This window comes from Coprothermobacter platensis DSM 11748 (assembly GCF_000378005.1).
Lineage (GTDB): Bacteria > Coprothermobacterota > Coprothermobacteria > Coprothermobacterales > Coprothermobacteraceae > Coprothermobacter > Coprothermobacter platensis.
Genome location: NZ_KB899040.1, coordinates 1,252,795 through 1,310,465 on the forward strand (window position 1 = coordinate 1,252,795; position 57,671 = coordinate 1,310,465).

At 41.5% G+C, this 57,671-nt stretch carries 51 protein-coding genes (1 of these 51 running past the window's edge); 31 read left to right on the top strand and 20 right to left on the bottom strand.

The features are described 5' to 3' along the window. Window positions 1–465: 465 nt before the first annotated feature. From D890_RS0106670 to D890_RS0106745, 15 genes are all read right to left on the bottom strand, one after another. The gene (locus tag D890_RS0106670; RefSeq protein WP_018963744.1) at window positions 466–2,802 is read right to left on the bottom strand and encodes a CRISPR-associated helicase/endonuclease Cas3; all 2,337 of its coding nucleotides are present in this window, start codon (window positions 2,800–2,802) and stop codon (window positions 466–468) included. 28 nt (window positions 2,803–2,830) lie between these two features. Beyond that, window positions 2,831–4,027 (bottom strand): MBL fold metallo-hydrolase, encoded by a 1,197-nt coding sequence (locus D890_RS0106675; protein WP_018963745.1) that lies wholly within the window; start codon window positions 4,025–4,027, stop codon window positions 2,831–2,833. A 55-nt stretch (window positions 4,028–4,082) separates the two neighbouring features. After that, entirely contained in the window at window positions 4,083–4,265 is a 183-nt protein-coding gene (locus D890_RS0106680) for a hypothetical protein (protein WP_018963746.1), read from the bottom strand. Window positions 4,266–4,413: 148 nt separating this feature from the next. Then, on the bottom strand, window positions 4,414–5,127 hold the full coding sequence (gene cas5b, locus D890_RS07690; RefSeq protein ID WP_018963747.1) for a type I-B CRISPR-associated protein Cas5b: 714 nt from the start codon (window positions 5,125–5,127) through the stop codon (window positions 4,414–4,416). An 8-nt stretch (window positions 5,128–5,135) separates the two neighbouring features. After that, on the bottom strand, window positions 5,136–6,194 hold the full coding sequence (gene cas7b / locus D890_RS07695) for a type I-B CRISPR-associated protein Cas7/Csh2 (protein WP_018963748.1): 1,059 nt from the start codon (window positions 6,192–6,194) through the stop codon (window positions 5,136–5,138). Then, window positions 6,187–8,079: a TIGR02556 family CRISPR-associated protein gene (locus tag D890_RS0106695; protein WP_018963749.1), complete on the bottom strand. Its 1,893-nt coding sequence runs from the start codon at window positions 8,077–8,079 to the stop codon at window positions 6,187–6,189. The genes cas7b and D890_RS0106695 overlap by 8 nt, the downstream gene beginning before the upstream one ends. Beyond that, window positions 8,079–8,867 (bottom strand): CRISPR-associated endoribonuclease Cas6, encoded by a 789-nt coding sequence (gene cas6, locus D890_RS0106700; protein ID WP_018963750.1) that lies wholly within the window; start codon window positions 8,865–8,867, stop codon window positions 8,079–8,081. Before cas6 ends, D890_RS0106695 begins: the two co-directional genes overlap by 1 nt. A 912-nt stretch (window positions 8,868–9,779) precedes the next feature. After that, a complete protein-coding gene (locus tag D890_RS0106710; protein ID WP_018963752.1) occupies window positions 9,780–10,940 on the bottom strand; it encodes an SIS domain-containing protein in 1,161 nt (386 codons plus the stop codon). A gap of 89 nt (window positions 10,941–11,029) precedes the next feature. Beyond that, the gene (locus tag D890_RS0106715) at window positions 11,030–11,467 is read right to left on the bottom strand and encodes a PTS sugar transporter subunit IIA (RefSeq protein ID WP_018963753.1); all 438 of its coding nucleotides are present in this window, start codon (window positions 11,465–11,467) and stop codon (window positions 11,030–11,032) included. After that, window positions 11,467–12,306 (bottom strand): PTS galactosamine transporter subunit IID, encoded by an 840-nt coding sequence (gene agaD, locus D890_RS0106720; protein WP_018963754.1) that lies wholly within the window; start codon window positions 12,304–12,306, stop codon window positions 11,467–11,469. The genes D890_RS0106715 and agaD overlap by 1 nt, the downstream gene beginning before the upstream one ends. Continuing rightward, window positions 12,293–13,105 carry a PTS galactosamine transporter subunit IIC gene (gene agaC / locus D890_RS0106725; protein WP_018963755.1) on the bottom strand — a complete coding sequence of 271 codons (813 nt, stop codon included), beginning with the start codon at window positions 13,103–13,105 and terminating at the stop codon, window positions 12,293–12,295. Before agaC ends, agaD begins: the two co-directional genes overlap by 14 nt. Window positions 13,106–13,123: 18 nt before the next feature. Continuing rightward, window positions 13,124–13,579: a PTS galactosamine transporter subunit IIB gene (gene agaB / locus D890_RS0106730; RefSeq protein ID WP_018963756.1), complete on the bottom strand. Its 456-nt coding sequence runs from the start codon at window positions 13,577–13,579 to the stop codon at window positions 13,124–13,126. A gap of 166 nt (window positions 13,580–13,745) precedes the next feature. Beyond that, a complete protein-coding gene (gene fba / locus D890_RS0106735) occupies window positions 13,746–14,600 on the bottom strand; it encodes a class II fructose-1,6-bisphosphate aldolase (RefSeq protein ID WP_026291345.1) in 855 nt (284 codons plus the stop codon). 136 nt (window positions 14,601–14,736) lie between these two features. Continuing rightward, entirely contained in the window at window positions 14,737–15,567 is an 831-nt protein-coding gene (locus D890_RS0106740) for a phosphoenolpyruvate hydrolase family protein (RefSeq protein WP_018963758.1), read from the bottom strand. A gap of 16 nt (window positions 15,568–15,583) precedes the next feature. Next, window positions 15,584–16,816 carry a Tm-1-like ATP-binding domain-containing protein gene (locus D890_RS0106745; protein WP_018963759.1) on the bottom strand — a complete coding sequence of 411 codons (1,233 nt, stop codon included), beginning with the start codon at window positions 16,814–16,816 and terminating at the stop codon, window positions 15,584–15,586. A 357-nt stretch (window positions 16,817–17,173) separates the two neighbouring features. On the opposite strand from D890_RS0106745, the gene D890_RS0106750 reads away from it, so the two are divergent. Then, a complete protein-coding gene (locus tag D890_RS0106750) occupies window positions 17,174–18,496 on the top strand; it encodes a S8 family peptidase (protein ID WP_018963760.1) in 1,323 nt (440 codons plus the stop codon). A 41-nt stretch (window positions 18,497–18,537) separates the two neighbouring features. Here the strand turns inward: D890_RS0106750 and D890_RS0106755 are convergent, their stop codons facing one another. Next, window positions 18,538–19,158 (bottom strand): glycerol-3-phosphate acyltransferase, encoded by a 621-nt coding sequence (locus D890_RS0106755; RefSeq protein WP_169333498.1) that lies wholly within the window; start codon window positions 19,156–19,158, stop codon window positions 18,538–18,540. 172 nt (window positions 19,159–19,330) lie between these two features. Here D890_RS0106755 and D890_RS0106760 point away from each other — a divergent pair, with 172 nt between their 5' ends. From D890_RS0106760 to D890_RS0106770, 3 genes are read left to right on the top strand one after another with little or no spacing between them, the layout of a single operon-like run. Then, complete coding sequence (locus D890_RS0106760) at window positions 19,331–19,735, top strand: 4Fe-4S dicluster domain-containing protein (protein WP_018963762.1); 405 nt, start codon at window positions 19,331–19,333, stop codon at window positions 19,733–19,735. A 3-nt stretch (window positions 19,736–19,738) separates the two neighbouring features. Continuing rightward, window positions 19,739–21,499, top strand: coding sequence for an aldehyde ferredoxin oxidoreductase N-terminal domain-containing protein (locus D890_RS0106765; protein ID WP_018963763.1), 1,761 nt, complete (start codon window positions 19,739–19,741; stop codon window positions 21,497–21,499). After that, on the top strand, window positions 21,474–21,698 hold the full coding sequence (locus tag D890_RS0106770) for a MoaD/ThiS family protein (protein ID WP_018963764.1): 225 nt from the start codon (window positions 21,474–21,476) through the stop codon (window positions 21,696–21,698). The genes D890_RS0106765 and D890_RS0106770 overlap by 26 nt, the downstream gene beginning before the upstream one ends. Before the next feature lie 3 nt (window positions 21,699–21,701). Here the strand turns inward: D890_RS0106770 and D890_RS0106775 are convergent, their stop codons facing one another. Beyond that, window positions 21,702–22,511 (bottom strand): carbohydrate kinase family protein, encoded by an 810-nt coding sequence (locus tag D890_RS0106775; RefSeq protein WP_083916947.1) that lies wholly within the window; start codon window positions 22,509–22,511, stop codon window positions 21,702–21,704. 34 nt (window positions 22,512–22,545) lie between these two features. On the opposite strand from D890_RS0106775, the gene D890_RS0106780 reads away from it, so the two are divergent. Both D890_RS0106780 and D890_RS0106785 read left to right on the top strand, forming a co-directional pair. Next, entirely contained in the window at window positions 22,546–23,454 is a 909-nt protein-coding gene (locus tag D890_RS0106780) for a pseudouridine-5'-phosphate glycosidase (RefSeq protein WP_018963766.1), read from the top strand. 21 nt (window positions 23,455–23,475) lie between these two features. After that, window positions 23,476–23,790, top strand: coding sequence for a ferritin family protein (locus D890_RS0106785; protein ID WP_018963767.1), 315 nt, complete (start codon window positions 23,476–23,478; stop codon window positions 23,788–23,790). Window positions 23,791–23,865: 75 nt separating this feature from the next. On the opposite strand, the gene D890_RS0106790 is transcribed toward D890_RS0106785, so the two are convergent. Beyond that, complete coding sequence (locus D890_RS0106790; RefSeq protein ID WP_018963768.1) at window positions 23,866–24,825, bottom strand: S-layer homology domain-containing protein; 960 nt, start codon at window positions 24,823–24,825, stop codon at window positions 23,866–23,868. Between the two features lie 101 nt (window positions 24,826–24,926). On the opposite strand from D890_RS0106790, the gene D890_RS0106795 reads away from it, so the two are divergent. From D890_RS0106795 to D890_RS0106810, 4 genes are all read left to right on the top strand, one after another. Beyond that, window positions 24,927–25,811 carry an aldo/keto reductase gene (locus D890_RS0106795; RefSeq protein WP_018963769.1) on the top strand — a complete coding sequence of 295 codons (885 nt, stop codon included), beginning with the start codon at window positions 24,927–24,929 and terminating at the stop codon, window positions 25,809–25,811. A 32-nt stretch (window positions 25,812–25,843) separates the two neighbouring features. Next, window positions 25,844–27,157, top strand: a complete 1,314-nt coding sequence (gene rlmD / locus D890_RS0106800; RefSeq protein ID WP_018963770.1) for a 23S rRNA (uracil(1939)-C(5))-methyltransferase RlmD — start codon at window positions 25,844–25,846, stop codon at window positions 27,155–27,157. 478 nt (window positions 27,158–27,635) lie between these two features. Further along, window positions 27,636–27,995, top strand: a complete 360-nt coding sequence (locus tag D890_RS0106805; protein ID WP_018963771.1) for a VOC family protein — start codon at window positions 27,636–27,638, stop codon at window positions 27,993–27,995. A 713-nt stretch (window positions 27,996–28,708) separates the two neighbouring features. Further along, window positions 28,709–29,389 carry an ERF family protein gene (locus tag D890_RS0106810; RefSeq protein WP_018963772.1) on the top strand — a complete coding sequence of 227 codons (681 nt, stop codon included), beginning with the start codon at window positions 28,709–28,711 and terminating at the stop codon, window positions 29,387–29,389. A gap of 64 nt (window positions 29,390–29,453) precedes the next feature. Here the strand turns inward: D890_RS0106810 and D890_RS0106815 are convergent, their stop codons facing one another. Beyond that, complete coding sequence (locus D890_RS0106815) at window positions 29,454–30,533, bottom strand: NAD(P)H-dependent flavin oxidoreductase (protein ID WP_018963773.1); 1,080 nt, start codon at window positions 30,531–30,533, stop codon at window positions 29,454–29,456. 192 nt (window positions 30,534–30,725) lie between these two features. On the opposite strand from D890_RS0106815, the gene D890_RS07785 reads away from it, so the two are divergent. The 6 genes from D890_RS07785 (at window position 30,726) to D890_RS0106845 (ending at window position 38,485) form a co-directional block, all read left to right on the top strand. Next, the gene (locus tag D890_RS07785) at window positions 30,726–31,349 is read left to right on the top strand and encodes a helix-turn-helix domain-containing protein (RefSeq protein ID WP_018963774.1); all 624 of its coding nucleotides are present in this window, start codon (window positions 30,726–30,728) and stop codon (window positions 31,347–31,349) included. A 488-nt stretch (window positions 31,350–31,837) separates the two neighbouring features. Beyond that, window positions 31,838–33,739 carry an ATP-dependent nuclease gene (locus tag D890_RS0106825; protein ID WP_018963775.1) on the top strand — a complete coding sequence of 634 codons (1,902 nt, stop codon included), beginning with the start codon at window positions 31,838–31,840 and terminating at the stop codon, window positions 33,737–33,739. 219 nt (window positions 33,740–33,958) lie between these two features. Further along, window positions 33,959–34,951 (top strand): aromatic ring-hydroxylating oxygenase subunit alpha, encoded by a 993-nt coding sequence (locus D890_RS0106830; RefSeq protein ID WP_018963776.1) that lies wholly within the window; start codon window positions 33,959–33,961, stop codon window positions 34,949–34,951. Then, window positions 34,948–36,555, top strand: coding sequence for a phytoene desaturase family protein (locus D890_RS0106835; RefSeq protein ID WP_018963777.1), 1,608 nt, complete (start codon window positions 34,948–34,950; stop codon window positions 36,553–36,555). The genes D890_RS0106830 and D890_RS0106835 overlap by 4 nt, the downstream gene beginning before the upstream one ends. A 166-nt stretch (window positions 36,556–36,721) precedes the next feature. Then, the gene (locus D890_RS0106840) at window positions 36,722–37,468 is read left to right on the top strand and encodes a carbon-nitrogen hydrolase family protein (RefSeq protein WP_018963778.1); all 747 of its coding nucleotides are present in this window, start codon (window positions 36,722–36,724) and stop codon (window positions 37,466–37,468) included. 162 nt (window positions 37,469–37,630) lie between these two features. Further along, window positions 37,631–38,485, top strand: coding sequence for a CPBP family intramembrane glutamic endopeptidase (locus D890_RS0106845; protein WP_425393490.1), 855 nt, complete (start codon window positions 37,631–37,633; stop codon window positions 38,483–38,485). 30 nt (window positions 38,486–38,515) lie between these two features. Here the strand turns inward: D890_RS0106845 and D890_RS0106850 are convergent, their stop codons facing one another. Then, window positions 38,516–40,528, bottom strand: a complete 2,013-nt coding sequence (locus tag D890_RS0106850) for a glycosyltransferase (RefSeq protein WP_018963780.1) — start codon at window positions 40,526–40,528, stop codon at window positions 38,516–38,518. A 358-nt stretch (window positions 40,529–40,886) separates the two neighbouring features. On the opposite strand from D890_RS0106850, the gene D890_RS0106860 reads away from it, so the two are divergent. The 15 genes from D890_RS0106860 to D890_RS0106930 form a co-directional block, all read left to right on the top strand. After that, complete coding sequence (locus D890_RS0106860) at window positions 40,887–42,977, top strand: ribonucleoside triphosphate reductase (RefSeq protein ID WP_018963781.1); 2,091 nt, start codon at window positions 40,887–40,889, stop codon at window positions 42,975–42,977. Window positions 42,978–42,993: 16 nt separating this feature from the next. After that, a complete protein-coding gene (locus D890_RS0106865; RefSeq protein ID WP_018963782.1) occupies window positions 42,994–43,686 on the top strand; it encodes an anaerobic ribonucleoside-triphosphate reductase activating protein in 693 nt (230 codons plus the stop codon). 240 nt (window positions 43,687–43,926) lie between these two features. Further along, window positions 43,927–44,670: an ABC transporter ATP-binding protein gene (locus D890_RS0106870; protein WP_018963783.1), complete on the top strand. Its 744-nt coding sequence runs from the start codon at window positions 43,927–43,929 to the stop codon at window positions 44,668–44,670. Continuing rightward, the gene (locus D890_RS0106875; RefSeq protein WP_018963784.1) at window positions 44,663–46,336 is read left to right on the top strand and encodes a putative ABC transporter permease subunit; all 1,674 of its coding nucleotides are present in this window, start codon (window positions 44,663–44,665) and stop codon (window positions 46,334–46,336) included. The genes D890_RS0106870 and D890_RS0106875 overlap by 8 nt, the downstream gene beginning before the upstream one ends. A gap of 296 nt (window positions 46,337–46,632) precedes the next feature. Then, on the top strand, window positions 46,633–47,187 hold the full coding sequence (locus tag D890_RS0106880) for a methionine synthase (protein WP_245533176.1): 555 nt from the start codon (window positions 46,633–46,635) through the stop codon (window positions 47,185–47,187). Further along, entirely contained in the window at window positions 47,184–49,514 is a 2,331-nt protein-coding gene (locus D890_RS0106885) for a homocysteine S-methyltransferase family protein (protein WP_018963786.1), read from the top strand. The genes D890_RS0106880 and D890_RS0106885 overlap by 4 nt, the downstream gene beginning before the upstream one ends. Beyond that, window positions 49,511–50,845 (top strand): aspartate kinase, encoded by a 1,335-nt coding sequence (locus D890_RS0106890; RefSeq protein ID WP_018963787.1) that lies wholly within the window; start codon window positions 49,511–49,513, stop codon window positions 50,843–50,845. The genes D890_RS0106885 and D890_RS0106890 overlap by 4 nt, the downstream gene beginning before the upstream one ends. 3 nt (window positions 50,846–50,848) lie before the next feature. Next, a complete protein-coding gene (locus tag D890_RS0106895; protein WP_018963788.1) occupies window positions 50,849–52,177 on the top strand; it encodes a homocysteine biosynthesis protein in 1,329 nt (442 codons plus the stop codon). Next, the gene (locus D890_RS0106900; protein WP_018963789.1) at window positions 52,167–52,916 is read left to right on the top strand and encodes a UPF0280 family protein; all 750 of its coding nucleotides are present in this window, start codon (window positions 52,167–52,169) and stop codon (window positions 52,914–52,916) included. The genes D890_RS0106895 and D890_RS0106900 overlap by 11 nt, the downstream gene beginning before the upstream one ends. Continuing rightward, window positions 52,903–53,853, top strand: a complete 951-nt coding sequence (locus D890_RS0106905; protein WP_018963790.1) for a methylenetetrahydrofolate reductase — start codon at window positions 52,903–52,905, stop codon at window positions 53,851–53,853. Before D890_RS0106900 ends, D890_RS0106905 begins: the two co-directional genes overlap by 14 nt. A gap of 17 nt (window positions 53,854–53,870) precedes the next feature. Then, entirely contained in the window at window positions 53,871–54,893 is a 1,023-nt protein-coding gene (gene asd / locus D890_RS0106910) for an aspartate-semialdehyde dehydrogenase (protein WP_018963791.1), read from the top strand. Between the two features lie 156 nt (window positions 54,894–55,049). After that, on the top strand, window positions 55,050–55,592 hold the full coding sequence (locus tag D890_RS0106915) for an RNA polymerase sigma factor (protein WP_245533161.1): 543 nt from the start codon (window positions 55,050–55,052) through the stop codon (window positions 55,590–55,592). Further along, the gene (locus tag D890_RS0106920; RefSeq protein ID WP_425393491.1) at window positions 55,567–56,334 is read left to right on the top strand and encodes a hypothetical protein; all 768 of its coding nucleotides are present in this window, start codon (window positions 55,567–55,569) and stop codon (window positions 56,332–56,334) included. Before D890_RS0106915 ends, D890_RS0106920 begins: the two co-directional genes overlap by 26 nt. 2 nt (window positions 56,335–56,336) lie before the next feature. Then, entirely contained in the window at window positions 56,337–57,206 is an 870-nt protein-coding gene (locus tag D890_RS0106925; protein ID WP_018963794.1) for an ABC transporter ATP-binding protein, read from the top strand. Beyond that, a protein-coding gene (locus tag D890_RS0106930) for an ABC transporter permease (RefSeq protein ID WP_018963795.1) crosses the window boundary here: on the top strand, window positions 57,203–57,671 show its beginning. The gene runs 710 nt beyond the window's last position; only the first 469 of its 1,179 coding nucleotides appear in the window; the start codon lies at window positions 57,203–57,205; its stop codon lies beyond the right edge, outside the window. The genes D890_RS0106925 and D890_RS0106930 overlap by 4 nt, the downstream gene beginning before the upstream one ends.

The following is a 57,671-nucleotide window of genomic DNA, read 5'->3' on the forward strand; positions in this document are numbered from 1 at the left end:
GGTTTTAATTCCTTCAAGGTACTTTAGAAACTTTCCTTATTTCGTCTCTCATATACTCCACAGCTCCTGTTTTAATTCCTTCAAGGTACTTTAGAAACTGCAAGCCCTGCTGGGTGTTCCTACTTTTTATGCTTTCTTTATCACCGAAGTTTTTGCAAACTTGGCAATAACACTTTCACGCATTATAACATATTAAACATAGCAACCATACTACGTTGTTTAATGTTTTCATGAACATGTCGATCCCCCAGTGTTTTTGCACTATCGGGGGGCGACATGAGATTTACGAGAGAGCGATGGGGAAACCTACTCCTTTAGGGTTGGGAAGAATTGCGTAGGGTTGGATCGGCCCGAACTTAAGTCACTGGAGAGAAACCGCTGCACAGACATAGGGATTATTTCCTACATCTGTGCAAGCTTCATTCAATCAAGGAGGAAGCCTGTGCCTTTAGTCATGGGAGGAGATCACCGTGTGTTAGAGCTACCTTTCACTTTGTAGCCTGTCTTTGGGTCGTAGTAATCGCTTAGATTGCCTTTAGGCACGTATGGTAGCAAATCTGTTACTATAGGCTGGTTTTCCACATCAGCAGGGATAGATACTACGTACTGATACAGCTTTCTTTTCAGCTCTTCAAACTTGTGCTTTCTTTCAAATGGATTTTCTATGTTTCCAAGTTTTTCAGCTTCGCTCCATATTTCAGATGCTTCATCGTCTAATTCTACAAATACGTCTACTTGCGGGTGTTCATCTTTGATAACCTTAAATTCTTCTATGCCACTGTAATTAAGCTCCATTATGTCTTTATATATCCTGTCAGATACTGTGTCGGTGTCTTTACGTTGTTCAACTTTACAAAGATACTGCTCAAACAAACCGCTTATGTTTTCTTCTTCAATGGCTTTACCTTTCACTAACTCTTCTGTAAGATCGAGCAACGTCTTATCGTAAATGTATAAAGCGAAAGGCTTATTATTGTTAGCTTCGTCGGCGAAGTTGGTTGCAAACACCATGCCCTTTTCTCTTACAGCATTTCTGTTGCATCTGCCTGCTGACTGCACTAACGCTTCCAACGGTGCGAAATCTCTTACAACTACGTCAAAATCCAAGTCTACGCCTGCCTCTACTACCTGCGTAGATACCAGTATCCTAAAAGTACCGTTCTTAGCTTTTTCTATTACTTCACGCCTCTGTTTAGGCACAATATGTGTAGAAAGAAAACCTATCTGTTCTGAAGGGATTTTACTCTTTATCAGCTCATACATTGTTTCAGCTTCACGTATCGTATTCATAATGAACATGTAGGATTTGTCTGGTTCTATTGCAAACTGCTCTGCAAACTGCTCCATAGAACTTATACCTATGTATGTGCTTGCATCAAGCGTGTATCGGCTTTCTATGTCGTATTTGTTATTTACGAGGTTTACTCCTTCAAAGTAAAGCGGTTTGGTTGCAGTCATTACAATAGCATAAGAGTCTAATTCTTCTAATGTTTCATTGAGCATTTTGCTTGTCAGCTTCCAGTAGCCGAGCGGCAGTGCTTGTGCTTCATCCAGTATAATGATGCTGTTTGCAAGCTTGTTGTATTTCATAAGCATGGAGTTAGACCTTCCTATAAGCGTGTGCATCAACTGAACGAATGTGGTAACGATGTTACTGCTGTTCCAGCTATCTATCAGTATAGAAGATTTATTTACATCGTAGTCCTTTTCATCGGTCTTGTAGTAGACATCGCCAAGGTGGTGGTGCAGAAGTAACATGTCTGATGTGGGCTCTCTGCCGTACTGCGTTTTGATTAGGTTGCTGAACACATCTGCATTTTGTTCTATGATGTTTATAAACGGCACAGCATAGATTATCCTGTAAGGCTTGTTAAGAGTTGTCCTAATGCGGTTAGCCACTGCAAATGACGTAATGGTTTTACCAAGTCCCGTAGGCAGTGTGAGAAGCATCAATCTATGAGGCAGTCCTTGTTGTATCACTGTATCTATGTTACTCATCGCTTCTTTGTAAGCTTGCTCACGCAGATTGGAAAGAGGTCTTCTTGCTAAATTACCTTGATACTGTTCAATAGTATCTATGCTAACAGAATAGTCAGGTACGCTTACCATGCTACCTATCGTCGCATCCATCTTATCAGCTTCTATAAGTGCAGAGAACATCATGTTAGACAGCACGTAGTATGTTGGTTTTTCTTGGCTGTTTAGAGTATCTATTAAACAAGGTACCAAGCAAACTAAATCTTTTTCATTTGCTTGCCTATACCAATTTTTCAGTGTTTCTGTGCTTATTTTAGCAGGATACCAATTTTCTAAATGTATAGTTCTAAAAAGCTGTTCTAAACTGCTCTGAGAAATTGCATTAATTTGTTGCAAAACAACGCTCTCATAACAACTTTCCAAAACCTCTATGGCATTGTCTAAGTCTCCATGATGACTTTTTACTAGCACCACAGAAAGAGCTTCCAAAACAGTTCTTAAGTCATCTGGTATTTGTTCTTTGTCTAACATGTTTTTTACAATATAGAAACTAAACAGAGAAGATAAAGCAGAGTGGTACGTTATGTCGCCTTTCTTGCCTTTGAACAAATGCTCTTGAAAATGCGTTGTACACTTACCAAGATCATGCGTAAGCCCTATCAAATAGCCTGCCTTTATAACTGTATCTTTGTATGTATAGCTGTCAGGTATGCTTTCTTGCAGTATCTGTTTGGTGCCATTTGCAACGTTGAGCAAATGTTCCGCTAAGAGCTTTTGCGGATGAGAGTATAAATTGTTGGAAGCTGAATTATTTCTTTCTCCCACACTATGCACCTCCTAACTTTAACTTTCTTTAAGGCACTGAACTGACCAGGACTCCACTACTGTTCAGAAGTTTAGCAGGGTCTTTATCGTTGTTCCACATGTTCGCCTTCTTCCACATCAGTACAGATGGTGGATTGTTGTAAGCGTTTTTACCTGAAACAACCGTTACAGAAGCACCTTTTCTAAGGATGAAGCCTTGTGGAAAAGTAAACGTTTGATTGCCTTGCACACTGATAAGTTTCCACCCAGACATATCTACATCTGTTGTGCCGTTGTTCTTTATGACTACCTTTTCGCCTGCAAGGTCTTTGCTGACAATTTGCACTTTAACTGTAGATTTTGCAGGAGTTGACGGAGCTGGCTTTGTTACAGTAACTACCCATGGTTTGACATTCCACGTAACTGTTTTGCCATCGGAGTAGGCTACGATAGTCCCCTGCTTATCAGTGCGGAGTATCTGTGCTTTCGCACTTTGCAGTCTACTTATGGTTTCTGGAGTAGGATGCCCATAGCTGTTTGTCCCTACAGAGATGACAGCATATTTAGGTTCTATTGCATTTAGAAATGCAGTGGAAGTAGAATATTTTGAGCCATGATGACCAACCTGAAAAACTGTTTGAGGCTTTACTACACCAGCAGACAGCATATCATTCTCCGCTTTGGTTTCAGCATCGCCTGAAAATAGAAACGAAGTGCTACCATAGACAACGGACGTTACAGCAGACCAGTCGTTTATATCATCGGTTGAGTAAGCTTTTAGAGGGCTCCACATGGCAATCTTCACACTGGGATCAAGAGAGATGGTTACGCCTTTCTGTGCAGTTTTAATAGTTAATCCTTTAGCTTTTACAGCATTTAATACATCTAAGTAGCTTTGTGTGTTCTGAACTACTTTAGGCATATAAATAGAACCTATAGCAAAGGTTTTTATTACCTCATCTGCACCACCTATATGGTCACTGTCTAGGCAACTTAAAACAAGCGCATCTATCTTAGTTATTTTCTTACTTTTAAGATAGCTGATTACTGTGCTAACTGCTTTCTGCGGCCCGGCATCATAAAGCAAAGTTTTCCCATTCGGCAGTTGCACTAATACTGACAGCCCTTCTCCTACATTTATGTAGCTTACCGTAAGTTTTACAGCACCCCTGACAGGTGTAAAGGTAAGGAAACCGATGACCAATAAACCTGTGAGAAGAATGGAGATTATCTTCTTACTGTTCACTGCCAACCTCCTTTTCAAACAGCTCGTTCATGAGCTTTTCTGCCTGAGCTGTGCGTTACTGCGTTTTATTCTTATCAACTGCCCATAATACGTTAGGCGTTTCATATACATAGTCTTTTGCATGTACATCACTGTCGGAGAACATCTCTTTGTGCTGAACTATAACGTCTTTTGCAAGAGTTTCTACAACCGCAATTTCTCCTTCGGTTTCAAATCTGTCTACCATACCTTCACGCATTAACTTGAACTTCCTTTTCGCAGCCTATTACTGGCGTCACTATCTTCAAGGTACTTCAGAAGCCACACCGCTGTATGCCTCTACTTTCTATAATTTCTTTATCATCGAAGTTTTTGCAAGCTTAACAGTGCGAGTCAAACAGACATTATTATGTGCTTTTCACAATATTTTCGCTGGTAAGAAATTTTACTGGAACTTTACCTACAATGCTGTAACTGCCTTTCATAGGTATAGGTTTTGCATTCACGTCGTACGCTATGTCCATGTAGGATAGAGGTTTCTTATTTGCATCTAGGTAGAATGGTATGCGTTCTTTGCCTAATTTGTTACCATTTTCTCTTATCTTCTCTACGTCGATCGTCTTTGCAGGCACAATGCTGTCTACTACTGCAGAACCGTTGTTTTCTTCTATTTCATATTCACCTATAAACTTGAAGTTAGCTATCATTTCGCTCATACCAAGGTATGGAGTAAAAACTGTGCGGTGTTCGGAAAGCATTGTTACTAGCTGTTCTTTTATCTGCTGTGGCAGTTTTCTTACATAGATGCAGTAGTAGGGGTCTTTAATAATCTCAACAGGTATCTGTGTTCTGCCTTTGCCGAGTGCATTTTCTCCATCTATCGTTTTAATGTAGTTCAGCGTCATGTGCAGTGTCTTTTTAACATGTTTTAAGCTTACCGCAACTTCCATGTCTTTTAGCTCAGCGGCATATTTGCTTTTATCAATGCCTACAATAGCTCCTACAAGCCCCCTTACTGCTGTAGGTGGCGGAAAGGCATAAGACAGCACAGAAGAATTCGTGTAGAACTTTCTATATACTGCTAAGGGACCCCATAGGTCAAATACTACGGCTGTGTCCATAGCGAACCCTATCCTTCAAATGAGAAACTCTGCACCTCAAAGCCGTGTTCCTTAAGGATATCGCTTATAGGTTTTACCTCATCGCCGTATGCAGTGTTCAGTATCGGGTTCTGTTTCACTCTAATGAAGCGTATCTTGTCTGCATGCTCTTTCAGAACGTTAACAAGATCTGTAGTATCCAGCAGGTAATCTTTGGTATCTCTGATATCTTCATGCTTGAGTTCGGTTTTTACAGTGAGCATCCGTTCTAAGTCTCCTATGTGGTATGTTTCGTCGTTGTACACTACCTCTAAAAGTAGCATGGGAGACTGAGCTTTAGATGTGGTAAACAGCTCTTTTGTGCCACGCCACATTGCTTGGTACATTGTGTCTAAATCTTCAAGCGTCAAGCCGAAACCATCAGATTCTTTCGCTTTCTTTTCTAAGAATTCTCTGTTTTTCTCTGCTGTAATGCCGTTAACAACGCCTTCAAAACCGATTAAAGCGTAAGGCACTATCCACTTATCTGTAAACGTGCCTGCTTTTTTATTCTCACCTTTGGGCATCACAGTTGTTCCTTTAACATTTTGCAGCTTTACTGCATGCAAAGACCTACCAAAGCGGAACTGCACAGGACCTGTGAAGTTTAAGTTCTTTTCTTTTATTTCATTTTCTTCATCTGAATCAGTATCTTCATTTTCTTCTACCGCTTTATTTTTTGATTTGCCTTTTGGTTTGTCATTGTTTTCTTTCTCTTTATCTTTAATAGCAAATGTTGCTCCAAACAGCTTTAAATCTATGCAGTGTCTCATCGCTTCTATGGGACTGCTGTTAAAGCTTTGCCTCAAACGAGCCGCTTTGGTTATCCTTTTGCCTTCTTCGTCGGTTTCTTCATAGATGTATATCTCTTTGCCTAAAATGTCTTTCATGTAGTCTCTAACAGTGCGTTTTAACCTTACGTCAGTAACATACAGCTTGCCGCTTTCTTCGTCAAGTCTGGGTCTGTTCTCATCGTTAGGATCACCATTAGGGTTAGCATAAATCACATCGTAAAGGAACAGAATTTCTCTCCTGCCGATTTCACTCATTCTCCTTATCCTCCTTATCCTCTATTGTTTCATCGCTTTGGCTTAGACTTTTTAGCTTGCTCCCAACGTGTGAGCTTATATCGTACCCTTGATGGAAGCCGGCTACAAAGTAAAAGTTCATCTCCTGTACTGTTACATCAGGTTCTGTAACCTGCAAGAGGTACTCTGTAGCTTTGCCTAGTATTCTATTAGCACGGCGGAGCATCCATTTGTTTTTCTCTTCTACCGCTTTTCCATACTCAAACAGCTTGCTTTGCAGTTTACTGGTTAGCCCTTTGAAATCAGAGTAGTTCATCTTCAAGCCTTTAAGTTCATCTAAAAATGGTGCGTTACCATATCTGTTTTCCCCTAGTTGCACCATTGTAAAAATGTTTACGGCGGCTCCAAGTAGAAAGAGCCCTCTCTTGAGGGGGCTGCCGTACAAGTCAGCAAACTTCTCAAAGTAATCGTCAAACAGTTCATCCTTATTCATCCTTGTCGTCTCCTTTCCCCTTAACAGATTGAGCTTCTGTAAAAACATGATAAGCATTTCCGCTTCTTTCACAGTCGGTATAAAATAGGCGTTTTTCTCACCTGCTTGCATGCTGTGAAATTCTTCAATTATTTTGTTCATCACAAATCTAAACACAAAGGCGTTGTCCAGCGGCCTGCCTTCAAAGATACATCTGGTTACATTTAAGAAGTAGTTGTTTAAGCCCTTCGTTTTCTCACTGCCACTCTGGTACTTACCTTTTCTTGGAAAGAAATCCCTAACAAACAAGAAAGAGAAATCATGTATAGTAGGAAACATTTCTCTGTATATACTGTCCACAGCATCTTTGGCTTCGTATATCGTTCTCAGCCTTGAAGGATAAACATCTTGTATGAACATAACAATCTTTTCTGCAGCGTTCTTTATTTCCAAAAATAGGAAATTTACAGCTATAGTGTCACTTAAGGTGCCTAACTTGTATAGAACCATTTCTTCTTTTCTAACATGTTGCTGTAACTCTCTAACTTCTTCTTTATCTGAACTGTTCACAATTTTAAGGAACTCTTCTACTGCTTCATCGCTTACAAAAAACTGCGGTATGAGATGATACTTCAATCCCTGCACAAAAGTAAATTCAAGATTTTCTTTTATATATTCTTTCCCTCTTTCTATGTCATTAAGGCATTCTTCACACACTGGAAATGCATTGTAGATATTGTTCTCATCTAAATCGTAGAAGGGTCCACTTTTATCTTTATTAAAGAATTTGTAAGTCTTCTTTGTGGAGGGAAAGGCCAGCTTCACATCGCTTTTTCCACAAATGCTGCAAGTTCCTGTTAAAGTTTCATTTTCTTTGTTAGGTTCTTTATCAAGATTCAACAGCAACGTTTCAAAGATTTTCACAAACAGTGGGATATCTCTTGGGAACAGCGTTGTTTCTCCGTCGTTAAACGTAAGCGTTATAAAAAAGTTGTCACCTTTTTCTTTTTGTTGCAAATTATTTTGTATCTCTGAACGGATTTTATTTTCGTTCTTCAGCAGTTCTTCATATACTTTATTTAGGAAATGTTTTTCTTCTTCAGATAAATTTTTCAGTTCAAGTGTTTTCGTGAAATAACCAAGTATCTTAAGCCCGAATGTATCATTGTCTGTTTGGAAAGCACTGGGTGAAGGGTTAGAACTGTTTCCAAATCCACCGTTATACAAAAGTTTCTCTCCGTGTTCTGGACGCAAATCTACTAATATTACTTTGTTGTACAATACGTCGTTGCCTGTGATGTTGAAATTTATTTCTATTAGTTTCTGCTTTCCTTTAACCTTATGGTTGTAACAGCTTTGCACCATTTTACGGATTTTGTCATCGCCATACTGCTGGTTTTCTAAATGTCCCAGCATAGCTATGCTTTCTATCATTAAGTTACCGCCCCCTTACTTTCAACAGGGCTCCACACACCAAATCCCTGAGATGTGCTTGCCCCCAAACCGCAGTCGTAGGTTATCTTTATCAGTTCTGGGTTGCCTTGCAAAAGATAGTAACCCGTGTAACCTTCTATGACCTTGCCCTTGAAATACACTAATTTTTTATCCCTTATAATATTGAAATGCTTTGGTTCGATGCTTAAGTGCATATCATTGAACGCATTTTCGTGAATACTGTTGCCTAAAGCTACTTGTGTAGCAGCATATTTACTTTTAGCGTTTTCCTCTACCAGAATTTTAGCTTGAGAATCTACGGGTGCGTAGTAATGCGTAAAAACTTTGCCGTTTTTAGAGAAGGAGTCGTAAACAGTTAGTGGTGACTCCATCCTTATGGTTATTTTTTGCTTTGCTGGTGGATCTGGCATTATTTCGCACTGCGTCAAGAGTATGTTATTACCTCCGAGCCTTATTTCCTCTTTGGTAAAAGCATTCTGCACGAAATCCTCTACAAGAGGCAGAAGAGAACTGCTAAAGTAAAATGTCATAGTTTTATCAAAGCTAATTTCTCGCTTTTCCTTGTTCACTTTACCATGTTCCAATATGCGTGAGTAAGAGAAGAGCTTTAGTTTTTTGTTTCCATACGGGAAACCATCTATGTAGATAAGGCGTGCCGTTTCTGGCGTAAACATTTGATAAACCAATTTATGTATGCTGTACAAGTACTGCAATGGTAACGTTATAGGCTTGCCATCTAAAGAAATAAACTGCACCTTAATGCGCATACTGTCTAGTCCTTCTTTGTCACAGTCTATTCGCGTATCAATCTGTCAACAGGCTCTCGCATGAGCAAATGCAGTCCATCCGCAGTAAAGTCTTTTATACCAGTCCCACTTATAACAACATTATCTTTTAACATAATCGCATTATTTCATAGAAAGCATGATCTATAGATGGAACTAATCTGTAAATGTTCGCGGCTTGGCTTACGTATTGCTGTACTGTTTGCCGAAATGTCCTCCCCGTATTCTGCCTTTGTTGTCTTGCCATAATGCCCCCATTTCTATTCCATAATCATATTGTTATTTAATGATAATATATGCTAGTACAAAAAACATCTAATTATAGGACGAACAATCCGGCAGTATTTTAAAAGGAAGACTATGCTTAGATGTTTATCACGAATGTGTGGTCATTTAAGTACCTTTAATCAGAGAAGAAAGTTTGTTCCTACTATATAATGCAGGCGGACTCTTCCCATACCTAAAGGCGTTCACTAAACAGTATATCCCCCATCGAATCACTATGGCTAAAGAGAGTTAAGACTCATTAACAAAATAGAACACGAGAAATTTCTATAGGAGATTCTTCTCAGCGTAGTAAATAAGACACAATTACATCTCGGTAGACTCCTCACTGAATTTACCTGCGATTTCTAGTAATGTTTTTGTTATGTAATATGTTCTCATACTTGTAGTTCCGTACTTACGAAGTTTTCGAAACATGGAAAATCCTCCTGAACATGTAAAAAGGTTAAAGTAAAGCCTAACAAAAGAACTGAAGCAGAAAGGCAAACTGCCGATTCTCGTAGCCACAAAGAGCACTATAGGAAACGAAAAAGAGCCCAAGAATAGTAGTGCATTTCACCTACAGCTCAGGCTCTTAATTTCTAAAGATGTATGTATTCTTTCTTATTGTTATAAGTCGTATATGCGAACGCCTTTTACAACCCTGTTGACATGCCCTTCAGGATTGGGATTATCAGGCGTTATACCCAATTGGAGCGATTTGAAAATACCAAGTAGCTGGGCGTAGATAATGTAAACTGGGGTGAGAAAAGCTGCATCTACATCGGAAAAATCATTTTTTAGGCAAAAGGCATAATCCAAACCGCTTAATGTTTTGTTGTAAGGGAAGAAACCTACGAGTTTCCGCTCGCCACCATCAGCAATCACTTCGTTTATCAAATCCATTTCATAACGTTGCGTATATGGATCGGTAGAAACAAAGAAGCCAAGTAAAGTAGAGTCATTGATGACAGATTTTGGTCCATGCCTAAAACCAAGGAAGCTATTGGAATTGGTATTCACTACACCATGGGTAAGCTCCAGCGTCTTTAGTGCAGCTTCAGTGGCGCACCCTTTTAGGCAACCGCTCCCAAGATAAACAAGGCGATTATAATCGTTGTTTGCTATTTCTTGAATAGCTGAAACATCTTCTGATAATATCCTTTTAGCTTCTTGAGATAGCTTTGCAAAAAGCGATTCCCATCTTTCTATATCCTTTATGTGTGGAAGCATGATTTCTGCCAAAAGCATGGATGTGAAGCTGCTGGTCATAGCAAAACCCAAATCGTTCGTAGCTTCTGGCATCAAAATGTTTAGAGAGTTTTCTTCGTGAGCTGCTTCTTTAAAGAGTTGTCCGCTGGGATTACAGGTGATGTTTAGAAAATGGACATTATCAATGAGCTCTTTGGCTAACTTAATCGTAGCAACACTTTCTGGGCTATCACCAGAACGTGCATGAGATATGATTAATGTTTCTCTGTCTTTAAACAAATAATCTTTAGGTGCTGACACAATGTCAGTAGTGTCTATAGCCTCTATGTTAAGACCCAATGCCCTTCTCAGGTAGCCAGCGCTACTGTAGCCAACAAAGGCAGAAGTACCAGCTCCAGTTAAGATGATGCGTATGTGTTTGTTTGAGAACAATGGTGTTAGGAAGTCACATATGTTTTGTTTCTCACCCTTAAGCGTTTCAAACAGTTTTAACCAAACATCCGGTTGTTGGTTTATTTCGCGTGCCGTGTTATACCCGCCTTTATCTTGGAAAAAACGCTCATCATGACCGAGTAACATCAATAACCCCTTCTTTCCATTAGTACTTTTTGCTGGGGGTAAGCAGTCTTCACAAAGAGAAGAAAGACTGCTTACCCCATAAAATGGAGTTATATCCCTTCAGAAAAATCCTGATTTGTGTTGATACTGTTTGTGTTTACCTTTTTGAAACGGATAGTAAAGTTCTTGCTTACATCCACAATAAAATCAGCCAAATCGCTTAATGAATGCTCTTCTCTGCCCATGAAAGCTTCCATTATGGACCCAATGTTGCATCCGGCTACGACTTCTATTTTGTCTGTTTCATTAGCAAGCTGAGCAGCTACCTTATAAGGAGTGCCTCCTAACAGATCGCAAATGAACAATACTTCTGCATCCTTACGTTCACTAAGGATTTTAGAAAACTTTTCTTTCAGCGTAACATCGCTGTCTGTCTCTTCAAAATCGACAAAATAGAGATCATCACCTGCCCCAAGGAGCATATCCAAAGAAGACTTAACACCTGCAGCGAACTTCCCATGACCAGTTACAATGAATACTTTGCTCACTACAACACCCCAATAGCCGAAAGAAGGATGGCGAGCCCTAAAGTGAGAAGAATCAGGACCACAGGGCTAACGTGTTTGTTCTTCAGAAGGTAGTACATGAGAAGCACATAACCCAGAGGCAGAATGTTAGGGAATATCTTATCGAAGAAGTCTGTCTGCAGTGATACGGTTTTGGCTTCATTGATGGGTATCTGGAGCGCCAACTGGATATGCACATAGGAAGCGATCAAGCCGCCGATGACAGTGATACCCAATATGGTTGCTACTCTGGAAACAGCTTGCGCTGTATTCCTTATAAGCTCTATGGCTCTCGTTCCCAGATTGTAACCCAGATGAGTTAGAGGAACCCTTAATAAGAAAATAGATAAGTATACGGCAAAGAATAAAATCGGGCCGAGCAAACTTCCTTCCAGAGCGAAAGAAGAACTTATACCAACTACGATGGGCAATATGGTGAACCAAAACAATGCATCACCTATGCCTGCTAAAGGACCAAAAAGAGCTACTTTAAGTCCCTTAATAACATTCCTGTCCATGTGCTTTTCTTCCATGGAAAGTAGCAAGCCCATAAGGAAACCAGCAAAGTTTGGGTGCGTATTGATGAATTCGAGGTTATCTTTCATTGCTTCAGATAAGGCTTGCTTATCATCTTTGTAAATCTTTTGCAAGAAAGGTAATTGCGCCATGGTAAAGCCAGAAGCTTGCATACGTTCGTAGTTAAAGCCAGCTTGCAAGAATGAAGAATAAAAAGCCAGCTTTGTTATATCACTTTTAGTCAAAACCTGTTCAGGCTCTTTGGATTCGGGTTCTTTGTTTTGAGGATCGTTAAATTCCTTCATTTTCTTCGCCTCCCTCACCTGGAGTCATGGAAACGTTTGATGACATAGCAGCATTTGATTTGTTCCTCTGTATATTGAAATACTCATATATGGCCAAAGCCGCACCGATAACAGCAACAGGCAGTATGTTGGAGAATGGTATGAAAGAAGCAATCCAGAAACCGATAATCAAGAACGGCGTGTACTCCACATTGAACATAACGCCCATGAGCATCGCGAATCCTACAGCGGGCAAAATACCTCCGGCTACACTAAGACCGTGTGTTAACCATGCTGGCATAGATTGTACAAGTGCTCTCATGGCATCTTGAGCCACATAAACACTTAAGAAGACTACTACACCGTAGGTTACAGCCACAATCGCCGTCATTAACAAATTCAACCTTATGAACGCTTTAGTGTTTGCTTCAGCAGCATATCTGTCTGCCATAGGCATAAAGAAGGAAAATACTGAATAATACAACAAGATGATATACTGCATAAGCAAACTGAAAGGCAGAGCCAAACCCAAAGCAGCCTGCGGTGTTACGCCAACGGTATGGGCAATTACAACCCCCATTATACCCGCGAGAATAGGGTTAGGCGGTTGCGTTCCTCCGGCAGGCGTGAGACCGGCAAATGCCAGTTCTGTTAGACCGCCCACAATTAATCCCGTTTGTAAGTCTCCCAAAATGAGACCAGCAAGAGTACAGACAATAATGGGCCTGAAAATGAAGAGCGCTTCAAGCCAAAAATCCACACCTACGATTACAGCAAGGATAGCCAAGGCTATACCTTGCCCGAGCGTGATGCTGATCATGTTCTTCCCTCCTCAGTATTAATCTATTTGTTGTTTCCGATCACCTGGTACATCCTGGATAAATACATTGACCCCTTTAGATTTTATGTAGCGAAGATCCTCTAAATCCTTGTCATCCACAAAAACTTTCTTGCTAAGTTGTTTCTTACCGGTGGAAAAGTGCATGTTGCCCACATTTACTTCTTTAATGGGAACACCCCCATCTACGAGTTTTCTAACTACTTCTGGTGTTTTGCAAATAAGAAAAATCTTCTGCGAAGGTGCAGCCTTGTGGATGGTATCTATGGTCTGCTGTATGGTGAAAAACCTTATACCAGCACCTGCTGCTTCAGCCGTCACCGCCATTAGCTGCTGCTGTAGAGGATCCTTCGCTACATCATCATCCGCAACCACAATTAAATTAGCACCCAATGTTTTCGTCCATGTAACGCCCACCTGTCCATGAACCAATCTGTTATCAATTCTTGTTAACAAAATATTAGGTTCACCCGTAACACATCTCTCCCTCGTTTAAGCAATAAGCTACTTGATATTGATTATAATTTGCCATTTTCTTGCTAATAAAGTAAGCAACTTTATAGCAAAATCAAGCTACGCAAAGCCTTTTTTGCCAAAATTTTGTACTTTAAGAAAATATTAATTAGTCTGCCTTATTTTGGCATCCGGCAATTTGTATCTTATGCACTGCTACTTCCTTAGCAGCTTGGATAGCAGGAGCAAAGTACTTTCTTGGATCGTTTTCTTCTGGATGCTCTTCCAAATAGGCTTTTAAAGCATTGACGAAGGCAATCTTTATATCGGTAGCGATATTGAGCTTGTTTATTCCGTCTTTGACAGCTTGCATAACCATTTCATCAGGTATGTCAGAGCCGCCATGAAGAACGATTGGAATGCTCACCATATTTTTTATCGTTCTCAAGCGTTCATAATCTATCTTAGGTGTCCCTTTGTAAAGTCCATGCGCTGTACCTATAGCAATAGCGATAGAGTCTATGCCTGTTCTTTCCACAAATTCAACGGCCTTCTCTGGGTCAGTAAGCGATGATTCATAATCCATCACATCTATGTTTTCTTCCCTGCCACCCAAACGCCCTAATTCTGCTTCTACCTGAACGCCATGCGCATGCGCATATTCAACAACCTTTCTTGTTGCCTCTATGTTCTCTTCAAATGGTAACTTCGACCCATCGTACATAACCGATGTGTAACCAGCATCAACACATTTCTTGGTTAACTCAATATCTTCAGCATGATCCAAATGCAATGCCATGGGGATATCATTCTCCTTCGATGCAGCATTCGCCATCGCCACAAGATATTCCAAGCCAGCAAAATTCACAGTTCCTGGCGTAGTCTGTAGGATAATTGGTGAACGCATCTCTGAAGCCGCAGAAACAACGGCTTTCAACGTTTCCAAATTGTGCACATTGAATGCCACAACGGCATAGTTTTCTTTCATAGCTTTTACCAAAATTTCTTTTGAAGAAATCAACATTCCTTCAACATCTCCTTTCAGAGTAGATGTTATTTTTACTGTCTTTATTAATAACATGTACAATGGTCAAAAGCAAGACAGCAAAATAACCATCCTGCTTTTGACCTGTTTTTATTATCTTGTTAATTAACACAAATCAGTTCATTTTAAGGTTTTTAAACTTTTCAGCTTGTGACTTTATGGCAACTTCTACTGGCAACCGTTCCATGCTAGAGGCGCCAAAGAATCCAACAATGTCTTTCGTATGGTCAAAAATGTATTGGGCATCTTCAGGCTCGGCAATAGGTCCGCCATGGCAGATAACCATGATATCTGGATTGGCACTCTTTGCAGCATCATGAATATTCTGAATGCGCTTTGCACAGTCATCTAAAGTGAGAGCCGTTTTTGCTCCAATAGAACCCTTTGTGGTAAGACCCATGTGTGCTACCAATATGTCTGCGCCAGCTTTTGCCATAGCAATGGCGTCATCTTCATTAAATACATAAGGGCACGTGAGCATGTCCATCTCATGTGCCAAAGCAATTGTCTCTACTTCTTTGTAGTAACCCATGTCTGTCTCTTCCAAGTTTTGACGGAACTGTCCATCAATTAGACCTACTGTAGGAAAGTTCTGGACACCGGTAAATCCAATGTCTTTAAGCTCTTTGAGAAAATTTTTCATAACTCTAAACGGATCTGTTCCGTTAACGCCAGCTAAAACAGCAGAATCAGGTACTACAGGTAAAACTTCTCTGGCCATGTCTACAACAATTTGGTTTGCATCACCATAAGCCAACAAACCTGCTAAAGAACCTCGGCCAGCCATTCTGTAGCGGCCAGAATTATATATGATGACCAAATCGACGCCCCCTGCCACAGAAAACTTAGCAGATATGCCTGTGCCTGCGCCAGCTCCGATTATGGGCTTGCCACTTTTTACCTGAGCATGAAGTCGCTCTAATGCTGTCTTCCTGTCAATCGCCATAAATGTTTTCCTCCTTTTAATTGACTTTGCTATTTCGAATCAACTGAAGCAACGCTTCTGCCATTGCTTCAGCAAATTCCGGATCATTGATGTTGTAATTCAGTTCCCGCACTTCAATACGTGGGTCAAGATTCTTCTTCAATGTTTCAAAGAGAACTTTGTCAGCTTCTGGATCAAAGAAGGGCATGCCTTCTTTGTCAATGCCTGACACGCCTTTTAAGGGCAAAAAGACTATAACAGGACCCTTTGCCTTGTTAAGCTTTTCAGCTAATATTTCTCCTAATCTGCGATTTTCTTCTAATGTAGTCCTCATTAAAGTTACCGTAGGATTATGTACATGCAGTTTTCTCGATCTAAACTTCTCCGGCACAGTATCCATGGGACCGAAATTGACCATATCTAAAGCCCCTACAGAAACCACTTGAGGGATGCCCATCTTACCAGCAGCATCCAAACGTGTTGGACCTGCAGAAAGCACACCGCCTACTAATTCGTCTGCCCATTCTGTAGTAGTGATATCAGCTACTGCATCGATAAAGCCACTTTCTATTAAGCTTTCCATTGCCATTCCTCCTGTGCCAGTGGCATGGAAAACCAACACTTCACACCCGTTATCTTCTAAAATGGACCGCACCTTTTCCACACATGGGGTTGTAAGACCAAACATAGTGGCCCCTACTAAAGGTTTTTCACTTTGATCCTGCTTCGCAACTTCCAAAGGTTCTGCTTCAACCATGCCGCATATGGCGCCAGCGGCATTTGCAAGTATACGAGATGACAGTCGGTTTATGCCAGAAATGTCTATTACGGAATACATCATGGTAATGTCTTTTATGCCTACATAAGGACGTGTATCTCCCGAAGCCATAGTTGACACCATAACCTTAGGGAATCCCACTGGTAATGCTCTCATAGCGGCTGTAGCTAAAGATGTACCACCTGATCCGCCAAGGCTGATTATGCCGTCAATTTTCCCGTTTTCGTAAAGCTCCTGAACTAACAAAGTGGCACCTTTTGCCATAGCTTCTATGGCTACACCCCTGTCAGCTCTATTAAGTTCGTCAATGCTGTAGCCAGCTTTCGCCGCTACTTGCTCGCGTGTTATGTCTGCTTTTACAGAAGGGCTACCCATAGTTCCGGCGTCTATAAGAACGGTTTTATGACCACGTTTTTCAATAATTGCCTTGACATAAGCAAACTCTTTGCCTTTAGTGTCTAACGTCCCCAGTAACGCAATTGTTCTTTCCATCACGTCACATCCTTTAAAGGCCCGATTACCCCCCAAAGCCTCAATTACATGCATTTTAGCATCCAAACAGTCTTTTTGCTTAACCAAATTCAGCAATAATCTTAGCCGTGTCCGCTATCACAATAGTATGAATAATCAAGAAATCAAGAAATCACGAAACACACTTTATAGATATGCAATAAGACCAAGCATTCTTGGAAATCAGCTGCATATGAGGACAATGCGTAGGCCAAAGGCAGCTATTAATATACACTTAACTGTATATTAATAAATAGTTGACATTGAAGAATTTTTTTGTATAATGTGTCCATTCGTTTCACAGGTTTCAAAAACCTATTCAAGGGGAGTGTGGTCAGGATGAAGAAAGTACTATTGTCATTGGTGGTTGTAGTACTCCTTCTGTCCGGTTTCGCTCAAGTAAAAAGTGCGGAACCACTCTACGTTAACAAAGACACCGTCAGCGATGAACAGCAAGTTAGCGACGAAATTATTGTGGGCTTCAAGAGTGGCGCAGATGCGTCGGCCCAAACCATGCAGGTAGAAAACCTTGCCGGAGCAAAACTTTCCAGAAAAGGGCTGAAGAATTTCGCTGTTTTCAAACTACCAAAAGGGAAAGCAATTAATGATGTTATTAATGCTATAAAAAGCGATCCAAATGTAGAATATGTGGAACTAAATTACATTGCTCATGCCTTTGCAGTTCCCAACGACACATATTTCAATCCTTATCAGTGGGATCTGTACAACTATGGCATGACCAGTAACGGCTATGTTTCAAACTACGGCATTCAAGCAGTCTCAGCTTGGGATATAACCAGAGGAGCAGGTGTAAAGGTAGCCATTATTGATACAGGAGTCGCCTATGAAAACTATGGTAGTTATACTAAAGCTCCAGATTTGGCAAACACTTACTTCGATACAGCAAACGCATATGATTTTGTAAACAACGATACTCACGCAAACGATGATAACGGCCATGGAACGCACGTGGCAGGAACCATAGCACAATCCACGAACAATAACATGGGCGCAGCAGGAATAGCTTACGAAGCGACAATTTTACCGATAAAAGTTCTGGATAGCAGTGGATCAGGAAGCTATGATGCCATAGCCAATGGCATCATATGGGCCGCAGACCATGGAGCAAGAGTAATCAATATGAGTTTAGGCGGAAGCCAAGGTTCTACGACATTACAAAATGCTATTCAATATGCCTACAATAAGGGCCTCGTCATTGTGTGTGCTTCTGGAAACGATGGCAAATCAACGGTGAGTTATCCTGCGGCATATACACAATGCATAGCCGTGGGATCAACACGGTTTGACGGTAATCGCGTAAGTTACTCCAACTATGGTAGCGCTCTCGATATCGTCGCTCCGGGCGGTGACACATCTGTGGACCAGAACCATGACGGTTATGGCGACGGCATTCTCCAGCAAACATTCCCTCAGGGGAGCCCAAATTCCTTTGGGTATTATTTCTTCCAGGGTACATCCATGGCTTCTCCGCATGTCGCAGGCGTAGCAGCTCTTGTTCTTTCGGCTCATCCTACATACACAAATGAACAGGTAAGAACAGCCATGCAGTCAACTGCAAAAGACTTAGGTACTACAGGTTGGGATAAGTATTATGGCTACGGTCTTGTAAATGCCTATGCAGCAGTAAGATGGACTCCGTAAAACAAATATGCCATTTTGAATAAAGGGAGGGGCCCTCATAGCTATGAGGGCCTTTCCCTTTTAGGCCTACCGCCAAATATTTCCATTACCTTTTCTCTGTTTCTCAAAATGATAACGGATAAGCACAAAAGGAAATAACACTGGAAGAGCTCATTATGAAAATTAGTTAAGGAAAGCAGCAAGAAGATGAAACCTGCTGCTTCACTTTCCTCAAGATAAGAAAAATTAAAATAACGAACCTGAAAAACGTAGCACATACCATAAACTATTGCCATAAATAAGAACAGTTGAAAACCCATCCTGGGATACAGATAAAATGTTCCTCCAAAAACGGATGCGATACCTGTGCCCCCTCTGAAACTAAAAAACATGGGGAAATCATGCCCAACAATGGTTAGTGTTCCGCCAACAGCAAGCAACGAGCTCGGAATGGATAGAAGCGTACCTATTAGGAAAGGCAACATCCCTTTAACGAAGTCAATAAAGAAAACCAAAATACCCAAGGTATTGCTCACGTTCATAAACACATTAGTAGCCCCAGCGTTACCATCACCCAACACTCTTATATCCTCATGCTTTAGCGCACGAGTGATTATGAGCGCCGTATTTGTAGAACCAAAAACATAACAAAACAAAAGGTAAAGAATGTTCCTCCGCCACATACGGTTCATTCTATCATTAGGTTTTGACGTCAGCTAAATGCGGCCAATTCTTCCTTTATGGACATCAAATTCTCTTATGTAGCATTTCTTGACAAGAAGTTAAACAAAACACGCGCAAGAATTGTTATGATGTAATTGTGAAACAAATAACACTTGGGGAGGTAAACAGGATATGCCCAAGATATTGAAAGTAAAAAACATTAATAAATGCATAGGGTGTTTTGAATGCATGATAGGCTGTGCATCGCTCAACTTTCACAGCCACACGCTCACTAAAAGCGCCATAAGAGTTAAAACAAAGGGCGGACTTCAAAGTAAGTTTGCTGCTGTCATATGTGTGGGCTGCACAGAACCCGCTTGTGCGGAAGCATGTCCCACAGAAGCATTAGTTCCGCGTCAGGGCGGAGGCGTCGTGTTTGATGGGAAAAAGTGTATCGGCTGCGAAAGGTGTGTCCCCGCATGCATTGTAGGGGCCATCGCCATGGATAAACAACTTAGGAAGCCCATCATATGCAAGCAATGTGGTGCGTGTGCCCAGCTTTGCCCTCACGAATGCTTAGCCATGGAGGAGGTATAACCCATGCTAGGGAAAGACTATATTAGAGTGCTCCATATCAATTTAACTGATGAAAAAGTGTCTGTGGAAGAACGTAAAGATTTGTTTCATTTACTGGGAGGAACAGGGGTTGCTTCAAAACTGCTTGAAGAAAACATGCGACCTGACCTTCCGCCACTTCATGAAGACCAGCCCATCATTTTTGCCATAGGTCCATTGTCCACCATTTTCCCCGTGGCAACAAAAACGGTAGCTACTTTTATCTCTCCACTCACAGGTGAATATGGAGAAAGCCATGCAGGTGGACGCAGCGCCATGGCAATAAGGAATGCAGGATATGATGCCATCGTTATTACCGGAAGAGCAAATAAACCCACATATTTGAGTATTACTGACCACTCTGTGGAATTCAAAGATGCACGCGGTTTGTGGGGTTTAGACGTCGAAGAGACAGGAAGAATCATAAGGGAAAGAGAAGGAATACCAGGGAAGCGCAGTATCATGCGTATCGGTGTATCTGGAGAAAACTTAGTCAGTTTCGCAGGTGTCAATGTGGATACATACAGACATTTCGGAAGGCTTGGCCTTGGTGCAGTTTTTGGCAGTAAACAACTTAAAGCTATTGCCATTACAGGAGAAACAGATATACCGGTAACCGATTTTAAGAGTTACTACAGCACATTCCGATGGCTTTACAAAAAGGTCGTGGAAACAGATCTTATGTCCAAGTATCATGAAATTGGAACACCAATAAACATAAAGGTGCTTAATGCCATAAGTTCATTGCCCACGAAGAATCTTCAGCAGTCTACCTTCGAACACGCAGATGACATATCCGGAGAAACCTTTGCCCAAGACACACTCGTTAGAAAGGTCTCCTGCGTCGGCTGTCCTATAGGATGCATACATGTGGGGCAATTTAGACGTTTATTTGATAAAGGCTACGAATATGAATCCTTAGCCGTTTCTTATGACCATGAACTTATTTATTCCTTAGGAAGCTTATTGGGTACTCCTACTGCCAGTGAAGTTTTAGAGTTGATCGATGAAGTTGAAGAAACCGGATTAGACGCCATGAGCACAGGTGTCGCATTGGCATGGGCAACAGAAGCGTTGGAAAAAGATATTTTGAGCATAGAACAAACATTAGTGCCGCTTGCTTTCGGAAATACAGAGAACTATAAAAAAGCCATTCATTACATAGCCGAACGCACTAACGATTTTTACAGAACCTTAGGCGAAGGGTTGACACATGCAACGGAGGCTTACGGCGGAAAAGAGTTCGCACTGGTTTATGGCGGCAATGAGATGGCTGGTTACCACACAGGTTACGCTTTTGCTTTAGGGCAAACAGTAGGTGGCAGACATTCACATCTTTGCAATGCCGGTTACCAATATGACCAAAGCGCAAAAGAGCTCAACGATGAAGAAATTGTCGATTATTTGATAAAGGAAGAAAAAGAACGTTGCATGCTAACTTCTCTGGTAATTTGCTTGTTTGCAAGAAAGGTGTATGACAGAGAAACGGTATTAAAAGCTCTAAATGCCATTGATATGCCGTTTACCGATGAAGACTTGGACAAGATGGCAGAAGAAACATTCTTCACGAGATTACGCATAAAACAGAAACTGGGTTACTCATTGGAAAATGAGAAATTCCCTAAGAGAGCCTTTGAAACTCCCACACGCTGGGGAAAAATGGATGAAGAACGTATGAATAAACTGCTCCACATGTATGTGGAACGCCTGAAGGCAGAATATGACCGTTACAGTACAGCTCAATGATTATTTTTCTCGCTACGGTGCGCAGTCAGGGAAGGTCTCCCTGCCAGACGGCGCCACCGTAGCGGACCTCTTATCTTACCTAAAAGTTCCTCCGTCAGAAGTCGGATTTGTAATTAAGACTGGTCAAGTATTAAAAGAAACGGACAAATTAGATGATGGTGACAATCTGCTGATTCTGCCGTTTGCCATGGGCGGTTAACAATTAGAAGTACCTTCTTGCAAAATCTGTTCCAACCCATCGGCTTGCTTCTGTAATGGCTTTCCTGCAAGCTGTTACAAGATCGTTGCCTTGCATAACCTGCGCGATAAAAACACCATTAAAACAGTCACCGGCGCCCAAAGTGCTTACCACATCAGTATGCGGAGCTTCTACATGATTACCATCCACGCTGGCGCCATCACCACCCTGTTTGACCACAACATGCTTGTAAAAATCCGTTTTAGGGATAACTGCCATTTCTTGCTGGTTTCCAAACAAAAAATCAAAGCCACGAGTTTTTTCCAAGAATACATCTAAATGTTCTTTTAATGGTTCATAAGAAGCTGCATCCACAGAAAGAATTGCATGCTGCATTTTTGCCTTTTTAAGAAGTTCTTCCACCACACGGGTGCTTTCATCATGGAACAGAGCATAGCCGCTAATATGAAGCCAATCAATTTTAACATCAGGGACATGCACATAGCTGCGCGCCACGTTAGGAGAACTCCACATATTACGTTCCTTCTCTTCATGACGCACCAGCAGAGTACCAGTGAATCCCTCTCTTTGCGTAAGAAGCGTTTTTACCTTGTAACGCTTTCCAGCTTCTGTAAAGAATCCATAGCCACCATCGGTGCCTACGCATCCGAGTATAGCTGTTTCTGTTCCACAACTGGCACAGTGGCGAGCCGTACTAAAAGCTGATCCTCCCGGCACTACCATTGCTTTCGCTTCTGCGTCGGAAGCATAAACTTTGGGGGCTTCGTCAAAAATTAACACATCCATCAATATGTCTCCATATATAAGCACCATAATATAATTGTAGTGCTAAAGGAGGTATGCAATTATGTTACAAGTTTCTCCACAGGTACAGGAAGCTATTGACACATTAAAGCCCGTGGTTGCTTTGGAATCAACCATAATCACACATGGCATGCCATACCCTGCCAATTTGAACACTGCCTTGGAAGTAGAACAAACTATTAGAGATGAAGGTGCTGTTCCAGCCACTATTGGCGTTATCAATGGCGTTATCAAAGTAGGGTTAAGCGAACAAGAAATCACATTCTTAAGCCAAGCAAAAGATGTTCACAAAATCAGCTTGAAAGACTTATCAGTGGCAGTAGCAAAGAAACTATCAGGTGGTACCACCGTTTCAGCCACCATGTTTGCCGCATACAAAGCGGGCATACAAGTGTTTGCAACAGGTGGTATAGGCGGTGTCCACAGGGACGCCAGAGAAACATTCGATATAAGCACCGATTTAGAAGCACTTGGTTCCATACCCATAACAGTCGTATGCGCCGGAGCGAAGGCCATTCTTGATTTGCCAGCAACGTTGGAGTATTTGGAAACAAAGGGTGTTTTAGTTGTAGGTTACAAAACTACAGAATTCCCTGCTTTTTACTATGGTCATAGTGGTTTAACTTTAGAGCACTCTGTTTCTAATCCTGGACAACTTGCTGAAATTATTCGCAAACGGGATGCTTTGGGCATAGACAAAGCTATATTGGTAGGAAATCCACCACCGGAAGAAATGGCATTAGAAAAAGAACACATAGAAGGGCTAATTCAAGAAGCACTAAAGGCAGCAAAAGAGCAAAATATCCGAGGAAAAGAAGTTACACCATTCCTGCTGGATTACTTGGCAAAGCATTCTCAAGGTGAGACATTGGAGACAAACATTGCATTGGTGAAAAACAACGCTAAAGTTGGATCAGCAGTTGCAAAAGCGCTTATGGCTGATAAGATATAGAACATAAAGGAGGGATAAGCTATGCCAGAATTCGGAAATCCATTTGCAGGGAACAAAAACGACCGCAAGCTTACCCATGAAGAACTTGTAAGGTCCATCAGGTTTATGGTATCCGCGGAATATGAAGCCATCCAACTTTACACGCAGCTCGCTGAAAGCACCGATAACGAGCTTGCTAAAGATGTGCTGGTAGACATTGCCAATGAAGAACGTGTACATGCGGGAGAGTTCCTTCGTTTGCTCTATGAGCTCGCGCCAGATGAAAAAGATTTTTATGAAGATGGTAAGAGCGAAGTAGAAGAAATGATTGAAAAACATCATAATTCGAAGAAGTGAAGCGGCTAAAAATTCATCAGAATAATAGAAAAGGGCTCCCATAAGGAGCCCTTTTCTATTTGGCAGCGTGCTTTGTCACTTCACCATAACACGCTGTAAGAATGCTGCTACCTGATCGCGTGTTAGCGTTAAATCAGGACCAAAAGTGGTTTCTGTAACACCTTTTACAACGCCTTTAGTGTACAAATAAGAAACATAGATCTTTGACCAGTGGCCATAAAGATCGGTGAATGGAGATTTCGGAATGAAGTTTTGGCCAGGTTCTGTTGGAAGTGTCAAAGCCACCAGCTTTGCTGCTTCTGCCCTTGTCAGATAATCCGCTGGTCTCAAGGTTCCGTCTGGGAACCCTTTAACAACATTCTTCTGGTAGAAAGCTAAATAATAGCCAGCTACGGCATTATTGGGATCAACATCTTTAAAAGGATTTGTCTTGTTAGCTAACTGATCTACAGTTACGGGTTTGAGCCCTGTAGCTAATGCTAAAGCATACATGAACTCACCACGCGTGATAGGCTCAGAAGGTCTGAACTTGTTGTCAAGCACCGTCAGGAATTTATTGTTAACTACCGTGGTTATATTGTCTTTTGCCCAAGAATTGCTTATGTCAGTTATGTTAGGCACAGAACCTATGCTGAAAGAGCCTGATGTTTGCACATTTTGTCCGACGAGCCATACCTTATACGTATAGCTACCAGCAGGTATGTTAGGTAAATTGATAAAGCTTATGAGCGTGTTTCCTGCAGGGAACGTTTTCTTCATTACAGCCTGTGTGTAGCTTTTTCCCTGAGAGTCTTTGTACTGGAAATTTCCACCAGTAATCTGAACATCATAGTAGTAACCACTGTTGAACTGCATTGTCACAGCTTTTCCGGGATTTACAACGTAAACCATTACCTGTGCGCCTCCGCTTGGAAGCTGCATAACGTCCATCTTAATGCTGAGCGCTGTTGCTGCCGATGCAAAAGATGGTGCCAACGTAACTAATAACGTTAGGCACAGAAGCATCGGGATGATTTTTCCTACCAACTTTCTCATTAGTGTTTCACCTCCTCAAATAGGACGAACTTTTACCCCGTTTAGTTTCACATTGTATCATTAATGCACACAAATGAGGTAAATTGTGCTTTAATTATTCCATGGAAGAAAAAATAACGTTACCAAGAGTTGTCTGGGGACTTTGGAGAATAGCAAGCTGGAACAAGACGCCACAGGAGCTTGCCAAAATGATGAACATGCTTTTAGACATCGGGGTAGATACTGTGGATTTAGCCGACATTTACGGTGACTATGCTGCAACAAAATTGTTCGGTGAAGTGCTAAAAGCAGACCCGACGCTTTCTAAACGCATTCAGATAGTGACGAAAGCAGATATTGTGCTGCTATCAGAAAAACATCCGGAAGTTTATGTTCAGCACTATGATACGTCAGCAGAGCATATCATTGCTTCAGTAGAACAGTCGCTTCAAGATTTGGGCAGAGATTACATCGATTTGCTTCTTATTCACAGACCGGACCCATTTATGGACCCGCTGGAAGTCTCTCAAGCATTTGACGAACTTTACAATGAAGGTAAAGTGCATGCTTTTGGCGTGTCCAATTTCATGCCCTACCACCATTCGCTCTTATCTAAATACACAAAGCAACCGCTTCTGGTAAACCAAATAGAAATATCCTTAATGCATCCAAACCCATTTTTAGATTCACAAATACCTTATATGATGGAAAACGATATCACACCCATGGCTTGGTCTCCTACGGGAGGTGGCCGATTATTTACAAGCGAAGAACAGAAGGCCATCAACTTACGCCTGGCCCTTGGAGTAATTGCACATAATCACAACGCCACGGCTGAACAGATCGCTTATGCATGGCTTCTTAATCATCCATCGAATATCGTAGTTGTTGCAGGAAGCAGCAACTTCAAACGTGTCAAAGCAGCAGTAGAAGCTGAAGATATTTTATTGGATCGTCAAGAGTGGTTCTATCTTCTCCAACAAGCCACTGGTGAGTCAGTACCTTAAAGCAGAGAGAAAACAGTAGAAGAAGCATATAAATGGAAACATTGGAAATTATCGATCTCACTGTAGAGGGTTTTGGTGTAGCGAAATCATCAGGTCTGGTTTATTTTGTAAAAGGTAATGTTGCTCCTGGAGATGTGGTAAAAGCTATAGTAACCGCTACACATAAGAACTATGTAGAAGCCGATGTAGTAGAAATAATAAGTAGCAGTAACAGTAGAGTTCAACCGCAATGCCCACATTTTTCTACTTGTGGAGGATGTCAACTTCAGCATATCTCATATCAGAGCCAGCTGCAATGGAAAACGTCTTTTGTCACCCAAAATATATCCAGATTCGCTCATGAAAAACTCGAAAAAGTGGACATAACACCTTCCATAGATCGATATGGATACAGAGCGAAGGCTCACTTCACCTTTGGTAAAGAAGGTAGCCTGCTCGATATTGGATACTTCGACCGCACTGATAAGTGGTTTCCGATAGAAACCTGCCCTATCTTGAGAGAATCTGTTTGGGAAACAGCAAAAACTGTAATAAACATACTGCGTTCGAAAAAACTAAGTAGCTATTTTATTGGCAATGGAACATTGAGGCACTTGCAAATAAGGGTTTCTTTGCACACTGGAGAAAAACAAGCACTAATTACATTTAGCCAAATACCTCACAACCATGATGCACTTGCCCAAGAGTTGCTCAATGCTGGCATAGATAGCTTGGCATTCCACCAAAATAGTGCCCACAATAAAACAGTTATTGGGAGCGGCAATACGTTTTATTATGGAAGCGAATACATACAAGAACTATTGATGAACAAGATTTATGCCATAACACCACTTTCCTTTTTTCAGATAAACCCAACGCAAGCAGAAGAACTCTTCTCAGTAGCCATGCAAATGCTCGAACCACAGTGCAACGACATTGTGTTTGAAGGTTATGCAGGTGTGGGCGCATTTACTCTACTTTACGCACCAAATGTAAAAAATGTAATAGCAGCAGAAGGAGTCGCAGAAGCTACCAACCAAGCTAAAGAGAATGCTGCTTTAAATAATGTAGATAATGTAGAATTCCTTGCTCAATCTGTGGAGAGTGCCGCTATATCACTAACAGAAAAAGTGGATAAAGTTGTGGTTGATCCTCCCCGTAATGGCATGACACAAGACGCACTAAATGCCGTAGCAAAACTTAATCCTGAGCGCATTGTTTATATAAGCTGTGACCCATCCACACTGGCACGTGACGCCAATAGGTTCCATGACTTTGGCTACACAATTAGGCATATCAATGCTGTAGATATGTTTCCTCAAACCACGCACGTGGAAAGTGTAGCACTGTTGATGAAAGTGAAATGAAAAGGCTAAAAACCAAACAGTGCAGCTGTTTTCAAAGCTTGCACGCCAACAGGTTCTAATGTAGGTTCTACGACATCTTACTATGGATAAAACAATTATGCAATTTCAATAGGGCCATTACCTGGATGTAACTTATTGTTTATTGCAGCATTCAAAGGTGAAAAGCTCGTTGGCTTTTCATTAGTTGATCTTTATAGTTACGTCACTTCTTTTCCAGGAAAGTCACAGAACACCAAAATCTACACTTTTGATTCAAGTACGAAACAACTCAAAACATATAGCGTAAACACACTAGTTCGAGTCACCGTTCCTAACTCACCATGATAAGAGGGAAGTTCAGTGGTGAAAAAGAAGAACTCTATTAGGTTAAAATGGTTTACCATTAGTAAGATAAAGCTATTAAATCCATATTCACTTATGAGTGCGAATTATTGGTGCGTCATAAAATGACATTGGTTTTACTGCAAGGAGGCAGATTATGCGTTTTAGACAGGTAACCTTAATGGTTGACAAACTTGAGGAATCTATTTCGTTTTACGAAACATTCATTGAGATGACTATCGTCCGGCGTATAAAAACAGAAACTGGAGAAGTTGTGTTCTTAAGTAACGGCGAAGGGCAAACAGAAATTGAGTTAGTTTCTATGCCACAAACACCAAAGATCGATGGGAAGGGCTTTTCTCTATGTTTTGAAACAGAAAATTTGGATGCTAAACATGAAATTCTAAAGGCAAAAGGGTTTAACCCTTCAGAAATAAAAACGCCTGACGCAAACAGCCGTTATTTTTGGGTGTATGACCCTAACGGCATATCGCTGCAGATAAGACAAAAAATCTAAAGCATCCCTGATTTAGTGGAAAAAGAGAATCGCGCCTAGTACGTATCGTGTATACAACGTTTGTTATTACGCTTGAGCCATAAAGCGTAAATTAGCACCAAAGATTATAGGAGAGTATGAAGAAATATGACCATAAGAAAGGTTTAAGTGGAAGATGCTCTTTAGTTTTACTTCCGACAGGTATCACGTACAACTTCGATATAAAAGCAAACTAGAAAACATGAAGCAATGGGTATAAATGGGAAACAAAGAAACTTTTCATACGCTAAACACATCTCATATGAGGCTATCATCGATAACCCTCCACTTGTTCAGAGAAATAGTCTTATAAAACTACAGCAATTGTAAATATTAAGTTAACATTTATTCAAGAAAATGAGGGCAGAATGTTCAATAAAATATAAGCAATTGCTGTAGTATTTCGCTTTGTTTTTTGAGCATTTTTTGTTATAATAAAACTTAGGTGCAAAAAGACATTTGAGGCGATATTTATCCTTTATATAAGAGAAAATCAATTCTTCAAAAATCCATTTACAGCATTTGCATATCTAACAGCTTAGCGTACAACAGGCTAAATAAGATTAGAATTCTTGCCGGCAAATCCACAGGTCATTTGCACCAAGTTCACACAATAAGGAGGTAAGTCATATGTGCAGCACATATTCACAGAGAAACTCAACAACCGAAGATAAAAAATTGAGGAGGAATATAAAATGAAAGTGAATGGTAATCCTGAAGGCATAAGCGAGCTTGTTAAAGCGTTGCTCGCTGTGCAAAATGAAGTCAAGAATCCCATAGCGACAAGCGAAAATCCATATTTCAAATCTAAATACGCACCATTGGACCAAATTGTCGACCTACTGCGTCCCTTACTCACAAAAAACGGTTTGGTAATGGCTCAAGAAGTTTTATCCAACAGCTCTCAAGAAGTTTCTATTGTTACTTACCTGTTTCACACAAATGGCTGCTGGTTAGAGTTCGGTCCTGTGACTGCTAACCCTCAAAGAGTACGGGTTCAGGTAGGCGTTGATGAAGAGAGAAGGCCTATTTATGAAACCACAGAGGAGGTATCCGTACAAACAATTGGCAGTACTATCTCTTACTTGAGAAGATATGCTCTCTTGTCACTATTCAATATGGCAGCAACTTCTGAAGATGACGATGCAGAGAGTACAATGCCAGAACATCAAACTGGATCTAATGCACTTCTTACAGCCAATCCAAAGAGAATTTCTTTTGTGCTAACCCTTGCAAAAGAAGTAGGTTTAAGTGAAGAACAGGTAAAAACCATAGTAGAAAAGAAATATAACGTCCCACTGGAAAAGCTGAACAATGGGCAAGTCGATGCGCTGATAAACTTTTTCCGCAGCAAGAAACAAGATCGAAGCTCGTAAAACAGACTTTCTTAAAAACAAAAGAGGAGAGCAAGCTTATGAAAAGGCCTGCCCTCCTCTTTTGTTACTGTAGGTTTTCTTCTGCTTCCCTTACCAATTCATTTATCAGTTCATCTACATGTACGATTTTGTCTATCCTGTAAACATTTTCCCCACAGAAAGCAAAACCTTCATCTAAATTGCCCTTTTGCGCGTTCAAAAGCGCTTGAGCAATACAGTAAGGAGATTTTTTGGGATCGCATGTCTTAAGGCAATTATATCTGCAGAAATCTGGCGTTTTAGCATGCTTTTCCACTTCTTCCAAGAATGCATTCTTTATGGCTCTTCCAGGCATCCCCACTGGACTTTTTATTATCGTAATGTCTTCTTTCTTGGCGTTTACATAAGCCTGCTTGAATGCCATAGAAGCGTCGCACTCGTAAGTTGCCACAAAACGTGTAGCCATTTGAACACCGCTGGCACCTAATTTTATGAACTTTGCTATGTCTTTGCCATCAAATATGCCACCCGCAGCTATAACAGGTATGGGTTTGCCATACTGCTCTTCGTATGGCTTAACGGTTTCAATGACCTGAGGAACAATGTCCTCCAGTTTGTAGTCATCCATATGTTCAAGCTCTTCGCGCTTGAACCCCAGATGCCCTCCAGCCTTAGGGCCTTCAACAATAATAGCATCTGGCACATAATCGTGCTTTTGAACCCAAGATTTGCAAATGGTCGCAGCGGCTCTTGCCGAAGAAACAATGGGAATCGCTTTTGTGCGAGTGCCTTTTACAAATTCCGGTAGGTTAAGCGGCAAACCGGCACCCGATATGATAATATCTATGCCTTCCTCTATGGCAGTTTTAACCATGGTCGCATACTCTGTAATAGCCACCAGTATGTTCACACCAATAATGCCGTGAGGAGCGATGTTACGTGCTTTTCTTATCTCTTGGCGCAGCGCTTCTATGTTTGCTTTTCTAAAGTCTTTTCCCCACTTTGGGTCGCTTAGTGAAAGATGAAGTCCAGAGATTACTCCGATGGCTCCCGTTTTCGCCACTGCACCCGCTAAACCAGACATGGATATACCTACACCCATGCCACCTTGAATTATTGGTATTTTTGCTTCTAAGTCTCCTATTTTAAGTGACGGTAACTTCACTCATATCCTCCTTCTAATATGTAATTATTGCTGCACTTCATCATAACATGTACACACAATTTAGTATACATGTACTAATAAATTGCTCCCATTGTTACACTAAGTTGCGCTTTTGTTACAAGCATGTGGTGGACTAAGAAAGTCAGAGAATAGATAATAGGACCTGATGAACCATCAGGAGGTGGAGTATAAATGACTTTTGGAGAAAAGCTTACTGCTTTACGTAAACAACAAGGACTTTCTCAGGAAGACTTAGCAGAAAAACTTTCTGTTTCTCGACAAGCAATATCACGTTGGGAATCGGACAGCACGTTACCCGATGCAGAAAACTTGCTGGAGATTAGTAAACTATTTGGGGTTACCGCAGACTACCTCATCAACAATAACTATGAAAGCGACAAAGACCTTCCAGTAGTTAACCAAGCGGTCAATGAAGCGGAACGCTCATTAAAGCTAAGCAATGCTTATATCTTGGCTGTGGCAAGCATAACAGTTTTTACATTATTGGGCGTCGGTTTATGGGTCTTACAGCAGAACATCATTTCTGTTATCGTTTCTGCAATTGGAGATGTTCTCACATTTGCATTTTACGAACTTGCTGTTAGTAAACATGTTGAAGCCAACAAAAGAGCATGGACAACCAGATTCCTACGCACTGCCATATGGTTTGCCATGTTTTTCCCAGGTTTATGGATTGTGTCAAGGTTTATGCTGTTTTATCCTCGACCTTACACATCATTGACGCTCTGGGCTATTTGCATCGCAGTGTATCTTGTTGTTTGTAGCCTAACCACATTTGTTTTTGCCAAAAGATAGGCTATTGGCCATTTCAGGTACATTTTGGTCCATAGGAAAAACGGCTGATTGAGGGAATGAGCGTAGTTTATTCAAATCAACTATTGTGTACCTGCTGAGATAGAGAAGAAACTGGTACATATCCCAAAATGCTACTTCTTTCCGTCCATGAAAGGTAGCAGAGTTTTAAGGATAACACATGAACATATGGATTTAAGAAATAAATAGTTAAGAACGTTCTGCTATTGTGGAAGCATTTGGTATGGTTTACCTTAGAACTCGAAAATAAAGCACAATAATATCAAGATTCGATAATCTACGTTGAGGTTTGCGACTATATTTCCATAGTCTTGTAGGATAGATTAAAAATGCTGTGTTCAGCAAATTCAAATACAACTTAGCCAGAATAGGCTCTGAACTACATTCGAGGTTCATCGTAGAAGTGGTATAATCGGCACTATTCGGTGACTTGTTCCAGTGTTCGGAAAGTCACTTAAATCGGGGGCAAAATGAGACCAACTCTTTTAGAAATCAAGAATTTTCGAGCGCTACAAGATGTCAAACTTAATCTACACAATTTCACTGCACTAACAGGTAAAAACAACGTTGGCAAATCATCCATACTTCAAGCAATATCACTCTTCTTTTCTGGCTCTAAGTTGGAGAAATCGGATTATTTTAACGAGAACTTATCTATACAAATTTGCATTAAATTTGAGAATATTTCTGATGAAGATTTAGAGCTTTTAGTACCAGAGCATAGGGAAAAAGTCACAAAAATCATGGACATTTGCAGGTCCTTGATATTAGTACGCGAATACGATTTAGAAGGAAAAAGCAAATTATGTTATATCAAGATGGAACAAAATGACTTGGAATCATCGGAGATTAAACCGGTACCGACAGGGATTGATAAAGGGATACTTCGAATGTTACCAATTCCCGTATATGTTCCAGCTGTGAGAGATTTTTCTGATGATGTCAAAACAACCGAGAGCGCACCTTTTGGAAAACTTTTGTCAATGTTATTAGATGAAATTCAGCAAGAACAAATGCCTTTTCAGAAGCTACTTACCGAACTGGATAATAAAATTAATATCCAAGAGAACGAAGACGGTACTAAACAGGATAATAGACTCCAACAACTAAAGACTGTTGAAAAAACATTGGAGAAGTATGTACGCGAGAGCTTTGGAGAAATTGAGTTGCAAATTACAGTGCCGCTTCCAGACATGAAGAGCATTTTTTCATCAGCGTCCATTCTAATTGACGATGGACTCCGCAGTTCGATAGATTCAAAAGGTGACGGACTCAGGCGTTTGGTTACCTTTTCGATATTGCGATCATATGTCGATCTAAAAAGTAAGGGCATAAGTAGTGAAACAAGTTCCGGTGTAGCAGAAATGAGTGTCGAGGGCTCTACAAAAACGTGTAGGCGACCATATTTCTTACTTTTCGAAGAACCCGAACTTTTTCTGCATCCTCAAGCCCAAAACGTGCTTTTTCAGACCCTTCAGTCTTTTGCTAAAGACAATTACGTTTTTATAACTACACATTCTCCTACATTCTTAAGCCCAGAAACTACAGATAGTTTTGTCAAAGTAGTGAAAGTCATCGATGGCTCTTATTCGAAACCGTATACAAAGATTTATGAAATAGATCTCACGGACTTCAAAAACAAGGACTTGTTCCAAATCATCAATTTTGACAACAATAACGCAGCTCTTTTCTATGACACAGTAGTTTTAGTAGAGGGAGAAAGCGATAGGCATGTCTTCTCCCATATCGCAAGAATACTTAACCAAACACAAGACACAAAGAGCGAGTCAATTGCCTTCGCAAAAATGTCCGGCAAAGACAACATAAAAAGATACAGAGATTTCTTTGAACGTTTCGGAGTTAGGGTACTAGTAATAGCAGACCTAGACTTAATGATTAGAGGCTTTGATAAGGTGGTACCATCAGAAGACATGGTCGAGAGCAGAAACAAGATGATTAAGAGAATAGATGAAATCAACCACATGAGTAAAGAATGCAGTGCAAATAATGCTTGCATTAAAAATGGTAAGGACGATTACAAAGATAAGATAAGGTACAAAACATTAAAAGAAAATTGTGATCATGAGCTTATAGAACTTAAGCAAGAACTGATATCACAGCTTCGAGAAAATAACATCTTCGTTTTGGAAAAAGGAGAGATCGAAGATTATTACCCCTCCGGCTTGGAAGGGAACGACAAAGTGTCAAGAGCACTCAACTTTTGCAGAAATCTGAGAAATAAAGAGGATATATTAAAATGTTGCAATTATATTGCACACCCCGATGGAACAAAGGAAAAAGAGTTCGAGCTTATTTTTGGTAGAATTTTCGAAAATGTAGATTCAATGTCCTCGACAGCTTTTGGGGAATGAAACAGGTGCCGTTTTGAAAAAAACAAAAGTAGGTTTTCGCCTTTTTACGGTGTTCTTTGTTTTAGATGAATAGCAATAGCGTAAAAGGCAAACATTTTTGGCAAATTGTGGATCCTGTAATAAGAAGTCATCTAAAAAGTCTTAAACAAGAATTAGTCAGAAAAGTATGACCATTCCATCAAGTATGTGAATATCATATTTCTTAGAAAGGAGAAACACATGATACCAAACCAATGGTATGCAATACTGCCATCGAAGGCAGTAGAGAAAGGGCAAATAACAGCGGTCAAAAGGTTAAACATGGATTTAGCTCTGTTCCGGAACAAGCAAGGAGAAATCGGTTGTGTAGTAGATCAATGTTCACACAGAGGAGCAGCTTTAAGCAAAGGCAAAGTTGTTGGCGACTGCATAAAATGTCCCTTCCATGGGCTTGAGTTCGATAAAGACGGTAAGTGCACACTTGTACCGGCCATTGGAAAAAATACAACTGAAGACATCAGCCGCTACAATGCCAAGCGCTGTTTAGTTGGGGAAGAACATGGAATCATATACCTGTGGTACGGTGACGAAGAAAAAGCCACTGATAATCTACCATTTTTTGACAAATACGTAGACGACTCTTATGTTTGGAGCGAGATGGAAGACCACTGGAATGCACACTATTCCAGGTGCATAGAAAATCAATTAGACGTAGTGCATCTACCATTCGTACATTACAACACTATAGGACGCGGCAACAAGACATTGGTTAACGGTCCAAAAGTCATTTTTGAAGACTATACCATAATTACTAGTGCGAACAATGAAAAGGATGTTGGTCAAAAACCAAAACCGCCTGAAGAATGCGTAATACGAGATACATTTCTTAGCTTTAAATTCCCCAACATATGGATGAATCACATTAGCCCACAAATGAAAGTAATTATCTATTTTGCGCCAGTGGATGATGAAAACACTATACTGTATATACGTTTTTATAGCAAGCTATCCAGTGTCAAAGCACTTAATAGCATCGTCGCTTTCTTTGGCAAATACGGGAATTTAGTTATAGAGCGCCAAGATAAACGCGTGGTTATAACTCAAAAGCCAAAAGCGTCTTCGTACATTTCTGAGGAAAAATTAGTCCCTGGTGACGGACCCATTATCACCTACAGAAAAATTCGGGAAGAACTTAAGAAGGCGAATCAGACTCAAGTCACAACAAAACCATGAAGAATAACGAGCCATCGAAGTTTGACGCCATAATAGTCGGTGGAGGGATAGCTGGTTTAACAGCAGCGTCCTACTTATGCAGGTATGGTCATAATACGCTGTTATTGGAAAAGTCAAAAAATGTTGGTGGGCTTGTTGGATCCTTTGAAAAAGATGGCTTCATCTTTGATTTTGGTGCTCGAGCTTTTGAAAACTCAGGCATCATCTTGCCCATGTTAAAACAGCTTGGCATCGACATGGAATTTTTGGGCAATCCAGTTACCATAGGAATTGGGGATGAATTTGTCGAAATTTCTTCCCAGGAGAGCCTGCACGATTATGGCAATATGCTCAAAAGACTTTTTCCGCAAAACGGCAGCGATATAGATAGAATCATGCAAGAGATTGACAAGACGATGAGCTATATGGATGTTATGTACGGCATAGATAATCCACTTTTCTCAGATTTGAACAACGATACCCAATACTTATTGCATACGTTGCTTCCTTGGTTGCTCAAATACCGGAAAAACCTAAAGCAAATTAAAAAGTTAAACGAGCCAGTTGATGAGTACTTAATGAAGTTCACAGACAACAGGCAACTTGTTGACATGATCACACAGCACTTCTTCAGGAAGACACCTACTTTCTTCGCACTTAGTTACTTTGGCCTGTACATGGAATACTTTTACCCCAAAGGCGGAACCGGCGTACTGCCACGAGCACTAAGCAGCTACATTGAGACACATGGAGGGAAAGTTCTGGTTGATAGCGCTGTAACCAAAATAGATTTGGACCATAAAAGTGTCATCACAGGCGATGGGAAAGAGTTTTCTTACGAGGAACTTATCTGGGCATGTGACCAGAAAACTCTTTACAACGTGCTGGAAACAAACGACCAAAGATTACGTAAAAAGATCTCCGAAAATCGAGAATTGCTAAATGGGTGCCACGGAAGCGATTCAGTGCTCACTGTGTTTTTAGCGTTAGATATGGACAAGGAGTATTTCAGAAAACGTTGTGGAGCACATCTCTTCTACACGCCAAATACCAATGGGTTGTCCTCGTTTGTCAATCCAATACAAGCACACCCAAATCCAAATACCCCAAAAGAAATGATCATGCAGTGGATCATAGACTATTTCAAACACACCACTTATGAAATTTCCTGCCCGGCATTAAGGGATTCATCACTGGCGCCGCAAGGCAACACAGGACTAATTGTGAGTTCTTTAATAGACTACGACATTGCAAAGGTTGCAGCTTCGCAAGGTTGGTACTCTGAATTTAAAGAACAATGCGAAAGAGCCATCCTTGACACTCTTGACAGCTCGGTTTTCCCTGGAATAAAAACGAAAGTACTGTTTAGCAGTTGCTCTACGCCATTAAGCATTGAACGTATAACCGGGAATTTTGAAGGTGCAATTACTGGTTGGGCATTTACAAACACATTCTTGCCCTGTGAAACAAACCTTGATAAAATCTCAAAAGCTGTCTTCACACCCTTTAGAAACCTTTACCAGGCAGGGCAATGGACCTTTGGCCCATCAGGAATACCGACATGTATTCTTACAGGCAAATTAGCTGCAGATGATGTGCACAAAAAACTAAACAAACGGCACTAACCGTTTCATCATTATCACATTCCCTAATTAGGCAGCAGTAAGCCCAATCCCCATATATTCAAGACTTCTCTCCAGATGCATATAACATCTCAAAAATATGAAAAGTGAGCAAGAGTCAAGAGCAATGTGATTCTGGGCCTATCATTAAGCTGTGAGGTGAAGTCAAATGAAAGCTGCGCTTGTAGTGAACTGTGTAACTGCCAACACATATATGAACTTTGCAAGAATGCTAAGTTGTATTGAAGAATGCGCAAAGAACGGTGCTCAGCTAGTAGTTTTTGGTGAAGCAGCCATCACCGGACTCATTAACAATGATGACCCAACGCATGACTTTCCTTTGGCTTCTCCACTGCCGGGACCTATAACTGATGATCTATGCAAGAAGGCTGCTGAACTTAACGTGCACATTGCTACTGGCATATTGGAGAAAGACGACTCTAAACTCTATGACTCTGCAGTTCTCATCTCTCCAATTGAAGGCATCGTTCTCAAGTACAGGCGCATGAGCCCAGGATGGCACAGCAGGAGCGCAGATCCAAAGGTTTACTGCGAAGGCACGGAAGTTGACAAATGCTATACGCCTTTAGGCTCTTTTGCTTTTCTCATATGTGGAGACCTGTTCGATGAACACATAAGGGCTAAAGTGCGTGAACTTCACCTGGGCTGGCTGCTGCACCTCATGGCTCGCTCTTTGGAAGATGGTTCATTTGATCAGGTACAGTGGGACAAAGAAAAACTCGAATACGCGGAGCAGGTCAAAGCTTGCGGCACTACAACACTCATGGTGAACTACCTTGCTTCAGAGGAGCTTGAGGACAAGAACTTTGGCGGAGCCATGGTGGTGTCTCCCAGCGGAAAAATCGTTTCGGAGCTGCCCATAGGCAAAGAAGGAATACTTTACGTGGACCTGTGAGAAATTTCTTTTACGGGTCAGCCACAGTGAAGTACAATGTAGATCTCCGTTTACTATTCCCCTACTTCATCGCAATCAGCTATGCGGTTCAACAATATTAGCCAAAAGGGCCATAATGAGTATGAACGTCAGTCGGTTTATGCAAAATTTTACAAAAAGAAGGTGAAAGCGTTGACAGAAAGAAGCTACGGGTACATAGTGCTGACTACGTTGGTCATCTTTTTGGCTTTGGGGGCAGCCAGCTCCATTTTGCAGAACCTTTTTGCAGACAGAATAGCTCAAGGCTATTTAATGGAATACTGTTTGTCCACGGGCGCTGTGCAGATGGTTCTTTCTTTGCTTGTCATATGGATCATGAAAAGGAACCGCTTGTTTTACAAAGACGAATTTACCAATAAGGGTTTGTGTAAAGGGCTCAAACTCGGTTGGCTTGCTTACATATTTGCTGTGCTGTTGTTTACCCTGAACTACATGGGACAAGACAAGGCATTATTTGTCGTCAGCCCGAACCCATTGCATGTGCTCATAGTGCTTTTCTCAGCACTGACTACAGGTTTTTTTGAGGAGACATTAGTTCGGGGTTTTGTACTCAATGCCATAAACGTGAAACTACTTGGAGTTAAAGACGGAACCAAGAAAGCCATGTTGTGGTCTTCAGCCATTTTTGCATTGGCACACTTTTTCAACCTTGTAATGAACCCAAACTTCCTCCCAGTCTTTGCTAACGTTGTGCAAGCGTTCATGATTGGTTTGTACCTCTCAGCTATCTATGTAAGAAGCGAAAATCTGATAGCTCCATCGATCATCCATGGTGCAATAGATTTCGCGTCTTTCATTTTTTACGCCATCCTTTCGCCACAGGCTTTGTCTTCAATGATGGCAACTGCACAACCTGAAAATAACACCTCGCCTATTGTTTCTTTTTTGGTACAGATGGCAATAACTGTTCCATTTTTAATGGCAGCCTTTTCAATGATGAAAAATGTGGGTAAGAAAATGCCAAAGGAGGCAGTTTAACACCACCTCCTTTGGTTCACAAACCGGTAGTCACGCAGCTACAAGCTCAGAACCGATTCCTAAGCCCATGTACTGAAGTATGTCTGATGAAAAATCACGATTTTCCAAAGCTATAACAGCTTGTTCCCACGTTAGGCAACCATTATCAAGTAAAGCTGCCAAACGTCTGAATAATTCCTGATCCCTCTGAGATGGTTTAGAGCCACCAGACAAACGCGTCATAATCGCCTTTTTTGTGGTATAGACTGTTTTCAGAGAACCTTTATCCGCAAATGTTTCTTCATAACGTGAAGGGTCAGAAAAAGGTGTCTCTGCAACAACGTAAGTATCATCATATTTTAAGATGGGGCAAAACAAATTTTGTTCCATGTTCTGTTTATCGAACTGTTCTTGAAAGTTGTCAAAAGCAGAAATATCACTCACGTAAAGCTTGTGCGTACTTGCAGCAAGCGCTTTAGCAAGCATCTCTTCTGTTACATAGCCTTTTTCAAGAAGCACTTCGCCTAATCGTTTGTTTTCTTTGCGAGCGGTATTCAACGCATCACTCAATTTTGTAAAATCGATATACTGCTTTTCAAGTAACACATCACCCAAATTTCTATAATAGCTATAAAGAACATGTTTCTCTAAGAACTCATGATCTGTTTTGTTCCACTTAATACCCTTTTGTTTTGATTTGCCACGGTTCATACCGAACAAATACCAACCCCATGCACGCGCAGTCGCCATGAAGTTAATAAGATTACCCCAAACAAGCCTTATAGGTATGATAGGTGGGACTAAACATGCTATGAAAGCACTTCTGAAACCATAGACACTGTAGATAGCGAGAGCTCTCATAAACTGTTTGTAAAGCATAACAACGGTCAATGAAACAGAAAGCCACCACGAAAACGACCACATAGGATATACAGCAGGTAAGCGAATAAATAGCGAAAGGATAAAGTAGACAAGAATAACATAAGCTGGAAGGACCAAGATGTTAATAAACTTACTCTTCCAATCCTTATAAAGAGCGAAACGCTGGATAAGGTTTAAACGTTCATCCTCCTTGGAAAAGATTTCAGTTATTTTCAAAGATTGCATGGTAATACCGTAGATCCAACGTGTTTTCTGCTTCACGGCCGCAGAAAAATTGCTCGGAAACAAACTTCGCGTAGTTATGTAATCATATCTAATTTTTCCGTTGTTCAGAAGGCGAGGAACTTTTTCTAAAACGTAATGCACCTGAAAACCGTTTTTTGCCAAGTCAATAGAAAACTTATAGTCTTCTGTTAGACTTCCTTCGGTAAACAGTGGCTTATCCTTATAGAAAGACAGCACCCGACGGGAAATAACAAAACCCGTGCCTGCTGAAGGTACAACTGCTTGAGTGTCACTTCTCATCACCATGTATCTAAAGTGATTTTCTGCGAACTCGTCAGCGTATGTCCCTGAAGTCAAATTAGATATGGAGAACACGTTTTTCCAGTTAGGTTTCTTCTGCAAAGGAAAAACTGGGAACTGTAAAGAATCGTACTGGTCGATTAGAAAATTCGTCATTTTGAGTTCATAAGGGTGAACAACATCTTCAGAATCATGCACAGTAATAGATGCGAAACGGCAATGGTGTTCATCTTCAAATTGCTTGATAGACGTTATCATGTTGTTCAAATTCTGTGCTTTTGATGTGGGTCCGGGAACAGGGTTTATAACCACATGGACATTTTCATATTTCTTGGACAATTTTTCCGCAACCGCTATAGTCGCATCATCATTCGGGTAGACACCTAAGAACACATGGTACATAGATCTCGGATAATGCACAGTTGATATCATGTGGTCGATGACTTGCTCGATAACGTTATCTTCATGCCATGCGGCCACCATAACTGCCAGAAGCTTTGGTGGCAGATTATCCACCAGCTGCAATGGAAGTTTTTCTTCTTTATTGTGGCGTTTTCTTGTTAAGAAATATCCTATATCCCAAATTACATCATCAATGTTGAGAATGATCATGCCCAACGCCACTATTAGCCCAAACACATAAACTGCTATACTCATTTTTTCTCCTTCAAGAACCTATTGCGTCTTAAATTGCTATGTGTGAGCGCCACTCGCTAAAGGTGATGCTCTTTAACTTCGAAACATTCGCTGGCTAATTATAAGCGAACCTCACCTACTTAATATTAACACAATAAGAAATTTTATACAATAAAATACATATGACTTCATTGCAACCAAATGTAAGTTATTGCATCTGTTTTTATCCTTTTTTGCAACGGAATGTTAAGAACATATTTTTGCACAGATAACAATGAATATCCTTTTTATGAATAACAACCTCCTCATAAGGCGTACGGCATAAGACGCTTCTTCCACTAAAATGTAATTGGGGATTTTGCCAAGGAGGTAGTTCAATATGTTTGAAAGTATAAGGAAGAGAGACGGTCGTATTGTGCCTTTCGATGCACAAAGAATTACTCGCGCTATAACAAAAGCGGGAAAAGCTACTGGCGAATTTTCTTCAGACATAGCAGAAAAACTAACATTGAAGGTATTGAGCGTAGCTCAAGAAGTGATAAAAGATGACATTCCGTCAGTTGAGCAGATACAGGATATTGTTGAAGAAGTGCTGATTGCATCTCCTTATCGCAAAACAGCCAAGGCATACATCATTTACCGAGAGGAACACAGCAAAATAAGGGAAATCGTTTCAAAAGCCAACTCCGATTTGGTAGACCAGTATTTAAAGCGCATCGATTGGCAGGTAAATGAAAACAGCAACATGTCTTTTTCACTGCAAGGATTGAACAACTACATTTCTTCAGAAATCAGCAAGGTGTATTGGTTGAACAACATCTACCCGAGAGAAATTAAACAAGCACATGTAAACGGAGATTTACACATACATGACCTGGGCACCCTTTCTGTTTATTGTGTGGGTTGGGACTTATCTGATTTATTGCGTTACGGGTTCAAAGGTGCAGATTCTGGAAAAGTGGAGAGTAAGCCAGCAAAACATTTTCGTAGCGCCTTGGGACAGGTAGTAAATTTCTTTTACACACTTCAGGGAGAAGCTGCAGGAGCTCAAGCTTTCTCAAATTTTGATACACTGCTTGCTCCATTCATTCGGCATGACGGTCTTTCTTATCGGGATGTAAAGCAAGCTATGCAGGAATTCTTGTTCAATGTAAATGTGCCTACAAGGGTGGGCTTTCAAACGCCGTTCACAAACATAACGCTGGACCTGAACCCGCCAAAACATTTAGCGAATCAACCTGTCATCATTGGTGGTGAGTTTCAAGATAGCGTTTATGGAGAGTACCAGCAGGAAATGGACATGCTCAATAAAGCTTTCCTCGAAGTCATGCTCGAAGGTGATGCCAAAGGTAGACCATTTACCTTCCCCATCCCCACATACAACATAACAAAAGATTTTGACTGGAACAACGAAAACATGCAGCTTCTTTGGGAAGTTACCGCAAAATATGGCATACCTTATTTCTCAAACTTCATCAACTCGGACATGAAGCCTGAAGATGCACGAAGCATGTGTTGTAGGCTACGTCTGGACACAAGAAAGCTGGAAAGAAAAGGCGGTGGGCTTTTCGGTGCTAATCCAAAAACAGGAAGCATAGGTGTGGTCACCATAAATTTGCCTCGATTAGCTTTTCTTTCACAAAATGAAGAAGAATTCTTCTCTTCACTGGCAAAAATGATGGACTTGGCAAAAAACAGTTTAGAGATAAAAAGAAAAGTTCTGGAGCGATTTACAGAAGAAGGCCTTTATCCTTACACAAAGTTTTATCTAAAAGATGTAAAAAACACTTTTGGTGAATACTGGAAGAATCACTTTTCCACCATTGGTTTAATTGGTATGAATGAAGCATGTTTGAACCTAATTGGAACCGATATCGGCACAAGCGAAGGGAAGAACTTTGCATCAAAAGTTCTTGATTTCATGCGAGAGAGATTGGTGCAGTACCAAGAAGAAACATCCAACAATTACAATTTGGAAGCCACACCAGCAGAAGGCACATCTTATCGTTTAGCTAAAATTGATAAGGAAAAATATCCAGATATCATATGTGCTAATGAAATGCAGTACATAGAAGGTGCAGAACCATTCTACACAAACTCCTCTCAGCTACCTGTCAACTACACTGATGACATGTTTGAAGCCCTGGATTTGCAAGATGACCTTCAAACAAAATACACAGGCGGTACTGTGTTGCATCTCTTTGTAGGAGAACGCATATCCGATCCTGAAACGGTAAAACTATTAGTAAAGAGGATATGTGAGCAGTATCGCCTCCCCTATTTTACTTTGACACCCACCTTCAGCATATGCCCTACCCACGGTTACATTTCTGGAGAACATCACCAATGCCCAGAATGTGGTGCAGAAAGTGAAGTTTATTCACGCGTCGTGGGTTACTTGAGGCCTGTAAAACAATGGAATTACGGTAAAAAAGAAGAGTTTAAAATGAGGAAAACATTTAAGGTTTAGAGGAAAACGCAGAAGAATGGTTATAGGCGGCTTACAAAGGTTTTCTCTCATTGATTTTCCAGGCAAAATCAGTGCCATCATCTTTACATTAGGCTGTAATTTTCGCTGCCCTTATTGCCATAACCCAGAACTTGTGGATCCGAAACAGTATGCTGAAACACTCCAACAAGACAATGTAATGGACTTCCTTAAAAGTAGGACAGGGAAGCTTGATGCTGTGGTTATCAGTGGCGGAGAGCCCACATTGCATGCAGACCTACCAGATTTTGTACAGCGTATAAAAGCCATGGGATTTTTGGTAAAGCTTGATACCAACGGTACTAATCCAGATCTTTTAGAGGAATTGATTTCTCGAAAACTATTGGACTACGTTGCCATGGATATAAAAGCTCCGTTATGTAAGTATGAAGAGATTGCAAGAGTCCCTGTGAACATGGATGCCATAACCCAGAGCATAGAACTCTTGAAGCATGCTCTGATACCTCACGAATTTAGGACAACCATCGACAAAAGTTTGCTAACGACAAAAGACATAATAGACATGGCAGCACTTTTGCAAGGTGAAGAACTTTATATTCTACAGCAATGCGTGACCTCAAAAGTACTGGACAAAGCGTTTATGGAGAATTCAAAACCTTATGACGATAGGCAGCTCGATAATGTGGTAACACAAGCACAGAAGTATGTAAAGCGCTGCTTCGTACGTTAATTCCAGCCACAAGAAGGGAGTTTGCTCAAACGGGCAGACCCCTTCTTGTTTTAGGTCAATGTTAACAATGCATATGCACAAAACGTGTGAAAACCATTATATACAAGCAAATATCAGGCATTACGCTATACAGCAATGTGCATAGGTAATGTGTTTTTGCACGATGTTATCAACAATTCTATGATAATATTGTGGCTATTGGTACTATTGAATGCATGAATTACGGGGAGGAACACAGCGTTGATTGAGCTTATGGAAGTTACAAAAGTTTATAAGGGCGGGGTTAAAGCCGTGGACAATTTGAACTTTAGCGTCAATTCAGGAGAACTGTTCGGTTTTATCGGCCCTAATGGAGCTGGTAAAACTACTACCATTAAGATGATGGTGGGCTTGTTGGAGCCGACCTCCGGTTCCGTAAAGATAGATGGCTACGATGTAAAGACAAATCCGCTGGACGTCAAGAAACGCATTGCTTACGTACCTGATGATCCTAATGTGTATGAAAAATTGACAGGTCTTGAATACTTGAACTTCATAGCCGATGTTTATAATGTCCCATCCACCGTTCGTAAAGAACGCATGGAACGGTTGCTGAATGTTTTTGAAATGACCAGTTCCGTTGGTAGCTTGATAGAAAGCTACTCCCATGGCATGCGCCAAAAAATCATCCTCATTGGCGCTTTACTGCACGATCCATCGGTATGGATTCTTGATGAACCCATGGTGGGATTGGATCCACGAGCAGCATTTGAGCTTAAAACCATGATGCGAGAACATTGCGAACAAGGTCATACCGTATTCTTCTCTACACATGTTCTTGAAGTTGCAGAAAAACTTTGTGATCGCATTGGCATTATCGATAAAGGGCACCTAATAGCCTGTGGAACATTAGACGAGCTCAGACACGGGCAGCAAAATGAATCATTGGAGCAATTATTCCTGCAGCTTACCGACGCAACAGCGGAGGGAACCGAAAGTGAATAGTAGAGCATTCTTCGCTTTACTAAAAACACAGTTCAAAATACAGTTCAATCTTTCTGCACTTGTCTACAAGGCAAGTCGGGATAAGCGCGCTTTGTTTCAAACAGTTTCAACTACGTTAGTTTTGCTTGTTTTGCTCTTTGTTTTCTTCGGTTTTTTCTCAACGATGTTCAACGCCATCATAAAAGCGGGCTCTATCATAGGCCAGCCACAGTTGGTTTTGGTAGTAGCCCTTCTTTGTGTGCAGCTACTTGAATTAGTCGTAGGCGTTAGTACTATGATGAGTACGTTCTATTATGCTCAAGATTTGCCAATGCTTATTACATTGCCTTTTAAACCATGGCAGGTCATTGCATCAAAATTTATAGTCGCATTAGCTACCGAGTACATCATAGCTGTTCCCATCTTGGCAGCAGGAGTGGGTTTGTATGCTTATTACGTAAACGTGGGTGTAACGTACTGGATAGCTGCAATCTTTGTGACATTGACAGCTCCTCTTCTTCCGCTTTCCATAGCAGCACTTATCGTTCTGGTGCTCATGCGTTTCGTAAACTTGACAAAAAGCAGATCATTCTTTACCGTTTTAGGTAGTATATTTGGTGCAGCTATTGGTATAGGCGTACAAGTAATTTCGCAACGTTTAAGCAACACCGCAAATGCCGCTGAAATTCTATCAGGGCATTTAAGCTTGGTAAAAGTAGTTGGCTCTGCATTCCCTCCAGCCTTGTGGGGTGCAAACAGCATGTTTTTAGGCGGCGTACAAAGTTTACTTTATCTAATTCTTTTTCTCGCTGTATCATGTGCTGGTTTTGTATGCGTGCTTGCTATTTCAGAAAAATTGTTCTACAAGGCCGCTTTAGCGGGTATGGAATCGACAGCATCCAGACGACGGCTCTCCCCTAACCAGATTTCAAAAGCTGCTGCAAGAACAAGGAGCCACACTATGGCACTTCTCTTAAAAGAATGGAAGCTGTTTTGGCGCACACCTATGTTTGTCGCCAACGGTTTGACAACGTTTATCATTATTCCTATAGCCTTCATCGTGCCCATGCTCACATCATCTGGAGGTGGGACGAACGGTCTATTAGCTTTTGCTAATACGCCTGAAACAAACTTCATTCTAAACCTGATACTGTCAGCAATGTTCTTGTTTAGCACATCCATGAGTTCCATAAGCTACACAGCCTTCAGTCGCGAAGGCAATACTTTTTGGATGTCACTTATCCTGCCGGTGGACAAAAAAGAACAGGTAAACGCCAAGTTGATGAACTGCCTCATAATAACGTCAGTGTTGTTTTCATTAATGTTGATTCTCTTTTGTTTCTTCTTCAAACGCACTTTTTCGGATGCCCTCATGATAATACTTGTATCCGTACCGCCTCTCATCGCATCTTCATGTGTGGAAATGTCTATCGATGCGTTAATGCCGCATTTCAATTGGGTAACACCACAAGAACTCTTCAAACGATCTGGTTTGACCAGTTTTATCATGCTTCTGGCTTTTGTACCTCTTGCTTTAATGGTTCTTGTGGCCGTGTTTTTGATAAAGTCACACATAAATGTCACCTTTTCCTACATAATTCTTTTAGCTTTTGGCATCATGCTGGCAATAGTTACATATCGGCTTTTACTTTCCATAGCAAGGAAGCTTTACGCTTCATATGAGTAGCGAAGAAAAGAAAGGATATCATTGCAGTCGTAGGCAGACCATGTTATACTAATCAGAACATTATGAATATGCAAACGCCGAACATCAAACGTATAGAAATCTCGGATTTCTATCTTTTTAGCACGTCTATGATAATGTGCGGCAACGCCCTGGGAGGTGCTCCGGGCGTGTAACATGCGCGCACTTGGAGATACCAAAAGGGGCGTTCTCTACCTTTGAGAGAACGCCCCTTTTTTATTAGCCAAAAATCTCCAAGGAAATCATCAGAAGAAAGGAGAAAAAAGCAATTGGCACAGGTGTTCCGACCAGAAAAAGTTAACTGTATGCCTGACAAGAAAATATTTCTTGCCAGAGCCGGTGCACGCTATAGCATGCTTGTAAAGGAACATGGTTTTATGCAGCGCGTGAACGCTCTATTCCTGCAAGCATTGTCTCAGATAGGCCCCCTTGTATTTCACACCACTGTAAGCATTGACCAATTACCTAACAAAGTTGTCCCCAGAGTATTTGACGGAGCCAAGAGTGCAACAGTGTTTTTGTCAACCTTAGGAGAGAGCATAGACCAGCTTATAAACAACTATGTAAACCAAGGGCAAACCTTCGAAGCCATGATATTGGACGCATGGGCGTCAGAATCGCTGGAAACACTCAATGAAACCTTTGACCACAAGCTCAGAGAAACCTTCGGCGAAGGCACTATGAGGTTTTCCCCTGGCTACGGAGAAATAGACGTACGGATGAACAAATACATAGTAAAGGAGCTGCTGAATGTGGAGCAGATAACAGTGCTGGACAGCGGAGAAATGGTACCACGCAAGACAACAACATGCATGATCGGGTGGTACAAATGAACAGAACAGCGTTTAGAGAACTGCTTACTCAACGTGTCTTATTTCTTGATGGTGGTTACGGCACAGAGTTTTTTAAAAAGGGTTATAAAGGTGCCGTAGAACTGCTCAATGTAAACGAACCCAGGGTCGTGGAAGAACTTCAGAGAGCATATGCAGAATCTGGTTCAGACATAATACTTACAAATACGTTCAGCGCCAACCGTATAAAGCTACGCTCTATGGGGATAGAACCATACATAGAGCAGATAAACAGAAACGCTGTGAAAATTGCTCGCACTGCCTGTGGCCGAAGCAAATTAGTATTTGGTGATATGTCTTCCACCGGCATATTTGTGGAACCCTTTGGCACACTAAGTTTTGACGAAGCATATAAAACGTTCAGTGAACAAGCGACATTGTTGATTGAATCAGGAGTAGACGGTATCATCGTTGAAACAATGTCGGATTTAAAAGAACTCAAAGCAGCTGTGTTAGCCATCAGAGATGTGTCAAAGGACATTCCAGTTATCGCACACATGACGTTTGAAGCAGATGGCATAAGCGTTACAGGTACATCCGTGGAAATCTTTGCATCTCTCTTCAATGATATTGATGTGGATGTAGTGGGTATGAACTGCACTCTGGAACCTAAAGAAATGCTTCCTGTATTTAAAAGACTTTCAGAGCGCTGCACAAAGCCCATATCTGTGGAGCCAAACGCAGGAAAACCCAGCTTAAAGGGTGGCATCCTCACATATCAAACGACACCAGAGGAGTTTGCTGTTTATATGGCAGATTTTATAGAATTGGGCGCAAACATCGTAGGCGGTTGCTGTGGTACTGGTCCGGAGCACATAAAGTTTATGACTAACTACCTTGGAACGGAGAACCCGCGCAAGAGAGCTGTAGAAACGCACCAATTCCTTTCTTCTCGAACCCAAATAAAAGCGATAGAACCATTTTTGGTTATTGGAGAACGTATAAATGCCAGCGGACGAAAAAAGCTACAAAATGGTTTTCAAGAAATGGACTTTTCAGAAATGCTAAACCTGGCTCGCCAGCAAGAAGAAGAAGGTTCGTCCATAATAGACGTAAATTTGGGCATAGAAAAACTCTTAACCGAGAAACATTTTAGGCAAGCGGTGCAAGAGCTCGATAAGATATCTTCCCTACCCCTTTCTTTAGATGTGCAAAACGCTGATTTTCTTGAAGCTGCCATGCGCGAATATGTAGGGAGACCGCTGGTCAACTCTGCCTTGGTCAAAGAAGACCACATGATTGAACGCCTCCGCCTTATTCAGCGTTATGGCGGTATGCTTATCGTTCTTCCCATGGAAAGAGATATTCCGCAGACAGCAGAGGAACGTTTTCACATAGCGCAAAAAGCTTTGAAAATCATACAGAATTATGGAATTGATCCAGAACGTATTCTCTTTGACCCGTTAGTCTTACCCGTAGGTGCGGGCAACGATTACCACGTAACCACGAACACTATAAAGCTGCTCAATGAAGCGCACATGCAAACATCTATAGGCTTGTCCAACTTGAGCTTTGGCTTGCCCCAGCGAGAAAGCATTAACGCTGCTTTTCTGGGTCTTGCAGTAGAAAATGGTCTGAATGCAGCCATCATGAACACGAAAGAAGTAACCACCATGAATGTTTTGGAAGGTGCTCTCATGCTAAAAGGCAAGAGCTTGGTCAAAGCGAAGCAGACCATTGAAGATGAGTTGGTAAACATGATTATAAAAGGCGAAAAAGAGCAGCTAATGGCGTTTACTCAGGAGCAGTTAGCAAACCACGATCCCATCTATGTTAGCCAGAACATCTTGGCAGATGCCATGGAAAAGGTAGGTCAGCTTTATGCAAAAGGAACCATATACCTGCCGCACTTAATACTGGCAGCAGAAACCGTTCAACCCGCATTCGATTACCTCAATGGTTTGCTCGGAGAATCACAAGTAAAACTGGGGAAAGTATTGCTGGCTACCGTACAAGGAGACATCCATGATATAGGAAAGAAAATTGTGGGAACAGTGCTTAGAAGCGGTGGATTCGATGTTTACGATGTTGGCAAAGACGTGCCAGCCCCAGACATACTGGACGCGTGCATAGCGTACAAGCCTGATATTGTAGGCTTGTCAGCCATGATGACCACCACTGTAGAGCAAGTAAAGCAAGTATCTGACCTGCTTAGAAGCCACGGCATCGCAGTTATGCTTCTTGCTGGCGGAGCATCTATGAACAGGCAGCTAGCGGAAGAATTCGGTGTTCTGTATGCAAAAGACGCCATGGAGGCTTTGGAAATATGCAAAGCATTCATGGAGAAAAAGAGGAGTAGCTCCTCATGAAAGCAGTAGTTTTAAAATTTGGCGGTTCCACATTAAAAGACCGTACAGATTTAGAAAACATAAAACGTATCATAGAAACGCAGCAGCCGTTCGTTTTAGTTGTATCAGCAGTAAACGGCGTAACAGACATGCTTTCAAGCGCATTAAACGATATTGGAAACACGGATGTAGACGCTTTTCTCAGCAACCTTGACAGTGTATATCAGCATTTCTTAGATAAGTTTTCTTCATCACTTCATGAACGTGTTTATGCTATAGAAAACTTTCTTCGAGGAGCAAAGCTCATCGGAGAAGTGCCGCCGTTTGTTTATGACTATGTAATAAGCCAAGGAGAACGTTGTTCTTCTTTGTTGCTCACCATGTATTTGAATCAAGAAGGCATCCCCTGTGAGGAAATGCTCCCAGAAACGTTTGGATTAGTAACCGATGGGACCTTTGGAAACGCCACTGTTAACCTCAAATTGACTCAAACAAACGTAAAAAAATACTTCAGAGAAAACCAGAACTATGTGGTTCCGGGTTTCTACGGTGTGCATGAAGGAAAAGTCAATGTCTTAGGCAGAGGTGGCAGCGATTATACTGCTACATCACTGGCCTACTGTTTAGATGCCAAGAGCATAAAGCTGTACAAAGATGTCCCCGGTTTCATGAGCTCTGATCCAAAAACGGTCAGCACTGCAAAAGTTATAAAACAACTCAGTTATGCAGAGGCGGCTGAATTGTCGTACTTTGGCGCCAAAATACTGCATCACGCCTCCATGGAACCTGCGATGAAAAAGAATATTCCTGTTTACATCTATGATGTCCATACGCTAATGGAAACAAAAGAAGCTAATACCGTTATTTGTGCCAATTCTTGCATAAGTGATAATGTAGTAAAAAGTATATCTTCTACAGAAGATATCGCCGTCATTCAGTTTAACGGAGACAATGTAGGAAGGGTGCCGGGCATTTTAGGCACCATTGCATCTGCGTTTGCAAAAGAAAACGTCAACATAAAATCCGTCGTAACATCACAGACCAGTATCAATGTACTCGTTTCTAAGCACGATGTGCCTCTATGCATGCACATCATCGAGAACATGGAAATTCCTCAGGTACAGAACATTGTTTACAAAACTGACATATCCCTCATAGCGGCAGTGGGCGACGGTTTGCTCCAGCATCACAGCATAGCAGCGCGCATATTCTCTGCCGTATCTAAGCAAAAAGTCAATGTGGAAATGATTTCTGCAGGCGCGTCTGATGTAACTATGTATTTCATCGTGCGTGCCACAGACAGAGAAAAAGCCTTGAAAGCCATACATGAAGCCTTTTTCGGAGGTGAATGAACCGTGAAAACTATTGAGGAAATTAATCAAAAGATCACACAGGGAAAAGCTGTTATTTTGACAGCCGAAGAAGTAGTAACCATGGCAAAGACAACTTCACCAAAAGAAATCGCCCAAAAGGTGGATGTGGTGACCACAGGTACTTTTGCCCCCATGTGTTCCAGCGGCGCTTTCATGAATTTTGGGCATACTACCCCACCTATGCGCATGGAAAAAATAGAGCTTGATGATGTGGAAGTTTATGGAGGCGTTGCCGCCGTAGACGGTTACCTGGGCGCCACGCAAGAATCCAGTAAAGATAAACAATTCGGGGGAGCCCACATTATCGAAGAGCTGATAAAAGGCAAAGATGTGCTTTTGAGAGCATCAGCTAAAGGAACCGATTGCTATCCCAAGAAAGAGTTTGCAGGATACATAAACAAAGACATGATCAACGACTTTTTCCTCTTCGACCCACGCAATGCATACCAGAACTATGCAGCAGCAACCAATGGCGGAAAAAGAGTTCTTTATACGTACATGGGTAAACTGTTACCCAATTATGGCAATCTTACTTACTCCACTTCAGGTGAACTCAGTCCACTTTTGAAAGACCCAAACATGCTCACCATTGGCTTAGGAACCCGTATCTTTCTATGCGGCAGCACGGGCTACGTAGTCTGGCCCGGAACACAGTTCACGAATCAGGTCATGGTAAACGAATCCGGCATACCCATAGGTGGTGCACGAACCCTGGCTGTCATAGGCGACGCCAAGAAGATGGACCCTCGCTACATCAGAGCAGCTTATTTCAAGAACTATGGGGTAACCATGTTTGTGGGCATCGGCATACCTATCCCCATGATAAATGAGGACGTAGCATACTTCGCTTCGCGCAGCAATGCAGAAATAACAACCGAGATAAAAGATTACTCCCTAGAAGGCCATCCTACCATTGGATATGTAAATTATGACCAATTACGCTCTGGCTATGTGGAACTAAACGGTAAAACAGTAAAATCTGCCCCCATATCGAGCCTAAGCATGGCACGAGAAATAGCTCAGACGCTCAAAGATTGGATTGCTCGTTCTACGTTTTTGCTCACAGAACCTGTCCAACTGTTCGATGAACCGCGTTTACTAAAAAAACTTCCAGAAATTTCTGCTGGAAAGAACCTTTCAAAGGACGAACCTTCATGCGTAGAATGTGGTTTATGCACTTCAGTGTGTCCTACAAATGCGCTACAACTTATGGAAGCGAAGTTAACGTTTATTGCTGATAAATGTACACATTGCAATACGTGCAGTGACGTGTGCCCTGTGGGTGTGAGGTTGCCCTTCGATGAACAATGAACGATTTTACAGAAGTTGGCACAGTGGCCGGTTTCAAAGTTTTATTGTAGGCTACAAAGAGACAGATCTTTGGATAGGTGTAGACAAGTACTATCCCGAAATGCCAGAAGCCACGTTGAACCTGATAAAAAAAGTACGTAAGCAATTAGATGACTATATAGATGCTAACCCAGACTTTCTTCTATCATTTGAACCAATAACTGACGAAAACGCCACCAGCGTAGCAAAGAAGATGATCCGCGCTTCGAAGATGGCAGACGTGGGACCCATGGCAGCGGTAGCTGGCGCTGTGGCAGATGAAATTGGTGCCTTCCTTTCTTATGAGTTCGGATGCAAAGAACTTATTGTTGAAAATGGCGGTGACATCTCAGTAAAAGTGCAGGAACCCATAACAATATCTGTGTATGCGGGCGACTCCCCCTTGTCTGGCAGAATCGGTTTATCTATTCCTCAAGGCGTGTGTGGCGTCTGCACTTCTTCAGCCACAGTTGGACCTTCTATAAGTTTCGGCAAAGCCGATGCAGTAACAGTAATATCAAAAACTGCGGCCGTGGCAGATGCTTTTGCTACGTTTTATGGAAATCGCGTCAAGCAAGAAGAAGATATGGAGAAGGTGCTAGGAGAAACACTTCCTCCTCAGGTAGATACATTGCTCATTGTGATGAAAGACATGATGGGTATTGTGGGCAAACACAAACTGCAAATTGTTGAATCGGGTGATTGCCATGAAAGTTGTTGACAAAATAAAAGAAAAACAAATCATTTCCATTGAAGTGCTTCCACCAAACCGTGGCCATGGTGGAGATGACATTTTCAGAGCCATTGACGAGCTTATGGAATACCCTATCAGTTTTATCAATGTCACCCGACATGCCCCGGAGCTAACATATGTGGAACTGAGCGATGGTAACATCATAAAAGTACCGAAAGTAAAAAGGCCAGGCACTGTAGGGCTCACTGCAGCACTCATGAAACGATATGCCGTTGACGTGGTACCGCATGTACTTTGTCTCGGCATGAACAAGTACGAGCTGGAGGATTTGCTTATAGACTTCCATCTCATCGGGATTGAAAATGTTTTTGCCATACGCGGCGAATACGACAATCCAGCCACAATAAAACAAGAAGAGAGCAAAGACACATACAAGCACTCAGTGGAGCTGGTTAAACAGATTAAAGCCATGAACAGGGGGCAATACCTGTATCAAGGCAAGGAATCCACACCCACAGATTTTTGCGTAGGCGTAGCTGGATATCCGGAAAAGCACTTCGAATGCACAAATCTTGAGCAGGACATAAAACACTTAAAAGAAAAAGTGGATGCCGGAGCCGATTATGTTATAACACAGATGGTTTTTGATTTCGATGTGTATAAAAACTTTGTGGAAAAAGCGCAAGCTGAAGGCATAAATGTCCCCATTATACCCGGCATAAAACCCATAATCAGCTTAAAGTCCATATACAGCATACCCAGAAGTTTCTTTGTAAGTGTACCTAACACTTTTGTTTCACAGATGGAACAAGCACAAACAAAGAGCGAAGAATTCAACGTAGGTACCGCCTACATGGCATCGTTGGTGGAAAAACTGCTTTCTTGGGGAGCACCTGGCATCCACCTGTTTACCATGGGCAAAAGTACTTCTGCCAAAGCACTGTTGAAAGCCGTTTTGGGCTGATGAAAGGAGCTGTAGCCATGAAAAGAGTAGCTATTTTAGGTGCAACAGGATTGGTAGGTCAACGTTTTGTTCAGCTATTAGCTAATCACCCCTATTTTGAGATATCTGCATTGGCAGCATCCAACATGTCTGCTGCCAAGCCGTACAAAGAGGCTGTCGCCTGGCGTTTAGATACGCCAATTCCTGAAAACGTTATGGACATGATTGTCCAAGAGTGCAAGCCCACATTTGAATGTGACTATGTATTCTCTGCGCTGCCATCCGACATCGCGGGCCCTATTGAAGATGAATTCATAAACGCTGGGTACACCGTTTTCTCTAATGCCGCCAGCCATCGTATGGATGATAACGTCCCGCTGGTAATACCTGAAGTTAATTACCAGCACATGAGCATTGTCCAGAGCCAGCATACAAATGGAAAAATCATAACCAACCCGAACTGCTCCACCATAGGCCTTGTCATGGCGCTAAAGCCCATAGCCGATCTATTTGACATAGAAGAAGTTCATGTTGTTACCATGCAAGCACTCTCTGGTGCAGGGTACCCCGGCGTATCATCACTGGATGTAGTTGACAACGTTTACCCTTATATCAACGGCGAAGAAGAAAAAATTATGACTGAATCCAAGAAAATTCTTGGGAATCTCAATAATGGTTCCATAAAACCTGCACTTTTCGACATTTTTGCTCAGTGCAACCGTGTGCCTGTAGTGGATGGTCACCTGCTGTCCGTGTTTGTAAAAACAAAAAAGCCCGCTGACGTAGAACAAATAAAAGGTGCCATAAACAATTTTCAGCCACTAAAGACCTTCAACCTTCCTTCCGCTCCTGAGCACCCACTGGTTTATCTTTCTCAAAAGGATACACCTCAACCTCGCTTACATAGAAACCTCGGCAGAGGCATGACCGTAAGCGTTGGCCAACTTACCCAATTCTCTGAGCGCTCCTTGCGATTCCTAGCGCTCGTGCACAACACCATAAGAGGTGCCGCTGGGTGCGCCATTCTCAACGCAGAAATGTACGAAACAATGCGTTACTAAGCAGACTTTGGCCAACTGCTATGCGCTGAAAAGCTTAGGCTGAAAGCCTCACCTCTACTGGTTCTGCCTTACTGGCGAGCCTTACTTATTTTTCTTTTTTATATCTTTTTGCCCTTCTGAGTTGTTTTATTAAGTGAATGCAATTAAAGTGGTGTTATGGTGGATGAAATAAAGCTCATAGATAGGATAAAACACGGTGACAGGCGCGCGCTGGACACCCTCGTAAAAGCTTATTACCAAAATGTTTTTGCTTACTTTTACTACCACACCCAGAACCGAGAGACGGCAATGGATTTAACGCAGGAGGTATTTGTGAAGGTGGTAGCTTCCATAGAAACGTATGAAAACCGCGGCAGGTTCCGTTCGTGGCTATTTACCATATGCGCAAATCACCTTAGAAATCACTGGAAGTATGGAAGCACTCATGATGAATACGAACTTGAAGAAGAAAGCGAAGAAGACATGGCTGTAAGCTGGCAGAACATAACAGACAGCACAGACCTTTTGAACGCGCTTTCTCAAATTTCTACAGATCAGAGAGATTGCGTCATTCTTAAGTATTACTACGGTTTTACCAGCCGAGAAATCGCAGAGATGCTTCATATTAAAGAGCCCACAGTCAAAGCACGGATACGTTATGGGCTTAGTAAAATCGCTAAGCTGCTGAGAGGAGATGAGACAGGTGGAAAAGAACAGTAATGAAGACGAGCACATAGAGAAGCTTTTTAAAAGCGTGGATATACCGCAGATTACAGAAAAACAAATTGAATCTGTGGTAAAAGTAGCAGCCGATTATTTGCCTTTAGGAAGAAAGCACATGAGTTTATGGGATATGGCCATATTAGAACTTCGCACCACATCCATTTTCTTTTGGGCTGCGTGTGCTGCACTCATGGCCATAGCTGTGCTCTTTATAAGCAGTGCTGAATCTTCCTTTTCTGCAGCGGGCATTTTTATTGTTGTAGCACCTGCTCCTTTGCTCTTCAGCTTACTTGAGATCATGACCACCAGAACCCCCAATGTAATAGAACTGGAAAAAGTCTGCAAATACAATGTAAACCAGCTCTATGTGCTAAAAATAATGATTGGCACTGTTTTAAACATTGTGGTATTGGCTCTAATCAGCGTCTTTTCACTGCATACTTTGAATAGTCCCTTGCAGATGTTCCTTATGGGCTCCACCATAATGCTCACAATCGGTTTTTTAGCTTTATTGATTGCAACAACACTTGGCCAATCTCTACCAGTAATGGGCATACTTGCAGGTTGGACTATTGCAGCATCGATGCTTTTTGACAATGGTCCAAAGCTTGCAATGGCTCTGCTTAGTATTAGATTTACACCATTGCTCATCACACTTCTTGTTAGCACCATGCTTTTCGTTCTTACTTTGCATTCCTTTAGCCATAAACTGACATCCCTAAGTTTAGGAGGTACATAGCAATGCAGCTCAGAACACAAAACCTAACCAAAAACTTTGGAGACAAATGTGCCGTGGACCATGTGAGTTTAACCTTTGAACGCGGTGTCTACGGCTTACTGGGCCCAAATGGAGCCGGAAAGACCACGCTCATGCGCATGTTGGTAGATGTTCTGCCGCCATCCTCAGGTAAAGTCACCCTTGACGGCATAACTATCGGAGAACTGGGAGCCAAATATCGGGACATACTCGGGTACATGCCACAAGAGATTGGCTATTACAGAGATTTCACAGCAAAACGCTTTTTACAGTACCTTAGCGCCCTCAAAGGGTTGGACCCAAGGTATGCAAACCGCAGAATTGATGAGCTTTTAGATTTGGTAGGTTTAGCCGATGTAAAAAACAAAAGGCTTGGGCAATTCTCTGGCGGCATGATAAGGCGCATAGGCATAGCACAGGCACTGCTTAACGATCCCAAGATTCTTATTCTGGATGAACCCACAGCCGGCTTAGACCCTAACGAGCGCATACGTTTTAGAAACATACTTTCAGAGCTCTCCGAAGACCGCATCGTCATACTTTCCACACACATCGTCTCTGATGTACAGTCCATAGCAGGCCAAGTTATTCTGCTTAAAGAAGGAAAAGTTATTAACTACGATACCACGGAAAACCTGCGTCGTTTGGTCGACGGAAAGGTTTGGCTTGCTAACGTTAGCCATCGCGAATTGAATGAACTTAAGCAGCGTTTCCCGATTGGCAACGTACTCCAAAAAGACGACCATTTTGAAATCCGTATAGTAAGCGATTCAAAACCACTTCCGGATGCAACACCGGCAGACCCGTCTTTAGAAGACGTCTTCGTTTACGTTTTTGGAGGAGAGGAAGAATGAACCTTATCGGTGTTGAGTTCAAGAAGATTATCTCAAAGAAATACGTTTGGATAATAGCTTTATTGGTTGCACTTTTCTATGCTTACCTCATTCTAAATCTTGCGAACAATTTTAACGTGATTTACACAAAAAATGCTCTTCAGCCAGTTTTTGATGAAATAATGGACGCAGCTTACAATCCTCAAGTGCAAGAATATATTATAAATAAAGGATTTAATGTTACTTTCGAGGAAATTCAACCCATGATTTCTCCTAAAATAACGCAAACTATTGAGCAGTACCAAGGCAAAGTATATGAAGGTTATGATGTAGCAAAAGAGTTGAAGGAAGAAGCAGCCTTGCGTATTGAAAGCCTGGTTGAGCGGAACGTCACCATAAGTCAAAGAATAGAAGAACTAAAGAATGCACCCGACACACCGCTCAACAGATATTTGCTTCAGCAGTACACCCACATGCCAAAAATGG

Bases quoted from the DNA above. Each gene is read 5' to 3' on its own strand.
- D890_RS0106680 (WP_018963746.1), bottom strand. From the start codon at position 4,265: ATGCGTGAAGGTATGGTAGACAGATTTGAAACCGAAGGAGAAATTGCG.
- cas5b (WP_018963747.1), bottom strand. From the start codon at position 5,127: ATGGACACAGCCGTAGTATTTGACCTATGGGGTCCCTTAGCAGTATAT.
- cas7b (WP_018963748.1), bottom strand. From the start codon at position 6,194: ATGAGTGAAATCGGCAGGAGAGAAATTCTGTTCCTTTACGATGTGATT.
- D890_RS0106695 (WP_018963749.1), bottom strand. From the start codon at position 8,079: ATGATAGAAAGCATAGCTATGCTGGGACATTTAGAAAACCAGCAGTAT.
- cas6 (WP_018963750.1), bottom strand. From the start codon at position 8,867: ATGCGCATTAAGGTGCAGTTTATTTCTTTAGATGGCAAGCCTATAACG.
- D890_RS0106710 (WP_018963752.1), bottom strand. From the start codon at position 10,940: ATGTTACTCGGTCATGATGAGCGTTTTTTCCAAGATAAAGGCGGGTAT.
- agaD (WP_018963754.1), bottom strand. From the start codon at position 12,306: ATGAAGGAATTTAACGATCCTCAAAACAAAGAACCCGAATCCAAAGAG.
- agaC (WP_018963755.1), bottom strand. From the start codon at position 13,105: ATGATCAGCATCACGCTCGGGCAAGGTATAGCCTTGGCTATCCTTGCT.
- fba (WP_026291345.1), bottom strand. From the start codon at position 14,600: ATGTTGATTTCTTCAAAAGAAATTTTGGTAAAAGCTATGAAAGAAAAC.
- D890_RS0106740 (WP_018963758.1), bottom strand. From the start codon at position 15,567: ATGGCGATTGACAGGAAGACAGCATTAGAGCGACTTCATGCTCAGGTA.
- D890_RS0106745 (WP_018963759.1), bottom strand. From the start codon at position 16,816: ATGGAAAGAACAATTGCGTTACTGGGGACGTTAGACACTAAAGGCAAA.
- D890_RS0106750 (WP_018963760.1), top strand. From the start codon at position 17,174: ATGAAGAAAGTACTATTGTCATTGGTGGTTGTAGTACTCCTTCTGTCC.
- D890_RS0106755 (WP_169333498.1), bottom strand. From the start codon at position 19,158: ATGTGGCGGAGGAACATTCTTTACCTTTTGTTTTGTTATGTTTTTGGT.
- D890_RS0106760 (WP_018963762.1), top strand. From the start codon at position 19,331: ATGCCCAAGATATTGAAAGTAAAAAACATTAATAAATGCATAGGGTGT.
- D890_RS0106765 (WP_018963763.1), top strand. From the start codon at position 19,739: ATGCTAGGGAAAGACTATATTAGAGTGCTCCATATCAATTTAACTGAT.
- D890_RS0106770 (WP_018963764.1), top strand. From the start codon at position 21,474: ATGACCGTTACAGTACAGCTCAATGATTATTTTTCTCGCTACGGTGCG.
- D890_RS0106775 (WP_083916947.1), bottom strand. From the start codon at position 22,511: ATGGTGCTTATATATGGAGACATATTGATGGATGTGTTAATTTTTGAC.
- D890_RS0106780 (WP_018963766.1), top strand. From the start codon at position 22,546: ATGTTACAAGTTTCTCCACAGGTACAGGAAGCTATTGACACATTAAAG.
- D890_RS0106785 (WP_018963767.1), top strand. From the start codon at position 23,476: ATGCCAGAATTCGGAAATCCATTTGCAGGGAACAAAAACGACCGCAAG.
- D890_RS0106790 (WP_018963768.1), bottom strand. From the start codon at position 24,825: ATGAGAAAGTTGGTAGGAAAAATCATCCCGATGCTTCTGTGCCTAACG.
- D890_RS0106795 (WP_018963769.1), top strand. From the start codon at position 24,927: ATGGAAGAAAAAATAACGTTACCAAGAGTTGTCTGGGGACTTTGGAGA.
- rlmD (WP_018963770.1), top strand. From the start codon at position 25,844: ATGGAAACATTGGAAATTATCGATCTCACTGTAGAGGGTTTTGGTGTA.
- D890_RS0106805 (WP_018963771.1), top strand. From the start codon at position 27,636: ATGCGTTTTAGACAGGTAACCTTAATGGTTGACAAACTTGAGGAATCT.
- D890_RS0106810 (WP_018963772.1), top strand. From the start codon at position 28,709: ATGAAAGTGAATGGTAATCCTGAAGGCATAAGCGAGCTTGTTAAAGCG.
- D890_RS07785 (WP_018963774.1), top strand. From the start codon at position 30,726: ATGACTTTTGGAGAAAAGCTTACTGCTTTACGTAAACAACAAGGACTT.
- D890_RS0106825 (WP_018963775.1), top strand. From the start codon at position 31,838: ATGAGACCAACTCTTTTAGAAATCAAGAATTTTCGAGCGCTACAAGAT.
- D890_RS0106830 (WP_018963776.1), top strand. From the start codon at position 33,959: ATGATACCAAACCAATGGTATGCAATACTGCCATCGAAGGCAGTAGAG.
- D890_RS0106835 (WP_018963777.1), top strand. From the start codon at position 34,948: ATGAAGAATAACGAGCCATCGAAGTTTGACGCCATAATAGTCGGTGGA.
- D890_RS0106840 (WP_018963778.1), top strand. From the start codon at position 36,722: ATGAAAGCTGCGCTTGTAGTGAACTGTGTAACTGCCAACACATATATG.
- D890_RS0106850 (WP_018963780.1), bottom strand. From the start codon at position 40,528: ATGAGTATAGCAGTTTATGTGTTTGGGCTAATAGTGGCGTTGGGCATG.
- D890_RS0106860 (WP_018963781.1), top strand. From the start codon at position 40,887: ATGTTTGAAAGTATAAGGAAGAGAGACGGTCGTATTGTGCCTTTCGAT.
- D890_RS0106865 (WP_018963782.1), top strand. From the start codon at position 42,994: ATGGTTATAGGCGGCTTACAAAGGTTTTCTCTCATTGATTTTCCAGGC.
- D890_RS0106885 (WP_018963786.1), top strand. From the start codon at position 47,184: ATGAACAGAACAGCGTTTAGAGAACTGCTTACTCAACGTGTCTTATTT.
- D890_RS0106890 (WP_018963787.1), top strand. From the start codon at position 49,511: ATGAAAGCAGTAGTTTTAAAATTTGGCGGTTCCACATTAAAAGACCGT.
- D890_RS0106900 (WP_018963789.1), top strand. From the start codon at position 52,167: ATGAACAATGAACGATTTTACAGAAGTTGGCACAGTGGCCGGTTTCAA.
- D890_RS0106905 (WP_018963790.1), top strand. From the start codon at position 52,903: ATGAAAGTTGTTGACAAAATAAAAGAAAAACAAATCATTTCCATTGAA.
- asd (WP_018963791.1), top strand. From the start codon at position 53,871: ATGAAAAGAGTAGCTATTTTAGGTGCAACAGGATTGGTAGGTCAACGT.
- D890_RS0106915 (WP_245533161.1), top strand. From the start codon at position 55,050: ATGGTGGATGAAATAAAGCTCATAGATAGGATAAAACACGGTGACAGG.
- D890_RS0106920 (WP_425393491.1), top strand. From the start codon at position 55,567: ATGAGACAGGTGGAAAAGAACAGTAATGAAGACGAGCACATAGAGAAG.
- D890_RS0106925 (WP_018963794.1), top strand. From the start codon at position 56,337: ATGCAGCTCAGAACACAAAACCTAACCAAAAACTTTGGAGACAAATGT.